The following is a 57671-nucleotide window of genomic DNA, read 5'->3' on the forward strand; positions in this document are numbered from 1 at the left end:
CGAGAGGACGACAAGTAGTGGACAGGCCGCCAAAGGAAGCACAGGTACTCAAAAAAATCATCGTGAAGTAACAACCAGATAGCCAAAAAAAGGAAAATGCCGCCATGTTTAGTTGCCTATTCTCTTTTTTGATGAAGAGCAGAGAAGAACATGTAAATATTTTCAACAAAAGCATGTTTATCCCTATCTCTAGACATCCACCTAGCCATGTTAAGTTTAGTGCATCGCCAGTGACCGAGTAGCCCTTATTCATTTGTGAAGGCCGGAGATTCTCTTGATTTCTCAGAAATAACGGCTTCTGTGTCCGATACTTCGATAAAACGACCACTTTTCGACAAATAGCGGAACCAGGGTCCGTTAAGATTCCGCCCCACCCTCAATTGGGCCAGCCCTCCATTAGGACATCTGCATAGTGGTTCCCCACCATCCATAATTCGGGTATAGTTACAATTATCTATACGAATCTAAGGAGCCAATTCACATGACGTTATTTTATCTCATCCGCCATGGTGATCCGGATTGGGCCATGAATGAGCACCATAAACTGAAGGGGCATGGCCGGGATCTAGTTCCACTTACGGCGGGAGGAATCCGCAGGGTGTTGGAAACGGCACAGGATAACCGGTTGAAGGAAGCGGAGCTGATTATTTCGTCTCCGTATACAAGGGCGTTGCAGACGGCCGCCATTCTCTCCAAGGAGCTGCAGCTGGACATTCGCATTGAATTTGATTTGCGGGAATGGCAGCCCGACTTGACCTTCCAATACGATTCCATAAAACGACTTCAGGAGCTGGGCGATGACTATGATGCGCATAATGGCGTGTATCCTCCCGGAGAATCCAGAGCTTGGGAGTCCAAGGAAAGTCTGAAGAACCGGATGGAAGGTGTCATCGGGAAGTATCTGGACTATTCGAAAGTTATTATTGCCGGGCACGGAATGGCCTTCCGGACCTTGGTCGGCGAGATCGGCGACATCCCTCATGCGTCTGTTATTGAATTTATCAGGTAACATCAAGGAGGAGACAAGTATGGATCAGGAAGAATATGGCAGGTATTTGCTTAGTCTGATGGAGGAAGAAGAGCCCGATGAGGACACGGTTGTGGAAGCGGAGGAACTGTTTGGCTTTTTCCAAATGTTCATGCCCGAGGGTGATGGAGTGGAGGCTATCTTCGAGCCGTTGGAGGATGGGGACACTTACTTGAAGCGGATCACTCCTATCTACACGATGCTGGACCCGGCAGATTTTGCGGGAGATACGGTTCCGGGATATTTCAACGCTGAGCGGGTCGAGGCCTCCGGGGAAACGCTGATTGGCTACGGGCGGCAGTTTATTGAGGGGCTGAAGGAGCTGCTGAACGAAGATGAGGAAGTGTCCGCTTATTTGGCCGCGATTCAACACATAGAGCTCCTGCCACCCGGGCAAATTGCCGCAATCCGCCAATTGTCCGATGCCGATGTTTATGAGGCTCTGTTCGATGTGGTCAGCCAAGGAAGAGATTTTGAAGAACCTATCGATATTCTCGGTGAAGCCTACTACTCCATCGCCTGCGATTATTGGATCTCCTATTACTTGCAGTGGCCCCGTTTTGGCTTAAAGGGTGATCCGTTAGCCCCGTATTTTGAGCTGTACCGGCGCGGATATTCAGCTGTTTTCTCTGAAGGAGGGTTGTTTATCGGAGCCCATGCATGAACTCCATCTTCCAAGCCGATTACACGATTGTTGAAAATAAGCTGCTGTGTCCGGTTTGTTTTGCGAAAACGGACATCGGTACCATATTGCGCTGCTCCACGGTTTCCTGGCCGTATCAGCACTGGATTTACTTCCAGTGTCCGGAATGCGGAGGGAACTCCCACGTGGAGGTGCACAATCAACAGATTGGAACAGGTTTGCTGGACGGAGCGCCGGGACCATGCTTTTTCTACTGCTCGCAGATGCAAGAGCCGGATTTTTGGGTAGAAGAACACAGCACCATGCTGGTTTGCACGTATAAGGAAAACAGGTACATATTTCACGCCAAAACATGACCTATGGAGCTGCGGAGAGATTAGTACCAGTCAGTCTCCAAGGATGTATGCTACTAACGGAAGCCATAACGGAGGGAGAACATACGATGGATCAGGAGCTGCAAGCGCGGTTGGATGAGTGGCATGAAAACAATGAGTTTGACCGGATTGTGGATGCGGTTCTGGAGCTTCCGGTGGTTGAACGGGACTATGAGCTGCTGGGGCATTTGGCCAGGGCCTATAATAATGTGGGGCGTTACAATGAGGCGTTGGAGCAGCTGCTGGCGTTGGCTGATCAGGGCCGCGAGGATCCACGGTGGTTTTACCGGACCGGGTATGCCTATTACCATCTCCAGCGGTATGCGGAGGCGGCGGAGGCGTTCAGCAGATCCCATGAGCTGGAGCCGGACGAGGATGTGGAGGAATGGATCGAGCTGGTGCGGGAGAAGGAGGAGCGCTGGGAGCGCCAGGAGCGTCGGGCCGCTGCTGACCGGGCGGAGCGGATGAGGATCGTGGAGGAGGAGGGGCAACAGGAGCCCTTTGCCGGGATGGATCTGTCGGCCTTCTGGGAGGACAGCGCTTATGCCCGTGAAACCTATGTCTGTGAGCCGCCCACCGAAGAGATGATTGCTGCCGTAGAGGAGGAGCTTGGCGGGTATAAGCTGCCAGCCTCGTATATTGCTCTGATGCAGGTGCAGAACGGCGGGATCCCGCGGAACACCTGCTTTCCCACGGAGGAGGCTACCTCCTGGGCGGAGGATCATATTGCCATTTCATCGATTATGGGTATTGGTCTGGATAAGCCGGAGGCCTTGGGCGGGTCCAGCGGGAGCCGGTTTATGATCGAGGATTGGGGCTACCCGGACATCGGCGTGGTGATCTGTGATTGTCCCTCCGCCGGGCATGATGTGGTGATGCTGGATTACCGGGCCTGCGGCAAGGACGGGGAGCCTTCGGTGATTCATGTGGATCAGGAGTCGGATTACGAGGTTACCTATTTGGCGCCGGACTTCGAGAGCTTCGTCCGGGGGCTGCGTCCCGCCGAGGATTATGAAACTCCGGCAGAGGTGACGCTGGAGGAAAATCTGCAGAAGGTCACCAACGGTGCCTTCTCTCCGCTTCTGGCCGAGCTGTGCACTGCAGCAGCGGAGGTAGAGGGGCTGGAGCTGTTGATCCGCAGGAGTGCCGAAAGGCTTGTGCGGGAGAAGGGGTATTTTGCCCTGCATGCAGATGAAAAGTCTGTTCTCATGTACGATGTGCAGTTCTGGCTCTATACCCGGGTATATCCGGAGCCGACAACGGAGGAGTATCTGAAGGTGTACAGCGGGATGATCGCCTTTGGCGGCCAAGGCTTCAGCACAGGAGGTTATGCACCGGGGTTTGTGGAGGATTGGCTGAAGGACAGGCTCAAAAACGGCATTATCCGGAAGGATCATGGCAAGCTTCGTTTGGCTGAAGGTGCCGCGGCGGATATTCTGGAACGGCTGAAGGTGGCCGGGCAAGCGTAGATAGATGAAACGGGGCAGTCCGGAAGGTCAGTGGAAGCTGACTGCCGGACGCCCCGTTTTTTACTGCCGTGCCATATTACGGCTCAAGACCCCAAACCAACTGGCCGGCTTGGTAGAGCGTGATTTTGTTCCAGTCGGCAAAGGCGTTTTTGGTGCCGTCAAAGGAATAATCGTCGGCTTCGTTGAAGTTGGTCCAGTCTGTTTTGGCTACCCGGACCTGGATGTCTCCGGTTTGACCGCCGGCAGCGATGGTTCCCGCACCAGTGCCCAGGGAGATTTCCAGAACCGTATCGGCCCCGGTTTTGGCCGGACTAACCGTACCGAAGGTTCCGCTGACCCGGCTGGTGCCAATTTGGGCATAGTCACAGTAGAAGTTCAGACCGGCGCTGCCCTCCTTGGTCAGGTAGTAGCGGATTTTCAGATCACTCAGGTTCACGGGCGTTGTGCCTGTATTCTTGATATTAAGCGTGGCTGTGATCATATTGTCCGTTGCGTTGGCATTGCCAACCCTGTATTGGACGCTGAGATTACCCGGAGTGTTAGCTATAGGCGTTGCACTGGCCTGGACGGAATTGGCGCTTTCCCCCGCAGCGTTCACCGCGCTGACGACATAATAGTAGGTGGTGCCGTTGGTCAGGCTTAGTTCCGTATACGTCACACCGGTGACCGTTCCTACCGTTACATACGGCCCGCCGCTGACGGTAGCGTGCTTCACGTTATAGCTGGTGGCGCCAGTGGATGGGGCCCAGTTCAGTACGACCTGGGCATTGCCTGCTGCAGCCGTCAGGCTGGCCGGTGCGGCCGGAGCTGGAAGGCTTGCCGGCTTGGCGCTGGCCTGGGCGGAATTGGCGCTTTCGCCTACTGCGTTCACTGCGCTTACCGCGTAATAATAGGTTGTGCCGTTCAATACAGCCAAATCCGTGTAGGCCGGCGAAGCCAGACCGGTAGCAACCACCGTGTAGGGACCGCCGCTTACTGTGGCCCGCTTCACATTATAGCTGGCTGCTCCTGCGGAGGCATTCCAGCTCAAGGTTACCTTGGCGTCACCCGCAACTGCGGCAAGCGCCGCGGGAGCCTGGGGAACCGTCGGTGTTACAGGGCCGCTTCCGATCAAACGGTCGTAATCGGCATAGGCCGTGGCGACATCCACCTGAGACCAGAAGCGGTGATAGGTGTAGGTAGGTGCGCCATTTTCCCATTTTTTGGTGTTTTTATTATAGGAGGAATTATACAGGGATGTGAGTGCAGCCCAAGCCGGATCATCCTTGATCTTCGGACGAAGCTCGGAGTAGCTGATATAGACGCCGTTTCCGCCCTTGGCGGGATCGGAAGGCACTCCGTTGGAGCCCGGAATGATGTTGCCTTGCCCGAATTTGCCGGTCCAGCCCGCCGGGAAATAAACTTCCTTCTCGAAGAAGCGGAAGTAGTCCTCGCGCACTTCCGGAATGGCCACCCCTTTGCCGTCGTTGAAGTTCCAGGCCACATCCAGCAGGTCCTTGGCTGTGGTTTTGGCAAGAGTCCCAAGTGCCGTATAGCTGCCCGTCTCCGCCTGGGTGCCCGCTGCGTAATATGTCAGCGCCTTGGCGAGGCTGCCCATAACCCCTACATCCTGACCGGGATTTTTGGTCACAATGTGGTAGTTGGGGTTGCCGGTAAAGCTGCTGAAGCCGTTCCAGGTATCCGGCTGCCCGACCCATTCCTGATTGCCCGGCACATAGAATTGGCCCGGGGCGCTGGTGGTGGCGACAACCGGATTAGCTCCGCCCAGAATGCGGCTGCCGCTGGCGTCCAGGTAATAGCCCGCACTGTCGGTTACCGGCTTTTGGTTGACGAAGGTATAATCCAGCGCCCAGTCCACCCACCGTTGGATTACCGTTTTGGCCATTTTGAAATTGTCCGAGGTGGTGTCGCCGTTGGAGGCCAGAATGTAGTACAGCTCGGCAATCCGCTCCAGCGACCAGGTTTGGAAGCCGAACCAGTTGTTGGACGGCGGGTCCAAATAGACCGGCGCTTCCTGATAGGCCATGTTGTAGAAAGTGCTGACGCCGGCCGGGTACTTCTGATAATCCCCGTTCCAGCTGTTGGTGGCGCCTCCGCCCACTGCGCCTTCTGCGGTTAAGAGCCAGGTGTAGAATTCAAGCTGGCGCTTCAAGGAGGTATTCCAGTCCTGCTGACCGGTGGCCGACTTGGGAATCAGGCCTCCTTGAGGCTGGGACAAGGCGTAAGCGGCGACTACGTTTTGGTAGGCTTGGTGGGTGTGGCTTGCGCCGATGCGCCATGCCCAGTTGCCGCTGCCGTTATCGCCGAGCCCGCCGCCCCAGGAGGTATACCAGGCCATCAGGTAGTGGCTGGCATCCTTGCCGTTGCCGGCAGACGGCGAGCCGCTTGCTCCTGCACTGCCGATCTTCTGGAAGTACTTGTCGTACATGCCGTAACGGAGATAGTCGCCCATTTTTTTGGCTTTGTCCAGGTAAACGGAGTTGTTGTAGCCCATCTCCTTGGCCCAGTACATGGCCTGAACCGCCCGTGCATCGGCGTCGGTTGCATTGGTGTAGCGCCATTGTTTGCTGGGCGGATTGCTTTCCTTGGTGAACAGGGACATAAAGCCCTCGCCTGTTTTGCCGAAGGTCTGATTGTCCTGGGAAGGATGGGGGATAGCCTCCCATACGGATTCCTGCTCTCCGCGCTGGAACGTATTCACGTAGGAGGCAGTATGGGAAGGCTTCAGGGTATTGCCGAAGCCGTACCAGTTATCCACGTCCACCAGCCAGTGCATCAGGTAGGTCTGGTTATTGCCGTAAGCGGCTTTTAATTCGCTGTCCAGCGGGTCCTTGCCGGGGGCATATTTGCCGTTGATGGCACTTGGATACCGGTCCGGATACGGATATTCAGCCGCATAGGTAGCCGGGCTGTTAGCATTGTAGTAGGAGATCGTAGGCTGCTCCGTGGAGCTTGGCAGGATAAAGGTTTCCATGTTGTCCCATGCGGCTTCCAGCTTGGTCCAATCCCCGGTGTAATGCCCATACATGGCTTCCAGCCAGAACCAGTAGCTGTAGGCCTCGGAGGTAGTCATATGCCCGTAGTCAGGGGCTTCGCTCATCAGTGTCTCAACGGCATGGTAAGGAATTCCTTCAGGCGAAAAATACTTGTTCGCCGGATCCTTCAGCTGAGCGTAAAGCTGCAGGAAACGTGTCTTGTAGACCGAATCAGCGGCAGCACTTGCTTGAGTCCCATTGACCGGGGCCGCCTTCAGGGTATTCACCGACAAACCAGCCGTACCGGTAAACATGGTGGCGGCAAGTGCGGCCGTTAGTGCGAGTGAACCGCATTTGCGCCTGAGTGTAGCGTACATAAAACCATCCTCCTTTTAGATTCAAGTGATGTATGGAGAGGAAGGGCGGCGGCGGCCGTCCGCAGCCCTTCCATCTTCATCAGGTCTTGTTTCTTGTTCTTAGGGCTCAATCCCCCAAATCAAAACCCCGTCCTGATACAAGGTAACCTTGCTCCATTCCGTATAGGCGGTTTTCAGGGAGTCGTAGGAATAGTCGTCGCTTTCGTCATAGTTGGACCAGTCCGACTTATGGATGCGGGTCTGGATTTCATCGGTGGAGGCACCGGGCGCCAAGCTCCCTGCGGAAGAGCCAAAGGTAATTTCCGCATACCCATCCGCTCCTGTTTTGGCTGTACCCAGCTTAACGGCTGTACCGCTCAGCTTGGCGCTGCCCATTGCCGCGTAGTCCAGAACCAGACTGCTGGATGGACTGCCGTCCCCCGTAAACCAATACCGGAGCTTCAGGCCAGCCAGAGAAACTGGAGTATTCCCCTTATTCACCACCTGAAAATGCGGCCTGATTTGGTTATCCGCAGTGTTGGTATCGGCAGCCTTGTATTGGACAACCAGGGAGGAAGTCCCCGGCGTCGGCGAAGGAGTAACTGACGGTGTGGGCGTAGGGGTTGCCGTTGGTGTGGGCGTCGGTGTTACCGTTGCAGTTGGTGTAGGTGTAGGTGTTGCTGTCGGTGTGGGTGTAGGGCTTACTGTCGGTGTAGGTGTAACCGTGCCCGTCAAGGGCTTCATAATCCGGCTCAGCATGGTTTGTTTGGGAGCGTTCCAGGTGGTCCAGTCATCCAGCAGCAGACCGCCCGTATCCCCGCTGTTGGGGTTCAGGGACCAGTAGGTCCAATACAGATCGTTATCCTTGATATAATCCACAAGCTTGTTCTGCCAGATGCCCTCGACCGTGCTTAAGTCTACGCTGCGGCCGCCGAATTCGCCCATGATAACGGGTGCGATATTTTGCTTGCTGATATAGCCCCAATAGCTGTCCCAAACGGCAGGCATATTAGCCGGGAAGGAGCTGTCGTGAAACCAGGTCTGGTCTGCCACACCGGGGCCGTAATCATGGGCGGAATAGACCAATTGATTGGGCACATTCAAACGGACCGGGTTGTTCTTGACCCCCTTCAGATTGCCGCCCCACCAATAGTTGCCGGTTTCCCCCTGTACGTTGGCATCGATGCCCTCCACAATAATGAGCCAGTGGGGGTTGACGGACAGGATGGCATTGCCGGCTCTCTCCGCTGCCAGCCGCCAATCCGTTGCCAGTACACCGGTTCCCCAGGTGACTTCGCCATGAGGCTCATTGTGCAGATCCGCCCCGATGACTGTGTCGTTGTTGAGGTAACGTTCGGCCAGCATCTTCCAATCGCTGATCCAGCGCTCCTCGGAATATGCGCTGGTATACCAGAGGTTGGACTGCCCGCCGGAGCCCGGACGGTGCCGGTCAAGGAAGATTTTCAGTCCGCGCGCGCCAGCCTTCTCAATCAATTTGTCCATCACCTGAATGGGTGTCAAACCGACCAAATCCGGGTTGCTAACCGCGTCGATGCTGTTGGTTTGAGAGCCGGCGTCGAACATCTGGTTGCTGTAGGGCAGACGGATCAGGTTATACCCCTTGGCCTTCACCTGGTCCAGCATACTGTCCATGGAGCGGCTCCACAGTCCGTGGGGTGAGTAGTTGGAGGTTTCAAAGCCGAACCAGTTAAGTCCGTTGAACACAGCCGGGTTGCCTGCGGCATCAACGATTTTATTTCCGGAGGTATGGTAGTAGCTGGGGGCGGCCAACGCCTTCTGCAGCGCAAAGCCGGATGCTCCTGCGAAGCCGCCTGCAAGAAGGGCGCCCGCCAGAAGGAGCTTTCCAAGTTTTTTTAACAGCATGCCTGCACCGTCCTTTATGTGGTTAATCGGTAATCCAGATGTGAATTCCGCCCATTCAAGGCTCGTTGCCCCATACAAGGCTTCCGCCCTGATACAGTGTCACCTTGCTCCAGTCAACAAAAGCAGCTTTGGCGCCGTCAAACGAGTAGTCATCGGCCTCATTGAAGTTGGTCCAGTCGGTTTTGGCCACGCGCACCTGAATGTCACCGCTTTGGCCTCCAGGGGCAATCGTTACCGCTGCGGAACTAAAGGAAATTTCCAGATAGGTGTCGGCTCCGGTTTTGGCCGGATTGATGGTTACGAATGCCCCGCTTACACTGGCTGTTCCCAGCTGCGCGTAATCGCAGTAGAAGTTCAGACCCGCGCTGCCTTCCTTGGTCAGGTAATAGCGCAGCTTCAGACCACTGACATTCACAGGCGCAGTACCCGTATTCTTAATATTGAAGGTGGCGCTGATCATGTTGTCGGTAGCATTGGCATTGCCCACCTTGTATTGAACCGCCATTACACCGGGGGTGCCTGGCCCGGCTTTTACCGGGGTTGCGCTGACCGGGGCTGAATTGGCGCTTTCACCGGCAGCATTCAGGGCACTGACCACATAATAATAGGTGGTTCCATTGGCCACAGCCGAATCATCATATACCGCTGCCGTCACATTGGCTGCCACGGTGGTATATGGCCCACTGCCGGTAAGAGCCCGCTTCACATTATAGCCCGTAGCTCCGGCAGAAGCCGTCCAGCCCAGCTTCACAATTCCGTCTCCCGCAGCTGCGGTTAAGCCCGCAGGCACAGCCGGAGGTACGGGGGTTTGCTTCTTCGGTGTTGCGCTGGCCGGCGCCGAATTGGCGCTTTCGCCCACACTGTTTACCGCGCTGATGGCGTAGTAATATGTGGTTCCGTTCACCACCTGCTTATCCGTGTATGCGGGGGAGGTTACCGTTGCAAGAGCGGTGTACGGTCCGCTTGCGGCAAGTGCCCGCTTCACCTTATATTCCGCTGCTCCCGCTGCGGCATTCCAGGCAAGCTCCACCTGGCCGTCGCCGGCCGCTGCGGTCAAGCCGGCCGGTACTGCCGGGGGTGTGGGCACACCGGGCTTAGGCTCTTGACCAAACACAAGCTGCCCGTTGTCATACACCGGCATATAGACGGTCTTGGCAGAGGCTGTGTTGCCGGCGGCAAGGCCCTGATAGGAATAGTCATTCAGCGGATTCCAGAAGGTAGAGGCCGTGGGGGCGCTCATGCGGAATTGAACTTCCTTCTTATGGGCGGACTGTCCGCCGGGATAGATTTTGACACCGGTAAAGTCTACATTCACATAATAGATATGATTCGCCGCATCATAAGGGAGAAGCTGCGAAACCTTGGAGCCTTGGTTGTAGTTGGTTGTTACGGGAATATCCTTCACGGTATAGCCTGCTGCGTACACCTCGGATAAATCCACAAAATACCGGAAGGAAAGCTTGTCGCCCATCCGTGCCGGCCAGCCGGAACGGTTATTCAGCAAGGCCTTGATTTCGGTGTAAGTGCCTGCGCTGCTGTTGATGGAGGCTTCTACGAAAAACTCGTCATCCGTCGGTGTTTCCGCTACCGGGAAGTTGGCCAGAGGGGTTCCTCCATGGAGCAGCGCCATTTTGGCTACAGCCCCGGTGAAGCCTGCATTGTAATCTGTTGCGACCTCATTGCTTACGTAATCATTGATGGAATCCGTATATTTATCTGTGGCATCCGGTCCGCCGACCAAGGCGCCGTACAGCACATGCCGGTGGGCTGAGGGAACCGTCTGGCTATCCGCCCAGGAGCCGTGGGAGGTACGGTGGTGGGGACTCTTGGGCGAGTTCAGGCCGAAGCCCACCACATAGCTGGAGCTGCGCGGGTTGTCGCCCAGCATGTAATTGACCTGGCGTTCAGCAAAGCTGCGGTATTTCTGGGCCTTGGCGGGATTGGTGCTTTGCAGCCAATCCGAATACACGAAGGCAAGGAAGGAGGCATTGGCGGAGTAGCGGAGGGAGCCCCAGGTATCCAGCCAAGCTAGACCGCCGGGAGTGTACTTGATCTTCTCTCCGGTATCGGTTGTGCCTGTGGTCCAGTAGTCCAGATTCCGTTCGGTGGATACTGTGAATCGGGCATCTCCCGTCAGGCGGGCCAGCAGCACCTGGGCTCCATAATGCTTGTCGTCCCAGGCATGGGTCCACTTATAACCCCAGTAAGGGGTTTGGCCTTCCTTGCCCCATTCATCTGTGGAGTCGACGGCTTTATCCAGATATGCTTGCTCATTCGTTGCCAAGTAAAGCCAGATTGCCGCCCAGGTCAGCTCATCCTGGTACCCGCTCCAGGAATTGTAGAAGGATTGGGCATCCTTGATGCTGTCCGAATACTTACCCCGGTAGGCATCTGCGAAGATAAAGAGCTGGCGGGCATGGGTCAGAAGTGTGTCAGCATAAGCGGGGTCGCTGTCCCGGAACACAATGGACGCCGAAGCCATAGCGGCTGCCGTTTCACCGGCCAGATCGGAGCCCGGAAGCTGGGGAGTGATCTTATACGAGGGGCGGTCCATCTGCATCACCTCGGCGGGACCCCACCAATTATGATCGGCATTGCCTGCACCCACCTGACCGTACAATTCGTTGGGAGCCGTATGGGCCTTGATAAAATAGTCATTGACGAAACGGAGATTCAGCAGGATCTCGTCCAATTGTCCGGTTTGCACATAAGCATCCTTATACTCGTAGACACCCCAAGCCAGCATGGTAGCCGAGGCGGCCATAGGCAGACCGAACTTTACATGATCCCCTGCATCATACCAGCCTCCGGTCAGATCCTTGCCCACGTCGGCCCCGTCTGTAAGGCCTGAATCACCTCTCCAGGAGATCCGGTTCCACTCGGGCAGCACGCCCGATTGCTGTGCTTCATAGAAAAGCAGCGATTTTTGCAGCACCTCGCCATAATTAAAGGCCGCCGCCGATGCTCCAGCTTGTGCCGCCGATGCCCCGGATGGAGCGGCGAGCGATCCTGCCGCAGCCGTAATCACAATAGCAGCGGATACTGCCGTGCTCACACATTTGCGTGTTATGCTGTGTAATTTCATCCTTCATGATCCCTCCATATGATTAATTATGGCTCTACGCCCCATACCAGCTGGCCGTTTTGATACAGGGTCACCTTGTCCCAATCGGTCAATTGCGTTTTAGTCGCATCAAAGGAATAGTCGTTGCTCTCGTTAAAGCCAGACCAATCGGACTTGGCCATACGAAGCTGAATATCGCCGGTTTGGCCGCCTGCCGGGATGGAGCCTGCTGCTGCGGTGAAGCTTATCTCCACATAGGTATCCGTGAAGGTTCTCTGAATGTTGGCTGCCCCGATTGCCGCCCAATCCACCCAGGAGTTCATGGTGGCGCTGCCGTCCTTGGAGAAGTAGTAGCGCAGCTTCAAGGTATTCAGGCTCACCGGGCTGCTGCCGGTATTGACAATGTTCAGCGTTGGCACAATCTGGCTGTCCGTCGGATTCGTATCCACTGCACGGTATTGAACCTTGAGGCTGCCGGTTGGATTAGGAATTACCGTACCTTGCGGTTTGGCGCTGACCTGTGCGGAATTGGCGCTTTCTCCTGCCGCATTCACCGCACTGACCACATAGTAGTACATCGTATCGTTCACAAGACCTGTATCCGTATAGGAGGGGACTGCTGCATTGGTCTTGACCGTGGTGTAGGGACCGCCGGCTGTAGCGGATCGTTTCACGTTGTAGCCGGAAGCGCCGTCTGCCGCTGTCCAGGTCAGCGTAACCTGGGCATTGCCTGATGCAGCCGTCAAGTCTGCCGGTACCGCAGGAACTACGGGATTGGCAGTGCCGCCGGTCAGATAACTCTCTGTGTTCTTCAAATATTGGGCCACCCATACCAGCGGGCCGTTCCAGTTAATGGTGTTTTCCTTGGTGCACCAGGCTTGGGGCGCTGTATTCTTTGCGGCGTAGGATTTGGCTGCAGGCCGTCCGGTAGGTGTTGCCTGGTCGTTGATCAGATCGCTGTTGGGTCCTCCGGCCAGCCAGCCCTTCGGATAGGGAATACCGGCCTGATAGGGGCCCCATGCCAGACGGTCATGCAGATCCGTCTCATGATATTCGCCGTAGCCTGTAATGTAGGACAGGCGCATAGCATTGTTCCCCATCAAATAATCCATCCCCCGGTGCATACCCTTCAGATACTTCAGATCCTTGGTGGCATCGAAGGCATAGGCCCAGAAGATCATCCGGTTCAAAATGGAGGAGTTGGAGCCCCACCAATACGGATTACTTCCGGGTAAGGGTACGGGATACCCCTCATTGTTCATGACCCCAAGCCAATTATCGGCCAATGCAGCTACCCGCTGCTTCATATCCGCCAGATCCCCGGCGGGCAGATCATTGGCAACAGACAACAGAGAAAGGGTGCCCGTAGGCGCTACATCCGCCCAGCCGAAATCTCCCACCTCCTTATAATGCTTGGAGCCTGTTACAGCCGTCCGGTAAGTAGCGGCATTGGCATCATTCAACGTATAAGCGGTCAGATACATCTCGGCTGCCGCCGCATACCGGTCATCGCTGGTCTGAAGATCTCCGTAATCTCCGCCGCCATCCGCATCCTGGGTTTGATCGGTATACAGCACGACGGGATTGGACTCGGCACGGGTCCAGGCTGTTTTGGCAATTGTCCAGACCTCTGTGGCATAAGCGCTGTCATAAGGAGCCATGGTTCTGGCCAACTGGGACAGATTCCGGGCCACCGCATAAGTGGCATTGGTGGAGGGAGGCTGAGCCGTGCGGGTCATGGCGTTCTCCGCATTCATATCCGTAACCGGGAAGCCGCTCCAGTTATTGTTATGAATTTTGTGGGTAGCCAAACCGCCGTTAGCCGGAAGAATCCCTTTCATAAAGGTGGAGCCAAATTTGACCTCATCGAGAATATCCGGAATTCCGTTGGCACGCTCCGGTATGGCCAGAGAACTGTCCGGGAAGGCCTGGGGATATCGCTCGTAGGCATTCAGCAGGGTCCATGCCGAGATCGCCTGGTTCACCGGATAGATGCCGAAGTCCCCGGCGTCGGCCCAGGAGTACCGTGCATTCATCACACCGGTTCCACACCAGTTGTTAAAACATTTGACTGCTTCATCCCCCGGGTGCAGCGCTTTGCGGGCAAAGGCGCTGTTGGGCACATATTGGGCTTCAATATCCACACCCATACGGTGGAAATAAAAGTAGTTCATCGCTTCCTTCGGCAGATCAGGATAGAGGTTCGCCCCGATGACAAAAGGCACACTATTCCCTGTCCCGGGTATACGGAGGGTATAGGTCCCCGCTGCCGTTACAGTGGAAAAATCCGCATGATGCACCTGATCCCCGGAGGCGGCATCCCGGCCGTATACGGTGGTTTTACCGCTGGCTGCTAAGGTGCCGCTGCTTGTACGCAGCTCCCAGTTCAGCGGAACGGAGGAGGTGCTGACGATGGTGGCAATTTTATCGGCGGAGGGCAAATATCCGATTTGATTGACCCTCACCGGACTGGCATCAAAATCGGCAAACGCAGTGGTTTGAAACATGGGAACAGTCAGCACACATGCCAAAAGCAGGAGAAAACGCCGGGGCTTCTTCATTAGGGACAAGACAACAACCTCCATTCAGTTGAAAGTGTGGAAGGTACCGAAGATACGGAGGCGGCATGCTGCAAAACCCCCGTATCTTCAGTGGTTGGGATGCGGAGAATTACGGCTCCAGCCCCCAAACCAGTGTGCTGCCGTCATAAAGGGTTACCTTGCTCCAGTCGGCTAAGGCCGACTTGGTGCTGTCGAAGGAATAATCGTTGGTTTCGTCAAAATTGGTCCAGTCCGACTTGGCGACACGGATTTGAATGTCCCCGCTTTGACCGCCTGCCGCAATTGTACCTGCACCTGCTGCGAAGGAGAGCTCCAGGTAGGTGTCGGCACCGGTTTTAGCAGGGCTTACTGCAGTGAAGGCTCCGCTTACATTGCCGGACCCCAGCTGGGCATAATCGCAGTAGAAGTTCAAGCTTGCGCTGCCTTCCTTGGTCAGGTAATACCGCAGCTTCAGACCGCTCAGGCTTACGGCCGTGGTGCCGGTATTCTTGATATTGAAGGTGGCGGTAATCATATTATCCGTGGCATTGGAATTGCCTACCTTGTACTGGACCGCCAAAGCGCCGGTTCCGGTGCTGCCTCCTGTTGGCAAAGCGCTCACCTGGGTGGAATGCGCTCCTTCACCCGCTGCATTCACAGCGCTGACTACGTAATAGTAAGTCGTGCCATTGGTGACCGCCGTATCCGTGTAAGCTGCAGCCGTGATACCCGGAGCTACCGTGGTGTACGGGCCGCCGCTGGTTGTGGCGCGTTTGACGTTATAGCTTGCTGCTCCGCTAACGGGTGACCAGGCCAGGGTTACCTTGGCGTTGCCTGCCGTTGCCGTCAGCCCTGTGGGTGCAGGCGGTAAGGTCGGCACCGGTGTTTCGGCCGGAGTCGCACTGACCTGCAGGGAATTGCCGCTGGTTCCGACGGCATTGGAGGCAGTCACCACATAATAATAGGTGGTGCCATTCACAACGGTGGAATCCGTATAGCTGGTTGCGGTTACACTGGCGGGCAATGCTGTATAGGGCCCTCCGCTAACCGTCGCCCTTTTCACTGTATAACTGGCGGCTCCCGATGAAGTTGTCCAGCTGAGCGTAACCTTGGCATCTCCTGCAACGGCTGTTACTCCTGAAGGTGCAGCAGGGGCTACCGGATCTCCGCCGGGGGTTCCCGGAATAACGGGATATGCGTTCTTGACCAGCGTGACAAATTGATTATGAAACCAATGGCCGGCTACAGGTGCATTGGGCATGGCACCTGTCAGCACGTTGGCAGAGGTCGTATAGGTCGGATCACACATCCGGTCGAAGCCCTTGCCCTCATCGTTGGGAATTAGAGCGCTGGAGCCGTCGGATTCGCCGGGAGGCTTCACCCACACGAAGGCGTCAAGATGGGAGGAGGGGTAGCCGGTTGGCGCAACCTGCGGAGGTACACCGATGCCTGCGCCGGAATTATTGCACCATAATCCGCGATGGGCCCGACGGTCCACACGTCCGGAATTGACATAGGAATTAATATCATTGCCGACGGCTGCCGTGGGGCGGTTCGGTCCTCCCCAGCCATTGCGGCTGGTATCGATCAGGAAGCCCAGGGTACTGGGCCAGCCGGCATTGGTGAAGCTTTTGTACAAGGCTGCCGTATAGTCCGATTCATCGAAGTTGGGATTCCATTCATAGTAGTTGGAGGAACGGATCTGTGCCCCGTTAATCGTTAAATTCGGGTTGGGCAAATTCGGCTCCTCAAGAGGCGAGGTGTTGGCTGTATTGGTGATAAAGCCGTTGATGCTCCCAAAACCACGGGTAGTGGCTCCAACCACGCTGGTCATCAGCTGAACCGTGCCGGACATGTTGTTGTCCCAGCCCAGCCAGCCGGAGTGGCCGATGTCCATATAGTTATACACATTGGGAATCGCGGACAGCTGATTCAACGCATACTGGGTAGCCTCCACATAGATGCCGGAGGAGGAAGCCTGGGCACATTGCGGATCACTCAGATTGGTCACCAGGTTAGGAAGAGAATCCGGCTCAACAATGTTGACGATTCGGATGTCCTGATACTTCGGCTTAGCAAAAATTTTGGCGATCTCGTCAATATACTCCGTTTTGTAGCGGGTGAGGCCTGCCGCAGTTAACGGAAGCTCTCCGTTGGAGGCTAACGCATGGCAGTCACGGCCCGGGAGATCATAGATAACGAAGGTTGCGACAATCGGCTGATTCGCCTGCTTTTGGGAAAGAACCAGATCCAGATGCTCCTCCAGGCTGCGGCGTCCGGCATTCACGTCCCCGCCGTAGATAGCATCAATCCGGTCCAGCCATACCGCTGTAGGATAGGACTTAATGGTGCGCATTTGATCAGCCAGTGCGGAATCGGTAACCTGGGCAATGGAGGTGTCGATGAGATCCGCATAGTCCGGGTTCACATACATGGTGGCCCCCACGAAGGGATTATCCGCATGAGGCTCGGCAGCTGAAGCCGGTTGAACAGCCGGAACGACCATACATGCCGCCAGAAGTGCCGACATAAACAGCATCTGCGTTCTTTTTTTGAGAACAGAAATAATCACATTATTCATCTCCCTGTTTTTTTGGAATGAATATCCGTTTTGCATGAACGCGCGTTAATTTTTCGGGAAAGAAAAGATAGCGCTTACATACGGATGCCAACAAATCATTTTTACTTGGATTCATACAACAACAGCAGGAAGAATAAGCGAGAGTTTTGGCAGAAGAGGATCGAATAAACAGGTTTGAAAGCTGCGCGAGGCTGTAAACATACGCTTCTGGAAGAATGGAAGCAGTCTTGGGGGTGAGGATTCCTTTGGATGGACGGAAATGCGGGTTATTCCTTGTCAATGGGATTAGCTTATGAACGCGCTCTCTTAAAAATGCGCACCTCCCCCAATCAGATGTAGGTGTCAGGAATTAATGTAAATATCTGACATCATTATAGCCTACCGTTCAAAGATTTGTCAATTTCCCTGTGGCAGAAACACGTCCCATTTTTTTGCCATCCTTTCCCAAGAATCGACGGCTTTCTATGGTTTTCTGCAGCAATCGATAGTATTCTGGTTTTTTCGAAAGTAAAAATCCCTGACGTTATGGAGTCAGGGATTTTGATTTTAATGCAAGAAGCTTATTCGAACACGCTCTGCGGAATGGTAAACTCCGGGAAACCGGCGGCGTAGGCCGTATATTCATAGGGTTCAAAATAGATAACAATATCGTTATTGCGCAGGAAGAACGGCTGGTTTTCGGAAATGGATTCGAAGGGGGCCAGCACCATATCCTGCTTGGTGAACTCCTCCTTCACCAGCTTATTGATCACCGCCGCGTAATCCGGGTTATTGCCCGCCGTCTGCTGCAGCGTCAGGGTGTCTCCCGTAGCCAGATCGAAGGTTAACGGCACCCGGGCGGGCATACCGTGGGCGCCACCGGTATACAGGTAGGATTGCAGATACAGGCTCAGCTTACCGCCGCTGTTCTGGGTGATGAAATAATGGACGGTGTAACCGTTGGGGACGCTCCTGCCGCTGTCGCCTGCTTTCTCCAGATCCTTGCGGGAAGCTTCGGCGATGCGGTTTACCTCCGCCTGAATAGTGCCGTTAATTTTATCCTGGACTGCAGTGTCTGCCAATCCATTCACTTGCGGATATTGAAGCTTAAACTCCAGCTTGTCGGTGGTTTCATCGATAACCCCTGTGGTGAGGGTCAGCGGGTTAAGAGACAAGGGAGTTAGTGTTGTTACACCATTTGTCCCATCCGTGACGGAGGTATAGCCGAAGGTGTCCAGAAAAAACCCGCTTGGCAGATAGGTGGTGCCGTCGACCAGCAGCGGCTCCGTTCCGTATATGGTTTGACCGTTGACGGTGTAGGGCTGCGGATCGCCTGTTTTGGTGCTGAGCGTGGCATTGCGTCCGGTGATGGTGGAGATGCTGTTCTGCGGGTCCCAGGCTACCTCAAGACCCAGCTTTTCGCTAAGAGCGCGAATGGCCACGTAGGTGGTTTCTGCATTGGGGGAAACTGCGCCGGGAATGGATTCCTGCCGGCCGTTTATGTCCATGAGGAAGTCTTTGAACGTTGGTGTTTTCGCTGCCTCCTGCGGAGTTTCCGCGGCATAGACGGAAGCTTCGGCGCGTGCAGCCGGAACGGCAGTCGGCAGCAATGCGCTGCCCGCCAGCAATACGGCGGCAAGGGGCAGGATGATAAACCGTCCGGCCTGTGGCCGCCGGGAGGAGGGAGTGGCGTCTGTGTGATAGGGAACGTGTTTCATAAAATCTCAGCTCCTTTTGTGCCAGAATTTGTGTCAGAGATCATGAATATATACCCGTCTTTCCGGTTGGCTCAATCAATAAATAGACGTCAGCTTGGGGGAAATGGTTTAAATAGGTGGTAAGGGGAAGAGTAAATTGTGGAGACTAGCACAAGAATTAACTTCTGATTTAGTACTAGGTCTTAATACAAAGTGCTATAATGGTCGTAACAGCTCTAATGCGGGGCAAAAAAACGGGAGGGACTTTGATTATGCTATATTCCAAATCGAAAATTACAGCTTTGGGAGCGTATGTGCCGGAACGGATTTTGGGCAATGCCGATCTGGAAAAAATGGTGGATACCAATGACGAGTGGATTGTACAGCGTACAGGCATGAGAGAACGGCGTATAGCTGCCGAAGGGGAATTTTCCTCTGATTTGGCCGTTAAGGCGGTGGAGGACCTGGTTCGCCGTTATGGGGTTTCGGTGACGGATGCGGACATGATTCTGGTGGCTACCAGCACGCCGGATTATACCTGCCCCAGTACCGCCTCCCGGGTGCAGGCTGGACTTGGCATTGCCCATGCCGGGGCGATGGACATCAACGCCGCCTGTGCGGGATTTGTATACGGCCTGCAGTTGGCCGAGGGGCTGGTGACCAGCGGGATGTACCGCAAGGTGCTGGTAGTTGGTGCGGAGACATTGTCCAAAATCACCGATTATACGGACCGCTCCACCTGCATTCTGTTCGGGGATGGCGCCGGTGCCGTTCTGGTGGAGCGGGCGGAGGGGGAAGGGGATTTTGCGGCAGCATTGTCCGGGACCTTAGGAGAGGGGGGCATCCATGTGTACGGCAGCGGGCTGTCCTCGGAGCTGATGGGTGTGGCTTTAACGGGCGACGGATGTTTGGTGCAAAACGGCAGAGAGGTGTACAAGTGGGCGGTGCGGACGGTACCGGAGCAGCTGAAGGTGCTGCTGGACCGGGCCGGATGGGAAGCGGCGGATGTGGATTGGTTCGTGCCTCACAGCGCCAACCTGCGGATGATCGAGGCGATATGCGAACGCGGCCCCGTGCCCATGGAGCATACGCTGAGCAGCGTGGAGTTCCGGGGGAATACCTCGGCGGCGTCCATTCCCTTGGCGCTGCAGCTTGCGCTGGACGAAGGGAAGCTGAAGCCGGGCCAGCGGCTGGCACTGCTGGGTTTTGGAGGGGGACTGACCTATGCGGGCGTGGCTCTGCGGTGGGGAGCTGAGAATGGAAAGGGATAAACCGGGGAAGGAGCAAGATGAGCTGTTTCGGGGAAATGTGCCACGAGAGTAAGGGAGGGGGAGCGTGTAGAGTTGGAGTGGTAGGGGGCAGGAGTGGTAGGGGTGCAGGAGCGGTTGAGTTGGGGGGAGAGGGGGCAGCAGTGGTAAGGGGGCAGGAGTGGTAGGAGCGGTAGGGGTAGCATGTAGAGTTGGAGTGGCTAGAGTAGCGTGTAGAGTTGGAGGGACAGGAGGTAAGAGCGGTAGGAGTGTCGGCAGTTATAGCTGAAAAATCGTGTTTATCAGCCGCTGGCAGGCCATTTTAGGGGATTGTACTCGGTTTTTCGAGTATAAAGTGGTCTGTACACTGGATTTCCTGAAATTGTATATGAAATTTCGAGTTTAATGGCCCGAATAGGGGAGTTTTCGAAAATTATGCTCGGTTTTTCATATACAACGGGCCGGAAGCGGCAAAGAAAAGGGCGCGAAGCGGGCAAGGCAAAGAGTGGGAAGCGGCAAGGCAAAGAGCGGGAAGCGGACAAGGCAAAGAGCGGGCATCCATCAGACGCCCGCTGCTGTGTTTACTGTGGCGCAGCTTCCGCCGCAGACAGCTCCAGCGCCATAGCGGCAGCACCGGCAGCTGCATGGAGCCGGGGCAGCACAAGCCGCATCCGCGGCAGGGCCGCTGCCAGCTGCAGGTCGAAGGCGCTTCGCACATAGGGGTTGCGGAGCAGCACGCTGCCTGACAGGGTTAACGGCCCAGCCTGCAGGCCCAAGCGGTCCGCCAGCGCGGCCACCAGCTCCACCAATGCGGCGGCGCTTGCTTCGGCGATGGCCAATGCGGCTGCATCGCTCAGGTTGCAGGCCTCCTCCAGGATTGGGGCGAGGGCGGCGATTTCTTTTTTTCCTGTAGCCGGGCCATAGGTGAAGCCGACGATTTCACCCGGGCCGGCAAGCTGATGCCGCTCCTGAAGCAGGCGGCTGATGACCGTAGGCGGCTCCCGGCCGTCCCAGGCCCGAACCGCTGCGCTGAGCAGCCGGCGGCCGATGCTGTAGGCACTGCCCTCATCGTCGATGAGGTGGCCGAAGCCTCCGGCCCGGCCGGTTTCTCCGGCGGCGCTGCAGCCAAAACAGACGGACCCGGTGCCGGCGATGAGCAGCATCCCCGGCCCGCCGCCGAAGGCCCCGTGCAGCGCAGCCTCGTGGTCCCCGATAATACGCAGGGGACCGGTATAACCATGGCTGCGGACAGCGGCGGTGAGGCGGCCCGGGATGGCCGGGTTGCTGATGCCGGCAGCACCAATGACCATGTGGCGGATGTGCCTCAGGCCTCCGCAGACAGCAGCAAGCTCCGCGTAAATGCTGTGCAGCGCCTGCTCCACATCGGCCTCCTTCCGGCCGTTGTAGTTGATACCGTCGGCGGTAAACTCGCGGACGATCCTGCCTCCCGCATCCATGACGGTAACGGTGGTTTTGGTGCCGCCCCCGTCCAGACCCACGGCAAATCCCGGAGCGTCGTTGTTCAACCGGCGGCTGTTTTCTTGGCTGTAGTCCATGCTTTCACCCTCTGCTTCTTTATAACTGGGGCGGCTCCCCCAATGATACTCACCTGTATATATGATAGCTTGCTTTTTCCCCGGCAAAAGCCGCGCTTTCCTCCTGCAGCTGCCCGAGCAGCTCCTCTACCGGTAAAGTCCCTTCGCGGAGCGTACTGTCCCCCCACAGAAGATCTATAAAGGGCCGCCCGCCTTCACGGAACGGCTCCAAAAAGGCAAACTCCTGCCAGTTCCGCCGCAGGGTATCGATCAGCCGGACGCCTGTTTCCACAGGCTGCACGGCACGAACGTCGGTGACATGCAGCTGCACTCCGTGGCAAAGCTCTCCTTGATGCTTGGAAAAGGTGGGTTTGAAGTGGGCAGGCCGGAAACGGACACCCGGCAGCTGGAGCCGGTTCATTTCCGAAGCCAGCCGGTCTGCATCCAGATAAGGCGCCCCGATCAGCTCGAAGGGAAGCGGCGTGCCTCTGCCTTCGGACAGGTTGGTGCCTTCAATCAGGCAGGTCCCCGGATAAAGTGCCGTTGTCCCAAACCGCGGAAGCCCCATAGAGGGCGGAACCCACAAATTCCCCGTATCGGGAAATAACATGTGCCGGGACCAGCCCTTCATGGGCACCACGTGCAGCTCCGCTTCGAGGCCCAATTGGTCATTGGCCATCAATGCCAGCTCTCCCACAGTCAGACCGTAGCGGATGGCAAGACCGGGATAATTGCCAACGAAGGATTGAAATCCCTCCCGCAGCCGGTTCCCCTCCACCACAGCTCCACCCAGCGGATTAGGACGGTCCAGCACCACAAAGGCCTTGCCCGAACGGGCGCAATCCTCCAGCGCATACAGCATGGTGTAGATGAAGGTGTAGAAGCGAGCGCCGGCATCTTGAATATCATAGACTACCAGATCCACTTGGTCCAGCATCTCCGGAGTCAGCCGTTTGGAATCCTGACGGTACAGGCTGTAGACGGGGACTCCGGTGCGTTCATCCCGGTAATTGTCCACCAGGCTGCCTGCCGCCTGATCTCCCCTGACCCCATGCTCCGGGGAAAACAGCGCCGCCAGATGGAACTGCTCAAACAGCACATCCACGGTGGAGACAAAATCCCGGGTCAACCCGGTGGGGGCGGTAATCAGCCCCAGCCGTTTGCCTTTTAGGAGATGCGCGAAGTCCTGCAGATTTTCCACGCCGTATTGCACCATGCTCATGCTACAGCTCCCCCTGCCGCAGCCGGAGGGCCTCCTCGGGAATCATGAAGGTTTCCGCATACTGCTTGCGGGCCTCGATACCCCGGACTCTGGCCAGATGCTTGTAGTATTCCAGATAGGGGAAGGATTTGCTGCCTGTCACGAACCAATGCTGGGACACCGCCTCCACCCACAGCTCATATGCCTCCTGGTCAAAATCCACATACACATAGGGCCGGTAATCCACGGCGTCCTCCCAGTTTTCCGCATAATACAGCTTGCCGGCGAAGGCGGCGGGCAGCTCACGCTGGAACGAAGCCAGCCCTGCAAAAAATCGGGCATCATTCACAATGCGGTGGGTGGTGCTGTGATCCTTGTGCATGCTGTTTTTGAAATGGGTGATGAGGATGGACGGCCGAACCCGCCGGATCACATCACATACCTGTAGGCGTACCTCCATATTGTCCGGGAGCTCACCGTCGGCATAGTCCAGCACAATCGCTTCCCCGTTCAGCTTCTCCGCAAATGCCTCCGCCTCCCGGACCTTCTGCACCCGGTATTCCGCCATGTCCTGCCCGGCCGGCACCCCCCGTTCCCCCGCCGTCAGGGCCAGGGTAACAATCCGGTCTCCCTTCAATGCATGGCTGGCCAGCACCCCACCGGCGGTCAGCTCCATATCTCCTACATGGCCGCCGATGGCCAGAATGGTTTGCGGCTGTGTTTGGGCTTGAGATTGATTTTGCGTCATGTCTAAAAACAGCTCCTTTCCATAGTCCGGATTATGACTCTGCCAATACTTTTCTTAAGACACCAAACTGCTTGACCGTACGGAACCCGGCTTTTTGGTAAATCCGCAGGGCAGGATTGGTTTCTCCTGTAAAAAGGGACATATATTCCGTTCCGATACCCCGGAAGGCATCACATAGCCGGAAGAAGAGTATAGAGCCAAGCCCCTTGCCCTCGTCCTCCGGATGAACCCCGATCCCTGCAAAATACCCCCGGCCGCTTAGCTCTCTGACCACCGGTCCGGCAAAACCAGCTGCCCTGCCCTGATGGGCCGCTACCAGGAAGGGGATGCTTTCCTCCGCACAGCGGGTTAATTCCTTTTCCCAGGCGGGGTTGCTTAAAGCGGCCAACATCCCGGTTAGTTCGGTGTGCCGTGCTCCGTCGAACCATTCAACCCGGTAACCCTGCGCCTCCGCCTGTTTTTCCTTCTCCAGAATGTCAGCCGGTATGCTGAATGGGCTTAGATCCAGATACATGCCGTTCTGCCGGGAGCGTTCCGTGTAACCATGCTCCAGGAGAAAACGGTTCAGCTCGCTGTCCACAGGAATGCCGGGAGCGTTGTTATGCTCGTGGCCGGGAGTGTCCGGAATCAGCCAGGGCAGCCTCATCGGATTGAAAAAAAGCGCCTCCGCCTGTGTTTTGCCCAGGTCGCGGAAGCGCTGCTCCACGGCATCCAGCAAAACGGAGTAGTGGCGGTCGTCAGCAATATCTTCATCCAATAGAATAGTCGTCAAGTACCCCGCTTTGGCGCCCAAGGGCAGGTCAGCCCCGGTTACACCGCAGGCAAAACCTTTGATGGCGGACGCATCTGCTTCAACCAACAGGAAGGTGCAGGCCGGATCGAAATAAGGATTTTGCAGAATCAGCCGGCTGAAGGAGTCGGCGGTCATGGCCTTGTACCCGTCCTTCACCGCCGTGCGGTTCCATAGATCCACGGCGGCATGCACGGTGGCTTGCTGTGCATTCGTTTGCCAGGTGGCGAGTGTGAGCTGTTTATGCATAAAAGGGCATCCTTTCTTTGGAAAAGATACATGCGCCTCCCAACCGCTCGGTTGCGGGGAAACGCGGCTGGCTAAGGGAACTGAGAAGCGCTTAGCCGCTGAAAACCGCCGGATTGCCGGGCTAACGGAACTCAGAGGCGCTTAGGTGGGAAAATGGGCTCTTCCGAGTAAAATTAGGCCTGTAAGAGTCGCTGAGTTCCGTTAAAATGCAAAGTTACTCCAAAAAGCGCCTGTAAGAGCCGCTGAGCTCCGTTAAAAAGTAAAGTTAGCTAATAAAGTCTTGTGAGCTGCAGAGTTTCGTTGAATAGTAAAGTTAATCCTGGAGCGCCGGTAAGAGTTGCATAGCTCCGTTAAGCAAAGTTAGCTAGTAAGGCTGCGAGAGCTGCATAGTTTCGTTGAAAAGTAAAGTTAGTCCAAAAACGTCTGTAAGAGTAGCAGAATTCCGTTAAAGCAGAGTTAGTCCTAGTACGCCGGTAAGAGTAGCATAGCTCCGTTAGCCGTCGCGGGTGAGTTGCCCAAGGGGGAGATGCTAGTTTTGGTGCGACATACCGGCAAGGATTGTACGATAGTGCCGCCCCCGTACGCTTACATGTACCCCGTACGCTTACCCGGCTGATTCACTTCCGGTGCCCGATGAGCCATGGGCCATTCTAACGGAAGTGAGAGCCCCTATTTGGGCAAAAACGGGGGTTGCCGAAATCTAACGGAAGCAGGAGCCCTTATTAGGCCGCGAACAGGCCGCCAACCGGCAAAATGCTGCAAGTAGCGGCGCTGGCCGCCGTTAGAGTTTGCCGAAGGCGATTTTCGGGCAAATAGCGGCTGTAGCTTCCGTTAGCGTGTCAGGGGCCCATAAGACAGATTTGCTGTGGCTGCGGTTAGCGCGTCGGGAGCCCAAAGGCAGAGCGGCTGCAGCTAGCGCTTCAGGGTCCATGGCTGCGGTTAGCGCGGCGAGCGCCCATAGGGCAGCGAAAGCTTGCCCAGCACCGCCGGGTGCCGTGCACCTGTAACCGCCGGCAGGCTGCCCGGCAGTCCGGCCAGGGTGCATTCCGCTAGCAGGGCGAAGGCCACCGCTTCCTTAGCGTCGCTGCTGAGGCCGATTTCTTCCTGGGTCACCAGCGGCACAGGGGCCAGCTCCTCCCGCAGGTCCCGCAGCAGTGTCGGGTTGTAGCTGCCTCCGCCGCCGACAATCATCCGGTGGGCCGGATGGCGGTCCCGGACAAACCGCCGGTAGGCGTCGCCGATGGACCAGGCGGTGAGCCGCGTCACCGTGGCCACCAGATCGGCGTCGCTAACGCCGAGCTCCTGTCGCCAGCCCATCAGCTGCTCCACATAGGCGTCGCCGAACAGCTCGCGGCCCGTGGATTTGGGCGGCTGCAGGCGGTAATACGCCTCCGCCTGCAGCCGCTCCAGCAGCTCCGCGCAGCAGCGGCCGGTGGCAGCCAGCCGTCCGCCTTCGTCCATCCCGGTCCGGCCGCCCGTAAGACGGCGCATCACGCCGTCGATGAGCATGTTGCCGGGACCGGTATCGAAGGCGGTGACCTGGCTGCTGTCCGCCCCTGCGGGAATTACGGTGATATTGCCAATGCCTCCGATATTTTGGAGCAGAAGGGTTTCCTCCGGGCTGCGGTACAGCAGGTACTCGGTATAGGGCACCAGGGGTGCGCCTTGGCCGCCTGCCGCCAAATCCGCAGGGCGGAAATCGGAGACGCAGGGGATGCCGGTCAGCTCGGCGATCACGGAGCCTTCGCCGATTTGGACGGTATACCCCTGCTCCGGCGCATGCCAGAGGGTTTGCCCGTGGGAGCCGATGACGCTGACGGCCTCCGGCGCGATTCCCGCCTTTGCCGCCACGGCCAAAGCCGCATCGGCATACAGCTTGCCCAGCCGCACATTCATTTCGCCCACCTTGTCCACGGTGGCGGACGCAGGATCGAAGAGGCGGAAGATCGCCTGCCGGGTATCCTCGGGATAAGGCAGATTCAGGAACGCCAGCAGCTTCACCGACAGCCCCCCGTCAGGCCCATCCCCCGCTGCCTCCCCGGTGGTTCCCCCGGCCCCAATCAGGCCCGAGCTCTCCCCGGGCCGACCCGCAATCTCCACCAACGCGGCGTCAATCCCGTCCACGGAGGTGCCGGACATCAGCCCGATAGCGCAGCGTTTTCCCATCCCGCTCACCCCTTCACAGCGCCGACAGTGACGCCCTCCAGAAAGTAACGCTGCAGGCTGAAGAACAGGATGAACATCGGCAGCGCCGAGATGGTAGCCCCGGCCATCATGGGCGAGAAGTACGTGGTATTGGCGAAGCGGAAATTTTTCAGCCCCACCTGGATGGTTTGCATATCCATGGTCTTCGTCACCAGAAGCGGCCAGAAGAACGTATTCCAACTGTCCATAAAGGTCAGGATGGCGATTACCGCCATGACGGTCTTCGAAAGCGGCGCAATCACCTTGAAGAAAATCATGAACTGGCTCGCCCCCTCCACCTTGGCGGACTCGATGATTTCATTGGGAATGCTGCCCATAAACTGCTTGGCCAGAAAGATGTTGTACACAGTGACCAGGCTGGGCATGATGAGAGCAGTGTAGGTATTTTCCAATTGGAAGGTGTTCACAACCAGAATATACAGAGGCACCTGCGTCACCTGATAAGGAATCATCATTGCGACAAGAAGGATGGTGAACAACACTGCCCGCCCTTTGAACCGCACCTTGGAAAAAGCATAACCCGCCATAGTGGCGAACAGGACGTTGGACACGGTGACACTCCCCGCTACAACTAGCGAGTTGAGAATCCAGCGGTAGGAATATTGGCTGTACTGGAAGAAGAACACGAAGGAATCCAGCGTGATTTTGCCGGGCAGGAGAGAATAATTCACCGCTCCCGCCTCCACCGGATCACCCAGGGAGGAAATCAGCATGAAGTAGATGGGAAACAGCGTCGCCAGAGCAAATACCAGAAGGAAGAAGCTCAGGATTCCATTGCGGGCCACGCGGATTTTCGGATTGCCGATATGGTTGTTGTATAAGGACATGGTGGGCTCCTCCCTTCTAGTATTCGATCTCTTTGCCGAGGAATTTGAACTGGATCAGGGACACAAGTGCGATAACGGCGGCCAACACCAGGGATTGGGCGGCTGCTTTGCCAAACTCGAAATACTTGAACGCATTGTCAAAAATCAGCAGGCCGACCATGGTGGTGGAGTGATTGGGTCCGCCGCCGGTCATCAGGTAAGCATTCTGGAATACCTGGAACGATCCGATGACAGCTGTCACTAGAAGAAACAGAATTGTCGGTTTTACAAAAGGCACCACAATATGCTGCAGCTTTTGCAGGAAGGAAGCTCCGTCCAGATCCGCCGCTTCATAATAGCTGTTGTCGATGCCGATCAGCGCCGCCAGGAAAATAATAATCGCTGCGCCATGGCTGGACAGCCAGCTCATCATCACCAGGGCCAGCATAGCGGTAGCACTGGAGCCCAGCCAATTCTGGTTGGAGATGCCGAAGAAGCTGATCAGCTTGTTGAAAATACCGGCAGGCAGCGGATCATAGATCCACAGCCACACCACGGACAAGGCCACACCCGAGGCAACGGTGGGCAGGTAGTAGATGCCCTTGAACACATTCTGCACCTTCTTGCGCAGGGGCAGGATCATAATGGCGATGACGAAGGAGAGGAACAGGTTAAAGGGAACGGTCAACAGTGTGTACACGAGGGTATTGCGGATGGACTTCCAGAACAGAGAGCTCTCGAAGGTGGCCACATAGTTGTCTAAGCCGATGTAGGTGGACCCGAGAGGTTTGTATTCCTGAAAGCTGATAATGAAGGCCTTGATGACCGGATAGGCGGTAAACAGCGCGTACACCACCAGGGCAACGGCAATGAAGACATAGCCCGGAAAATTGTCCGTATGCTTGCGGCGTCTCCCCGCCGGTTTGGCTGCACGTTCGTTGGATGTGGACACGGCCATGGCGAAGCTCCCTTCTCATTCATGGGACTTTACAAAAAAGCCGGGGAGGGGCCCAGCCGGGAGCCGCCTGCGCCTTATGGGCAAGCGGCTCGGCCGGCCGGGACACTCCTCCGGTGGAGAGGCTAGGGCGTGTCTGAAAACTCCGAGGGGAGCAGATTTTAGCGAATTTTTGTTCATGGCAAGGCACTTTTGCGTTAGTTCACCGGGGGTACGTCAAGCGAAAGTAACGCAGCAAGGGACGAAAAGGCGCTAAAAGATGCCCTCAACGAGTTTTCAGACACGGCCTAGTTAATCCTTGACGATGCCAGTATCTCCGAAGGCTTTGACAGCCGCCTCGGTAATGGCTTTATGCATATCCTCCGGCTTGATTTCGCCGGCTAACAAAGCCTGCATCTTCGGAATGATGACTTCATTCTCCAGCTTGGTGGCCTTGGCGCCCAGCTCAACCGGGATATCCGGACGGGCGGGAGCGGCGTGGGAGAGAAGCACCTTCACAGCGGCTTCGTTCTCAGGGCTGCGGCTGATGGTAATGCTCTTGGCGGCTTCGGCGCCGGTTTTGCTGATGTGGGCCACAAACAGCTCACTGTTGGTTTCGGCGGCTACCTTGCCGCTGGCCAGGAAGTAGGCAGCCTTGACCACGTTGGCTTTATGCTCGGCGGTGGGCTCCTTTTTGCCGCGGAAGGTGACATAGCCGTCTACCACGGTGCTGGACACAGCGGGCTGGCCGAGGAAGCTGGGCACCGGCAGCACGATGTAATCCACCTTGATGCTGTCCTTGACGGCGCTGCCGTCCTTGGCGTCAATCTTCCCGTTGTTGGTTTTGGCGGAGTTCTCGAAGGTAGCCAGGCCCTTGCCGGTAATCATGGTTTGGCCGGTCAGGAACATGTTCCAGCGTTTGCCTGCGTCGATGGAGCCTAATTCCTTCGGCATGGAGCCGTCGTCGATCATTTCACGGACCGCCTTCAGGACACCCAGATAGTTTTTGCTGGTGTAGGCATACTTCAGATCCTTGGTGAAGGGAGAGGGCATACCGGCGTTTTTCACCAAAATGCTCAGATAATCCTTGGACGCCACACCGGAGGTGGCGAAGACGAAGCCGTACCGTTTGGTGGCGTTGCCGTCCTTAACTACGCCCTTCTTGATAGCCTCGCGGAATTCTTCATAGGTCCAGCCGGATTGTTGAACCTTTTTCCAATCGATGCCTGCCGCCTCAAGGAATTCTCTGTTGCCTCCGATAGCATGGGCCTCCATATAAGCGGGGAAGCCGTACAGGCTTTTGCCGTTCTTCATATATTCCAGAGGGCCCGGATCAAAGTCCGAGACCATCTTGGCGTCGGCCAGGCTGGTAATATCCATAAGCATCCCCTGCTGCACGTACTTGGAGATGCCGTCGGAGCCGATAAACGCGATGTCAGGCGGGCTGCCTGCGTTCACCTGGGTGTCCAGCTTCTGGGTCATGTCCTCCCAGCTGGCGGGTTCGATTTTTAGCGTTAAATTGGGATAAAGAGCGTTGAAATCCTTGGCCATCTGCTCGAATTTCTTCTGGAAGTTGGCCGAAACCGGGGGAAGCAGGGCAGTGATGGTGTCCTTCTCGCCGGAAGCGGCGGCGCTTGCAGCAGGTGAGCCTCCCGCAGATGCGGCTGGGACGGGAGAAGAGGCGTTGTCCTTACCGCCGGAGCAGGCGGCCAGGGGCGCTAGGGATAAAACGGCGGCTAACATGAGGGAGATGGACTTTCCTTTTGTAATCATTCCTTGCTTCCTCCTTTTAATGGTCAAAATGTATGGGATGAGTCAGAACTTCCGGTTCGTGTGGTGTACATGGAGCGATCGGCACCCATCTGGCTAACCGCGTTTAGTCTTGCGGGGCGGTGACGCCCTGGTGCTTGCGGATAGCCTGCTTGAGCATTCCCTTGGTTTCGTCCAAGAGCTTCTGGCCGGCGGAGGCATCCAATCCGGTGACCAGCATCAGGATGGCCAGCTTGCAGCTGCCTCCCGCCTCGGCCAGGGCGTGAGCCGCTTCAGTTTCCCCGGCGCCGCATGCGGCTGTAATGATGCGGACCGCCCGATCCCTGAGTTTAGCGTTGGTGGCCTTCAAATCCACCATGAGGTTGTCGTAGGTTTTGCCGAGCTTCACCATCACGCTGGTGGTGAGCATGTTGAGCACCAGCTTCTGGGCCGAGCCGGACTTAAGCCGGGTGGAGCCCATAATCACCTCCGGCCCCACTACCGGAGCGATGGTTACCTGGCATACCTCCGCCAGCCGGGAGTTCCGGTTGTTGACCACGCCGATGGTGGCGGCGCCCAGCTCGCCCGCCTTCCTCAAGGAGGCGATGACGAAGGCGGCGCTGCCGCTGGCGGAGATGCCCACCACCGCATCCCGGGCGGTGATACCGCAGCGCTCTACGAGGGCGATGCCCTCCTCGGCCAGATCCTCGAAGCCCTCCACCGCTGTGCGGAGGGCGACATCGCCTCCGGCGATATGCCCCTGGATCAGCTCCGGCTCTACGCCGAAGGTGGGGGGGCATTCGGAGGCGTCCAGTACACCCAGCCGACCGGAGGTGCCGGCCCCGATGTAAAATAACCTGCCGCCGTCAGCCAGACGGCTGTGGATCATGTCCACTGCCTGTGCAATGCGGGGGATTTCCTCCGACACTGCCGCAGGAACCTTGGCGTCCTCCCGGTTCAGAAGCGCCAGCATCTCTTCGGTTGTGCATTCGTCAATGCTCCGGGTTGCCGGATTGATGGTCTCCGTCGTTAAGCCCGCTAAATATTCATTCATGCGCATTCTCCTACCTGGTTGTGTTAGTTTTCAGCATGATCATGAGGGGAAACAAGGAGTTGTTGTTAGGTAACCTGCCATGCGATTGCTTTAAGCATAGTACCAATGCGCTTTTACTGTCAATCGTTTTTTGGAATAAAATTTCGGATTAAAAAAATAAAATGATTATTATGCTCCAAAATTATATGGGAAATCGTGAAAAATATTCCTCTTACTTTTCATGATAGCGGTTAATGAAAGGGCTTACATAAACACGTATATTGTTCGGACTTCCGGATTATGTCCGGCTCTGTCCGGTAGAGTGGTAAAAAACGGCGCTTTGTTAGACCAAGCGCCGCGTGGCAGATGAGCGGATTAGGAAAACTTGAGGCGACCCTAACCCCTTCTGTGTTTGGCGGAAAGAATATTGTGGGTTTTCAAGAGGTATTTTTTGATGGAGGTGTACTCTGCGCTGGCTACACCGGCAAACAGAATGTCAATTACGGTCAACATGGCAATCCGGGAGCCCATAGCTCCGCTGCGCATGGTGATCTCCTGGGAGGAGAAGGTCAGCACAATATCCGATCGCTGAGCCAGCTCGCTTTTGCCGAAGCGGGTCAAGGCTATAGTGGTGGCGCCGTTTTTGAGAGAGATGTCCAGAGCGTCCAGAATCTCCTCGGTATCACCCGAATTGGAAACAAAAACAGCCACGTCGCCGCGCTCCAAAAGGGTTGCTGCAGTAAGCTGGCTGTGCCCGTCCGTATAGGCATGGCACATCTTGTTAATCCGCGAGAATTTCTGCTCTCCGTCCCGGCATACCAGGCCGGATGCACCAATGCCGAAGAAGACGATGCGGTGGGTTTCCCGCAGTGCCTTAACAGCTTTGGCCACCTCTGTGTGGTCGATAATGGACAGGGTATCGTCAATGGATTTGGCGTTGTTGCGGGCCACATTGGAGATGATGACATCAAGCTCATCTCCCGGCTGGATATCGGAATAATGGGCGGGCTGCTCCTCATCATGGGAGCCCAAGGCGGCGGACAAGCTGACAATAAAGCTGCGGTATCCGTTATAACCCATGGTTTTGCAGAAGCGGAGCACGGATGCGTCGCTGGTACGGCTGAACAAGGCTAGACTTTTGATGGAAAGATGGGGGATCTCGCCCGGATTGGCAAGGATATACTCGGCGATGAGCTTTTCGACGGGGGTGAGGCTTTCCTTCACATCCCGGATTTTGAGCAAAAGATTGTTCTGAATGGCCATAGAAGGTACCTGCGCATTCTTATAGATTTACCTTCATAGTAAAGGGAGAGGGGGTTGTTGGCAAGCAATGGTACATGATGTAATGACTGAAATTTAATTTCGTTGTTATTGTATCATAGTGGAATAAAATTTTAAAGTCCAACTTGTTGTTTTAAAAGGTGGATGCTATAATGGCGGCAAATAAGAAAAGAAAATTTTGATTTTGTGTCATATAAACTAACATGAAAGCAGGATGGACACATGGATCAGCTCCAGCATACCGCTCTTCGCGAGCAAATCGGTCAAATGGTCATGTGCGGGTTTTCCGGAAAAAAGCCCACAGAGGATATTTTGCGGCTTATCCGGGAGTACAGATTGGGCAATGTGATCTATTTCAGGGATAATATCGGCACGCCGGAGGAGGTGCGGCAGCTTTCCGTTACTCTTCAGGAGGCGTCTAGGCTGGCAGGAAACGGCCCTTTATGGATAGCCGTTGATCAGGAAGGCGGAATGGTGGCGAGAATAGACCGGCAGGTGGCGCTTATGGCGGGAAATATGGCCTTAGGCGCAGCAGGATCGCCGGAGCTCGTATATGAAACGGCGCGGATTTCAGGAATGGAGCTGCGGAGCTTGGGCATTAACCTGAACTTTGCACCGTGTGTGGATGTGAATAACAACAAAGCAAACCCGGTTATTGGCGTTCGTTCCTATGGGGAGGATGCGGGAGTGGTGGGTCTTATGGGCGCCCGGGCCGTGCAGGGTTATCAGGATGCGGGCATCAGTGCTTGTCCCAAGCATTTTCCGGGGCATGGGGATACAACGGCGGATTCCCACTTGGAGCTGCCGACCGTGCCCCATGATTTGGAGCGGCTACGCCAGGTTGAATTGCCTCCATTCGTGAGTGCTATTGCAGCCGGAGCGGATGTGGTGATGACCGCCCATGTGCAATTCCCTGCTTACGATGCCAGCGGGCTTCCGGCTACATTGTCTGCCGCCGTACTTGAGGGGCTTCTGCGCGCAGAGCTGGGCTTCGGTGGAGTTATTGCCACGGATTGCCTGGAAATGAAGGCTATTTCCGGAACGGTGGGGGTTGGCCGGGGTGCTGTTATGGCGGTGAAGGCGGGAGCAGATCTGGTTCTGGTTAGCCACACACCGGAGCTGCAGCTTGAAGCGCTGGAGGCGATTTATCAGGCTGTTTTATCGGGAGAGCTGCCGCAGGAGAGGATTACCGCGTCCGCCCGCCGCATCCGGGAGGCCAAGGCCCGCCGGGAGGAAGCGTGGCAGCAGTTGGTTCGGGAGCAGGGTATACCCGAAGTCGGTGCTCCGGAGCATATGAAGGCTGCCGGGGAAGCGGCGGAACGGGCGGTGACGCTGGTCAAAGCGGCGGGGGAGGGCGGTTTCCCTCTGGATGACGCCGCACCGACGCTGGTGATTTGGCCCCGTGTGGAGGCCCGGACGGATGTGGACGAAGCCATCCGCCAGGAGATAACCCTGGGCAAGGCGTTGGCGCCTTATATCGCAGATCTGCAGGAGCTTGCCGTAAGTCTTGCACCGGATGATGCGGAGATAGAAGCTGTGCTGGCTGCCGTTCGGGCAGGTCGGCTGCAGATTGTGGCAGGCACCTACAACGCGGCCTTTAATCCGGGCCAGGCCCTGCTGGTGCAGACACTGATGGAGCTCCCCGGAGCCAAGGTAACGGTGGCGGCGCTGCGCAGCCCTTATGACTTGCTTTCTTTTACCGGCGTGCAAACGTATGTGGCCTGCTACGAAAACCGGCCCCTTATGCTGCAGGCTGCTGCTAAGGTGCTTACGGGCCGCTTGCCCGCTTCGGGTAAACTGCCGGTAACCCTCTCGGCGGATTATCCTGCCGGTTGGGGAATATCCTGATCTTGACATTGGGCGGCGAACGGATGCTATGATGAGGATGAACTGATAACGGCAAGCGGCGCAGATTTTGTGTGCTGCTTCATTAATGGAGGTTAACTCATTGAGCCAGGAAATTTTGTCCGTGATCCAGCATTATACTCCTGCCTATCTCGCCACAGTCGAGGACGGCAAGCCGAGAGTCCGTCCTTGGGGCCTGCCCCATCTGGATACCGAAACCGGCAGACTCTACTTCAGCACCGCCAGCACCAAAGCGGTGTATGAGCAGCTGCTGGCGGTGCCTTATGTGGAATATTCCCAGACCTCTCCTGCGAATGTGTGGGTCAGAATCAGCGGCGCAGTCCAATTCGACGAAACGCCCGAGGCGAAGGAAGCGCTCTTCAAGCATGAGCCGCAATTGGCCAACATCTATAAAACCCCCGATAATCCCGTGTTCAAAATTTTCTACCTGGAGGAAGCCCGGGTAACCGTAGATGATTACACCCCCAACCCGCAGCGGGTGTACGAGTTCAAAAACGGCAGCTTCACCCTTCAGGCGTAAGCCTGTCCCGAGGGGGAATCCTTGCGGTAAAGCCGAACAGGGTAACCAGTTGTAAGCTGCCCTGAGCAGAGTGTGTACATAGAAGCATTGCAGCAGCAAATGGGGACGGAACCGTTAATCGCGGTGGAAACTTAGGGATCGGAATTGATTCATCCGGATCACGTTTCTTTAGGCGGTTAAGCGGGGATCCGCCCTTTTTGCGCTGTAAAACATATATTAAATACCATATATTTACATACTCCCAAGGTGATAAAGTGGCATTTCCCCCCCCCTTGTCGTCCATTATCCCCTACACTCAGGAAGCCTGCCCAAAGCCTAAACTACCCATAAAGGAAGCAAACACCAATCAAAAGCAGGTTCACTACCAATAAAGGAAGCAACCACCAATCAATAGCAGGTTCCCTTTCTATAAACGAAGCAGCCTACCAATTAATTGCTGGTCCATCTGTGCTAAAAATGACGTTCGACTCAACTCAACCCCATCTAGCGGATATCCCCTCAAATCAAATCGATCGGTTTGGTTACATTCTCGACTCCCCACTAACCACACGCCCGAACCACACGCCCGAACCACACGCCCGAACCGCAACCACTTCGGCCAAGACGAAATGACTGTGGGCGGACTCCGGAACAGGGTCAGGTCAGTTCTCCTTGCTGTACTGTACCTGTGCTTCCTGACTATAGGGGATAATGGACGACAAGGAGGTTAAGGGGGATATTATAGTCATGAAATTACATGTTATGGTAAAATTATAAATCCGTCTGCTCTACAAACCTATGTCTTATGAGATAAGGGAAGGTAACATTCCACTATTTGCCCCACACAGCTGTTTTAAGTGTGATAGCGGAACCTTTCTTTCCGCTATCCAGCCATAGGGGGGGCGTTTATGTGGTGAAACGAAGCAATAACGGAAGTTTGGCTTCCGCTATTGCCCTTTTCACGGATCGGTCTGGCCATTAGCGGACGAATGCCTTCCGCTATTGCCTCGTTCTCGCAATGTTCCAGCCCTTAACGGAACTTTCTCCTCCGCTAACCGGAATACATGCTCCTCCTGTAGTCCGGATGGTGTTATTGGAGGGAATCCGCATCAGCTCATCCAATAGCCTCTTCACCAAATCGGCCGCGGCCTGGGCGGTGTCTGCTATGGATACCTTTTTGCTAATGCGTTTGTCCCGGGTGACCAGCTCGCAGCAGCCCGATTGCAGATTTCGGGGGCTGGCGATCATCCGGACGGGTATGCCCAAAAGGTCAGCGTCGGAAAATATTACGCCTGCGCTCACGGACCGGTCATCATAAAGCACCTCGATGCCCAGCCGCTGCAGCTCCTGGTATAGCCCATCGGCGCATGCCCGTACATCCTCATCATCCGCCCGCACGCAGCACAGATGCACCTGCCACGGTGCGATGGACATGGGCCAGATGGGCCCGTGCTCATCTCGGTAAATTTCGCAAACGGAGGCGGCCAGCCGCCCGATGCCGATGCCGTAGCAGCCCATCACAGGTGGCTCCAGCCCGCCTGACTGATTCGCTGCCAGCATGCCCATGGCCCGGGTATATTTGTCCCCCAGCTGAAAGATATTGCCCACCTCGATTCCCCTTGAAAGGGTAAGCGCAGGTTGATGGCAAGACGGGCAAATGCCACCCTCCCGAGCCTTCGCCAGGTCATGAAATTCCGCCCCGGCACAATCCCGTTCCATATCCAGACCGGTGTAGTGGTGGTCGGGCAGATTTCCGCCGCAGCATAAGCCGGAAGCTCCTTGCAACGAACGGTCGAAAATAATGGTGTTTCCCTGCCCCAGCTCAAGTCCCACAGGACCGATAAAGCCTACTTGCAGCCCGCAGCCCTCCTCCAATACAGCCGGCTTCACATCGCAGCCCAACAGGTTGGTCAGCTTGGTTTCATTCACCTCCAGGTCGCCCCGGATAAAAAGAACCACCAGCCGCCCGTCCGTCTCCGTCTGGTATACTACCGCCTTGCAGGATTGCGCCTCCTGCAGACCAAGAAACGCGCATACCTCTTCGATGCTACGCATTCCCGGGGTATGGACCAGAGCCAGCTCCGGGCTGCCAGTTTGTATAAGCGGATGAGAGGCGGCGCAGGCTGGAGCGGCAGTATCCACAACAGACACTACAGCAGACTCCACAGCAGGCTCCGCAACATGCTCCGCCGCCTCCATATTGGCCTTGTAGCCGCATTCCGGGCAAAGCACCAGGGTGTCCTCGCCTACAGGGGTTGGCAGCATGAATTCATGGGATAAGCTTCCGCCCATCATCCCCGTATCCGCCGCTATGGCGATCACCTGGGGGAGCCCCACCCTGGCGAAGATCCGCTCATATGCCCGGTAGCATTGTTGGTAATACTCCTGCAAGTCCTCCAAAGAGGTGTGGAAGGAATACGCATCCTTCATGGTGAATTCCCGTACACGGATCAATCCGCCGCGGGGGCGGGCCTCATCCCGGAACTTGGTCTGGATCTGGTAAATCATGAAGGGATAACGCAGATAGCTGCTGCCGTATTCCCGTACCAGTTGGACCGCCGCTTCCTCATGGGTCATGCCCAGCAGATGGGGACTGCCGTGCCGGTCCCGGAAACGGAGCAGCTCACTGCCGACGCTGGCCGCCCGGCCCGATTCCTCCCAGAGACTCTCCGGCAGCACAACCGGCAGCAGCACCTCCTGGCCGCCAATGGTGTCCATCTCCTGCCGGATAATCTCCTCGATCTTGCGTGTGATCCGGCGCAAGGGGGTGGCCTGGGCATAAATCCCGTTGCCCACAGCCTTTATATATCCTCCGCGCACCATCAGCGCATGGCTGTCGATTACACAGTCGGAGGGTTTTTCCCGGAACCTTTCGCCTACAAGCCTTGTCATCTTCATACCTGCTGCCTCCTTTAGGGAATAGAAAATAAGGAACACAAAAAAAGCCCCAAGCCGAAAAAACGGCTTAGGGCGAACAGACAGTCCGCGTACCACCTAAATTCCACAGAGCATCGCTGCGCTGTGCTTTCCAAGTACGGGGCCAACTACAGCCCGATACCTTTCCCTTATGACGGAGGAAATCCGATAAGCCCTACTACATACGATTCAGGCCACAGCTCCAAGAGGGGTTTCCGCATCCTGTCCGTGAAGATTCGCACCAACCATCTTCTCTCTGGGACATCCAGCATACGTACTGGTTCTTTTCATCGCTTTTGATATTCGATTACGTGGAAGTGTAGCAAATTTCGAATTGTCTGTCAATTGGCAAATACCCGTTGGCAATATCCGGCGTCAGGCACCGCAGGGCAGCAAGCCAGGATAAGCCGCCGGCTCCAGGCCTCGTTATAATAAAGTTACCGTACGGGAGAAAGGGGAATACAAATGGGAGTTGAGGACTCCGTCCAACTGGCGCTTGAAGCCATCGATGACCGGATCAAGGAAGAAATTAGACCGTCCGAGCTGGCCGCTCTCGCCAACTATTCCACCTATCATTTTTGCCGGGTATTCGGCTCATTGGTCGGGACGCCGATCATGGCTTATGTAACCCGGCGAAAGCTGGATTTTGCACTGTATGACCTGTCCTTGGGCAGGAAAGTCATTGATGTGGCTATGGATTACGGGTTTGGCACCCATGCGGGTTTTACCAAGGCCTTCAAAAAATGCTTTGGTTATCCGCCATCCCTGTACCACCTGCATGTCAATGCGCAGCCGCCGGGCAAACCGGCGTTAGGAAGCATCCAATCAAGAACCGGAGGAATAAAGCATATGCATGTTGCGATTATGGAAAAAGAACCTATATTGGTGGTGGGCTTCGAATCCCGCCACACCATGCCGCAGGTGAAGCGGGTCAGCGATATCCCCGCCTTCTGGGACACCATGTCCATGGAATACGGCCCGATGCTGTCCCGGCTGCACCATACCTTTACCCAGTCGGAGCACTGTGAATACAGCGTTTGTTACAATGTGGACGAACACACAGGGGAGTTCTCCTGGGTGTTGGGGGTAGGGGTGGACAATCAGGAGGACAAGGGCAAGATTGAGGCGGATATGTGCCAAAAGGTCATACCGGGCGGGCTGTACGCCATATTTACTACGCCGCGGGTTCCCGAAAAGGAGTATCCTCAATCTATTCCTGCCGCCTGGAAGGAGATTCTGACCAACTGGCTGCCAAATTCGGATTATGAATATGATGAATCCAGGCTGGATTTCGAAAGGTATGACGAGCGGGACCACGCCTGGCTGCATGAAGGTACCTGCCAAATGGAGATTGCCATCCCGATCCGCTTGCGGCAGTAATTGCGGCAGTAATAGGCTAAGGTGTGTGAAGGATCGGCCTAAGCCGGGTATAATGAAGTATTATACCGGCAAAGGATGATCGCCATGCTCTATGAATACAAGCTGAATACGGATGCGGAGAATTTCATTGAGGTTACGGCAATGGTGCGTGAGGCTGTGGCCAAAAGCGGGGTCCGGGAGGGAACCTGCCTGGTGTATTGCCCTCACACAACCGCGGGGATTACCATCAATGAGAATGCCGACCCGGATGTGGTCACGGATATGCTGCTGGGATTGGCCAAGGCTTTCCCGGACCGTCCGGAATTCCGCCATGCCGAGGGCAATTCCTCCGCCCACTTGAAGGCGAGCTGCGTTGGCTCCAGCGCAACCGTCATCATCGATGGTGGGCGGCTTCTGCTGGGGACCTGGCAGGGGATTTACTTCTGCGAATTCGACGGTCCGCGGAGCCGGAGATTCTATGTGCAGATTAACGGGCAGTAAAACTAAAAATTAAATCCGGAAAAACAGGGGAAGAATAGACATAAAATGTCTTTCTTCCTCTGTTTATGTTCTGTGAAACGATGATTTGTGGCAAATTACGAACAAGATAAAAAATTAACCCCTGAAATATTCGGATATTTGTTGACACTGTTCGACCCACGTTTTAAAATAATCTAGGTCAAGGCACACTAACAACAAATGTTACTTCGTATAAATCCGGGGATTGGCCCGGAAGTCTCTACGAGATCACCGTAAATGATCTGGCTACGAATGGAAACATCACTGCGGCAGCGTATGTTTACCCGCCAGGGGACCACTCTGGGGCGGAAGGCACACGTATGCCCGGCGTTGCTTTTCCTGAAGAGCCGGAGTCAAGGACTCCAGGCTTTTTTTGTTGTTGCAGCCGTGTATGAGAACAAAGGAGGAAGCAAGCAGTATGGATCGTTTTTTCAAGCTGAAGCAAAGCGGCACCACGGTTAGAACGGAAATTATGGCCGGTCTGACCACGTTTATGACCATGGCCTATATTCTGGCGGTCAATCCGGATACCCTGTATGCCTTCGGACGGACCGGCATGGATTGGTACGCTGTGTTCCTGGCTACTGCCATCGCCGCAGGTATCTTTACCATCGCTATGGGCGTTTTCGTTAATTTTCCGGTGGCGCTGGCTCCGGGCATGGGGCTGAACGCCTATTTTGCCTCGGTTGTACTGTCCTCCGCCGCAACGGACAAGCCGTTTACCTGGCAGATGGGTCTGACAGCGGTATTTATCTCCGGTATTATCTTTATTATCCTGACCGTGACCAAGGTCCGGCAGATGCTGCTCGTTGCAATTCCCGACAGCCTCAAGCATGCCATTACCGTCGGTATCGGCTTGTTCATCACCATTATCGGTTTGAAGAACAGCGGCCTGCTGACAGTTGGCGTAGAAACCCTCAACAATGTGGAAAAAGGCAAATATACAGAGCTTCTTTCATTTGAAACCATCTTCCATCTGGGCAGCCTGGAAAACCCGACTGTTCAGCTGACCATCATCGGTCTGGTGATCATCGCCATCCTGATGGTGCTGGATGTGCCGGGCGCCATTCTGTTCGGTATCCTGGGCACCACTGTCATCGCCATGCTGATGGGCGAAGTGAACTTCGACGTGCTGACCGGGGACAAAACCCCTTGGGTTCCGGATCTGGGCCAGCTGCAGTTTATGGCTTTTGACTGGGATGGCATTATCCATACCGGGATTATCTCGGTAGTCGTTACCTTTACCTTCGTTGAATTGTTCGATACCTTCGGAACCTTGGTGGGCACCGCCAACCGCGCCGGCTTCATGAAGAATGCGGAAGAAGGCAGAAAGCGTGTGGGCAAGGCTATGTTCGTTGACGCTGTTGGCGTTGGCGGCGGCGCTATGCTGGGAACCTCCACCATTACCGCTTATGTGGAAAGCGCCGCGGGTGTTGCCCAGGGCGGACGCACCGGTCTTACCTCGGTGACCACCGGCGTGTGCTTCCTGTTGTCCCTGTTCCTGGCTCCTGTAGTGGCTCTGATTCCGGGCTCCGCTACAGCGGCGGCTCTGATCGTAGTGGGTGTTCTGATGATGCAGTCCGTCAAGGAAATTGACTTCCAAGACATGGTGCTGGCGATTCCGTCCTTCCTGACCATTACCTTCATGCCGTTTACCTACAACATTGCCAACGGTATTTCCTTCGGTATCTTCTCTTACGTGGTACTGGCCTGCGTGTCCAACGTGGCCGGCAAGAAAAAATACAGCATCCACTGGCTGATGTGGATTCTGGCCGTTCTCATCGTGCTCCGTTACGTATTCGTCGGCAGCCAGGGCTAAGTCCATTTCTGCCGTATGAGACGCCTTCCCTTCGGGGGAGGCGTTTTTTTCATTCCACATGTTGACGTTTTCATTCCTGAGGTTTGGTCTTATAATGAGAGCGACAGAGGGTCAGAAGGAAGTAGGGGGAATCACATGAGATTGTCCAAGCAACCCTGGAGAAAAGCCACGTTGACGCGGCTGATTTTTTCGCTTATCTGCATTATGCTGCCGATGTATATCCTCAGCACCATCATGAACAATTGGAGCATCCGCACCCTCCAGTCGGAAATCTCCAAGTCCATGACCTCCCAGGTGTCCCAATACCTCACCGATCTGGAAAAGGAATTTCAGCGGATCCAGACGCTGCAGTACGACTGCCTGAATGATGAGAACCTGAACCGGCTGGCGGGAATACCTGATTCCCTGGACGATATCGAGAAGATGCAGAACATTCTGCGCCTCCAGCAGCGACTGAATGCCATCAAAAACAGCAGCGCCTATATCCAAGATGTATACGCTTTCATACCTGGTGTGGCCAAAAATGTCTCCGCCATCACGGTCAATGCTTTTGATCCTGTGGAATACGAAGCTCTGATGAACAGCCCGCTGTCCTTCGAATCCCGGGTGCGGGTGGTGAAAAATAAGCTGTTCCTGAGTGTCGCTTATCCGTTTAGCCTAAGCGGCAAACGGGAGCCGCTGTTTCTGATTGCCGTGGAGCTGTCTTTGGACAAGCTGGAGGACACGCTGCAATCCATGCGGAATTCCGAGGATGAGGGGCTGATTCTCACCAGTCCCCAATTCACGCTCAGCACGGGCAGGGATGAGGGCTTTAACCGGCAGCTGGTGGAGCTCCTGGGCAAACCCGAGGGCAAACCAACCGCCCAGACCGTAGACATTAACCGGACCTCGTATCTGGCGGTAACCACCACATCGGACTTTTTTGGGGCGGTGCTGAGCAAATATGTGCCGGAGGATGCGGTATTTCAGCCGCTGGCCCAGTTCCGCAGATGGTTTCTTGCCTTGGCGGGGATTGCTCTGGTGGTCATAGTGGTTTATTCCCTCTATGTCTATAAATACATTCACAAGCCCCTGATCAAGCTGGCCAAGGCCTTCCGCAAAATCGAATACGGCGACTTCAGTGTCATCATCGGGCACAGGCAAAATGACGAGTTCCAGTATATTTACACCCGGTTCAACGCCATGGTGGAAAAGCTGAACTCCCTCATCGACCAGGTATACAAGCAGCAGATTCTCACCCAGCGGGCGGAGCTGAAGCAGCTCCAGTCCCAGATTAATCCCCATTTTTTGTACAACAGCTTCTTTATGCTGAACACCATGACCCGGGTCGGGGATTATGAGCAATTGGAGCAGTTTACGAACCAGCTGGGGGAGTATTACCAGTTTATTACCCGGAGCAGCTCCGACGAGGTGCCCTTGGTCAAGGAGGTTGGCCATGCCCGAGTGTATACGGATATCCAGGCCATGCGCTTCTCCAACCGGATCAAGGTCAGGTTCGGGGAGCTGCCGCCACAGACGGAGCATATTATGGTGCCCCGACTGATCCTTCAGCCGATTATCGAGAACGCCTTCGAGCACGGGTTGGAGAAAAAACGGGCCAACGGCCTTTTGTGTGTCAGCTTCGAAAAAGATGAGGACCGGCTGCTCCTGATTGTGGAGGATAACGGGGGGCAGATGGACGACCTTCAGGCCGCCGCCTTAAACCGGGAGCTGAACAGCAATGACGGGACGGTGGAAACCACGGCGCTGCTCAATATCCACCAGAGAATCGGCATGAAATTCGGGCCCCGGAGCGGCCTGCACCTGGAGACGGGCGAGCAGCAGGGGCTGCGGGTAATCATGACCATTTATCCGAAGGATGGGGGAAGCTAAGATGTACCGGATGTTAATTGTGGATGATGAGGCGATTATTACCGACGGATTGTATGAAGTGTTCGAAAATTTGCAGCATCTGGAGCTGGACCTGTACAAGGCCTATTCCGGTCCGGAGGCGCTGCAGCTGTGCCAGCGGATGCGGCCTGACATTGTGCTCAGCGATATCCGCATGCCGGAAATGGACGGGCTGCAGCTATTGGAGCGTATCCGCGGCATGTGGCCTAAGTGCCGGGTGATTTTTTTGACGGGGCATAATGAGTTCTCGTATATCTATACCGCCATCCAGTATGACAGTGTAGGGTATCTGCTGAAAACAGAAGGGTATGACCGGATTATTCAGGTGGTGGAGCAAACCCTGGCGGATCTGGAGTCCGAGCTGAAGGCGGAGGCGCTGCTGGAGCAGGCGGAGGTCAGATTGGGGGCGGCCCGGGAGCTTTTACAGCGGGATTATCTGCATGGCATCGTTAAGGGGCTGCACCATAAAGAGGACATCAGCCGGAAGCAGTTTGAGGAGCTGGACATTCCTCTGGATGCTGACAAACCGGTGCTGATGATGCTGGGGCGGCTGAACAGCCTTCCCGGAGGGCTGTCTTATTCGGAGAAATCCCATCTGCTGTTCAGCATCCGGCTGATTGCCGAGCAGTATCTCTCCGCCCGGGCCAGGCTGGCCCATGTGGTGGTGGACAACACCGACCTGGTCTGGCTGATACAGGAGCAGGGTGAGCCCGACCCGCAGGCGGGGCTGGAGGGCGGCCGTCAGGCGCTGCGGATGTTCGTGACCGGGAATGTGGAGCTGATCCAGGCGGCCTGCCGGGAATCGGTGGGAGCGCTGATCTCCTTCGCCCTGGACGATAGCCCCGTTCAGCTGGACCAGGTGGGGGAACGGTTCTCCATGCTTAATATGCTGGTCAATTACCGCATCGGCCAAGGCAGCGGGATGCTGCTCCTGGACAAGCATATCCTGGAGCGGGAGCTGCAGCGCCCGGCCCAGCATCCGCGGGAGATGAAGCATATGCGCCAATCCCTCTTGGACCGGCTGGCCGACAGCCTGGAGCATGGGCACCGGGATGAATTCGGACGTATCCTGTCCGAGCTGACAGAGGGCAAAAACGGAACCGATATGCAGCATATTCCCGGGCAGGAGCTGTATTTTTCCATAGCACTGATCTATCTGTCTTATCTGAACCGCTGGAACCTGGTGGAGCGGGCCGCCAATGCGGAGCTGAACCGGCTGATGCAGCCGGGCAGCCACAGCTCCTGGGCGGATGCGGTGCAGTATCTGGCCTCGGTGGGGACCATGATGTTCGATCTCCAGCATGTGGAGCAGGAGCGGCGGGCCCAAACCATCATCGGCTCCGTCCAGCGTCATGTCCAGCAGCATCTGGACAATCCCGACGAGCTTTCCCTGGTCCGTCTGGCAGAGCTGGTCTACTTTAATCCATCCTATCTCTCCCGGCTGTTCAAGCAGGAAACAGGTCTGAATTTGTCGGATTATATCAATTCTTCCCGCATGAATAAAGCGATGGAGCTGCTGCGCTCCCCCGATATGAAAATCCAGGAGGTAGCCGAGCAGGTGGGCTATAATTCGTCGGCCAACTTCACCCGCTCCTTCCGCCGATACACCCAAAAGACCCCCCAGGAGTATCGTGCTGAGCTATCTAGTAGTCAAGAGCGGAATGGAATGTAAACAGGTGATTGTAGATGTGCGGCCCGGGGGATCGTATGATAAAAGTGTCACCACCACACATGAATCGGGGAGGTCAAAACACAAATGGCAAACAAAATGAAACCGATTGCACTTGCCGCCACGGCGGGCCTGCTGGTCTTAAGCGCCTGCGGCAAAAGCGACGGGGAAGCCAAGCCTGCCGCTTCCTCCGGCGCGTCCGCTGCTCCTGCGCTGGATATTGCCAAGAAGTACGACACGCCGGTGGATATTACCGCCTGGCGCTACACGGAGTCCACCTACCAGTATGAAAACGGGGACACCATCGACAACAACATTTACACCAAGATGTACGAGGATGAGCTGGGCATTAAGCTGAAATACAAATGGACCGTGCCAGTGGAGCAATTCGACCAGAAGCTGAGCGTGTCCATTGCCTCCGGAGATACGGCGGATATTATGTGGATGAAGAACAAGCAGCTTACGGATATGGCTGAGAATGACATGCTCTACGATCTCACGGATTTGTTCGAGAAGTATGCCTCCCCTATAGCCAAGAGTATCCTACAGCAGGACAAGAAAAGCTTCGATACCGCCAAAATCGGCGGTAAGCTGATGGCTATTCCGCAAACGGCTTCGGCAGTGGATGGTTTGCCTGTTCTGTACGTACGTACCGACTGGCTGACCAAGCTGGGGTTGTCCGAGCCCAAAACGATGCAGGATATACTGGCTATTTCGGAAGCGTTTACGCAGAAGGACCCTGACGGCAACGGCAAGAATGATACCTTTGGGTTGGCCTTCACGAAAACCTTCCTGACAGACTCCCACTTCGGCACCTCAGGCTTTTTCTCCGGCTATCATGCGTACCCGGGCAAGTGGGTGAAGGATGACAAGGGTAATCTGGTGTACGGCAGCACTCAGCCTCAGGTGAAGGAAGGGTTGAAGCAGCTCCAGGCCATGTATAAGCAGGGTTTGCTGGATAAAGAGTTTGGCATCAAGGACCGGGCCAAGGTAACCGAGTCTGTTGTTGGCGGCAAGGTAGGGCTGTTCTATGGCTCCATGTCCGCACCACAGTCTATTATTCAGAAGAATATCGACAATGATCCCAAGGCGGAGTGGAAGCCTATCCCTCTCGTATCCATTGACAGCAAAAAAGCCACCCCAATCGGTAAAATGCCGGTTAACATTTACTACGGCGTCAGCAAAAAGAGCAAAAACCCGGAGGCCATCATCAAGATCCTCAACTCTGTTATGGCCGGTTATGATCCGGCTGCTCCGTCCAGACCGGAATTCAGCCACAGCAAAAACAACGTTCCCGTATGGCTCTATGGACTTCTCTTGCCGCAGCCGGCCAACAAAAACCTGATCGCTCACCAGAATGTGGTAAAGTCCCTCAGCTCTAATGATGCCTCCAAGCTGAGCGCGGAGGAAAAGGGCTACTACGACAAGGTGGTGGATTTCCGCAAGGGCAACAAAGCCAATTGGGGCACCGAGCGGGTATTCGGCTCTCCCAGCAGCTTTGATGTCATCGAGCAATACGTGAAGGACGACAATTACATCCTGGATGCCTTCTATAGCTCACCGACGGCCACCATGGTGGAGAAAAGCGCTACCCTCCAGAAGATGGAGGAGGAGGTATTCACCAAAATTCTGATGGGTGAATCGGTAGATTCCTTCGACAAGTTCGTAGAGGATTGGAAGAAGCTGGGCGGCGATCAGATTACTAAGGAAGTCAACGAATGGGCTGCTAAAAACAAATAAAGCTTGCCGGTAACGAATAACGGTTGCGGAGGGGAACAGTTCCGGTTCCCCTCTGTCTGTTCAAGAGACGGCAATTACGGATGGAGGGAGCCATATGGCGAGCAATACCCGAAGAAAAAAGCTGCAGGAAATCCCGCTGCATATCATGCTGCTGCCAGGTGTTATCCTGTCGATACTGTTTCACTATATCCCTATCGGAGGCATCGTCATCGCCTTCCAGAAATTCGTTCCGTCCAGGGGCATTTTCAACTCCAAATGGATCGGGCTGGATAACTTTCATTATCTGTTTAACCTTCCCAACTTTACAAGTGTGCTGTGGAATACCATTTTTATCGCCGTAATGAAAATTATTGCAGGGCTTATTGTGCCCATTGTTGTGGCTTTGCTGCTGAACGAGGTGATCAGCAACTCCTTCAAACGGACCATCCAAACCATTATTTATTTCCCGTACTTCCTGTCATGGGTTATTCTCGGGGGCATCCTGATCGATATATTGTCGCCTTCCAACGGCATCGTCAACCAGGCCTTGGGCTTCTTCGGTATTGATCCGATTTTCTTCCTGGGCAATGAAAAATGGTTCCCCTTCACACTGGTCCTCTCCAATACGTGGAAGGAATTCGGCTACAGCACCATCGTCTATCTGGCGGCGCTGACGGCTATCGATCTCCACCTGTATGAAGCTGCCATTGTGGACGGGGCCAACCGTTGGAAGCAGACCCTGCACGTTACCCTGCCCGGCATTATGCCGATTGTGACCCTGATGGCTGTGCTGAGCCTGGGCAATGTCTTGAACGCCGGCTTCGACCAGGTGTTCAACCTGTACAGTCCGATGGTATACAGCACCGGCGACATCCTGGATACCATGGTGTACCGGATCGGCTTGATTGACGCCCAGTACGGGGTAGCCACAGCGGTGGGACTGTTCAAATCGGTGATTGCCTTAGGGCTGATTACCTTATCCAATTTCCTGGCGGGCAAATATGCCGGCTACCGGATTTTCTAGGGAGGGGGAGCAAACGTGCATAAGCTGACAGTCGGTAGACGGGCCTTTCTTATCATCAACTGTGTGGTACTGGCTGTAATGGCCATTGCGTGTATCCTGCCGCTTGTTAACGTGCTGGCGATTTCCATGAGCTCCAGCAGTGCGGCTGCAGCAGGAGAAGTGAAGCTGTGGCCGGTGAATTTTACCGTGGCTTCTTATAAGCATGCATTAGGCAAGGCGGAGTTTATGACGGCGGCTGCCGTCTCGCTCCAGCGGGTGGCATTGGGTTATGTCATCAGCATTATCGTAACGGTGCTGACCGCATTCCCGCTGGCCAAGGAAAAACGCTCCTTCAGCTCGCGGACCGTGTATGCCTGGTTCTTCATCGTGACCATGATGTTCCACGGGGGCCTGATTCCCTCTTATATGACCATCAAGGCGCTGGGGATGCTGGACACGATGTGGGCTCTGGTGCTGCCCGGAGCGATTTCCGTATTCAATGTGATTCTCTTGATGAACTTCTTCCGCAATCTGCCCAAGGAGATTGAGGAAGCCGCCTATATCGACGGAGCGGGACATTGGCGGGTGCTGTGGAGCATCTATATCCCCTTGTCCAAACCGGCCATCGCCACCATCACCCTGTTTATGGTCGTGGGGCACTGGAATTCCTGGTTCGACGGCCTGATCTATATGAACTCGCCTGCCAATTATCCGCTGCAAAGCTATCTGCAGACCATTGTCATCGGCAATGATCCCAGTATGGTGCCGACCAATGAGCTCTTGGATGCCTCCAAAATTTCCGACCGCACCTTCAAGGCCGCCCAGGTATTCCTGGCTGCATTCCCGGTTCTGGTGCTGTATCCCTTCCTGCAGAAGTATTTCATGAAGGGTCTGGTTATGGGCAGTGTGAAGGGATGATGATCCGGGACGGGAGTTTGACGGGGAGGGAAGACAAACATGAATGAGACAGTATTGGAGCGGCTGCGTGGCCTGTCCCTGGAGGTGCAGGCGGAAGCCACGGCGAAGGCCTCGGACAGGCAGGTGCTGGAGGAATGGCTGGAGTCCGGGGTCAAATTCGCCGCCCTTGGCGGTCCTCTGGAGGAGGCGTATTACCGGGCGTTTCGCAAGCTATTTGATTGTATTGCACCGATGGTAGACGAGAAGCCGGTGCTTTTTGAAGGGGGAGGGTATTCCGGGTGCTGGATGGAGAGCACAGGCACCATCAACAGCGAGCTGCTGTCCCGTTTTTTGCCCTCTGTAGCCCGGGCAAGCTTCCTGCTGTTCGCCCGTTACCAAGAGGCTGACGGGCAGCTGCCTTACAAGGTGACGGCGACGGGACCGGCGTACCGGCAGATCCAGATGGTGACGCCCCTGGCCCGCAGTGTATGGAATCACGATGAGCTGAACGGGCGGGATGATGGCTTCCTGCGGATCATGTACCAGGCGATGGCACGGTATGACGAATGGCTTGCCGCATACCGGAATACCCGGGGGAGCGGCTGTGTGGAGGCCTTCTGCACCTTTGATACGGGGCATGACTTGTCCCCCCGCTTCTGGCATGTGCCGGATACCTGCCACCAGGATGATGCCAGGCAGGTAGACCCCGGTTCGCCGCTGGTGCCGTTCCTTGCGCCGGATCTGACGGCCAATGTGTACTGCCAGCGCCTCTATCTGGCGGAGATGGCCAAGAGGCTGGGGATGGAGCAGGAAGCGGCTTTATGGGAGAAGAAGGCCGGGGAGTCGCTGGCGGCCCTTTACCGCTGGTGCTTCGACGAGGCGGACAGGTTCTTCTATGACCGTGACTGTCAGGACCGGTTTGTCCGGATTCAGTCGGATGTGCTGCTGCGGGTTCTGGCCTGTGAAGTAGGGGACAGGGAATTCTTCGATGAAATGCTGGAGCGTTATCTGCTGAACACCCGTAAGTTTTTCGCCAAATATCCCCTTACCTCCATTGCTATGGACGATCCCCGCTTTGACCCCTTCTCCGGCTATAACAGCTGGGGGGGCACCTCCAATTTCCTGACCCTGATCCGGACGCCTCATGCCTTCAAGCATCACGGGCGGTTTGTGGAGCTAAACTGGATATTGAATCCTATTGTGTCCGCTCTGACCCGGATGGACCGGTTCCCCCAAACGCTGAGCCCCTGGACCGGGGAAGCGGGTTTTACGGAGACCTATTCCCCCTCCATACTCTGCCTGCTGGATGCGGTGGAGCAATTGTACGGAATTATGCCCCGGCCGGACGGGGAGCTGTGGTTTAGCGCCTGTTTGCCCTATCCCCAGGATCACGGGCAGGCGGTTGCTTCGGAAACAGCCTACAGCCGGAGGGTGGATGGGATGCTGTACGAATGGACGGTGACGGCGAAGGGTGCCACGGCCTGGAGAGGCGGTGAACCACTACTGAGCATCCCAGCGGGTACAAGGGCTGTGACTGACCGGCAGGGCCGGTTGAAGCGGGTAATCGGAATGAGTGTGCAGAAAGTGGAGGGAATTGTCCGCTACGGGGCGGCCGAGCTGCCGTTTGCAGTGGAAGGCAATGAGCAGCTGGAGCTGACAGAGGAAGGCTTCGTAAGTGTAGAGAAGCCGGGTATTGTATTTCCGGTTCACGGATAATTCATAGAGGAGGCTACGACGTTGATTTCCACTAAGGAGATTCAAATCCGCGACCCGTTTGTGGTGACGGCTCCGGCCGAGGGCCGCTACTATTTGTTCGGTAGCACGGATGCGAATATATGGGGGCCAGGCACAGGCTTTGACATGTATGTGGGGGAGAATCTGGAAAGCTGGGAGGGACCTTTTCCCGTTTTCCGGCCGGAACCGGGATTTTTCGCGGAGCGGAATTTCTGGGCTCCTGAGGTGCATCTATACCGGGGGAGGTATTATATGCTGGCCACCTTCCGCCGCAGTGACAACAACCTGCTGGGCACGGCGGTGCTGGCCGGGGACAGTCTGGAGGGACCTTACCGGCTGCACAGCAACGGGCCTGTGACACCGGAGAGCTGGTGCTGCCTGGACGGCACGCTGTTTGTGGACGGGGAGGGGTTGCCCTGGATGGTGTTCTGCCATGAGTGGCAGCAGGTAACCGACGGGGAAATCTGTGCCGTCCGGTTGACGGAGGATCTGCAGGCTGCGGCGGGAGAGCCGGTTGTGCTGTTCCGGGCGTCCCAGGCGGGCTGGCCCACTCCCTTCCGCTCTGAGCGGTATCCCGGGCAGGACAATTATGTGACCGATGGTCCGTTTTTGTACCGCGCTGCGGACGGTGCGCTGCTGATGCTGTGGGCCAGCTTTATCGATAACACCTATGCGCTGGGTGTGTCCCGTTCCACCAACGGCAGTGTGCTGGGGCCCTGGGAGCACGAGGATGAAGCCCTGTTCAGGAGCGACGGCGGGCACGGCATGCTGTTCCGCACCCTGGACGGACGCCTGATGCTGACGGTTCATTCCCCCAACAAAACGCCTCATGAACGCGCCTTTTTCCTGGAGGTGGAGGAACGGGACGGCTGGCTGCGGCTGCTTGAGGGGAGGGGGGAATAGAGATGCCTGACAATATGTTTTTTAATGCCCACCATTCCCCGGTTGGCGCCTTCGCCAGCTTCACCCTGGGTTTCCCCGGGAACGGAGGCGGCTTGGAGCAGGAGCTGGGCCGTTCTCCCCTGCAAAATGTGTTTATCGGGCTGGAATCGGCGGAGAAGCCGGGCCTTTATGATGTGCTGCCCTTCTTCAAGCCGCGGGAGGATGACAGCAAACGTTATGATGTGGAGCAGGCCCAGAAGCGGCCGCAGAAGCCGCAATTGCTGTTTTCCTTTGCCAAGGAGGCGGTGGAGCGGGACTTCCGGCTGTCCACGGATACGTGGCGGGCGGGGGATTTGACGTTTACGGTGTATACGCAAGCCGAGCCGGTCCCGGAGCCTGGGGAGGGCTCGGAGGAGGAGCTGAAGCGGGTGATTATGCCCGCCGTGCTGGCGGAGCTGACCGTGGACAACACCCGGGGAAGCACGGCCCGCCGGGCGTTCTTCGGCTATCAGGGCAGCGATCCCTACACCTCCATGCGGCGGCTGGAGGATGTCTGTCCGGGGCTGGCGGGCGTCGGGCAAGGGCGGACAACCGCTATCGTGTCGGATAACCCGGAGGTGCAGGCTGCGCTGCATTTCAGCATGGAGAGCATTCTGTCCGCCCCGCACCGGGAAAACTGGGGCTTCGGCCTTGGCCCGGTGGGCGCGTTGGTGGCGGAGGTGCCGGCAGGGGAAAGCCGGACGTATCGCTTTGCGGTGTGCTTTTATCATGGGGGGACGGTGACGGCCGGGCTGGACGCTTCCTATTACTACACCCGGTTCTTCCGGAGCATCGAGGAAGTGGGGATGTATGCGCTGGGGCAGTTTGACCAAGTGGCCCGTCTCGCAGCGGAATCCAACCGGATGCTGGAGAAAGCGGACTTGTCGGAGGACCAGCGGTTTATGATGGCCCACAGCATCCGCAGTTATTACGGCAACACGCAGCTGCTTGATACGGCAGACGGTCCCTTCTGGGTGGTGAATGAGGGCGAATACCGGATGATGAACACCTTCGACCTGACGGTGGACCAGCTGTATTATGAACTGCGGATGAATCCGTGGACGGTCCGCAATGAGCTGGACATGTTCGTGAGCCGTTACAGCTACCGGGATAGGGTCCAGTTTCCCGGCGATGACACCGAGTATCCGGGGGGCCTGAGCTTTACCCATGACATGGGGGTAGCCAACACCCTGTCCCGTCCCGGTTATTCCGCCTATGAGCTGTTCGGGCACAGCGGCTGCTTCTCCCACATGACCCATGAGCAGCTGGTTAACTGGATTCTGTGCGCGTCGGTGTATGTGGTCCGCACCGGGGACCGGGAGTGGTTCGGGAAGTATGTGCAGGTATTCCGGGATTGTCTGGTGAGTCTGCTGAACCGGGACCATCCGGACCCGGCTGCGCGCAACGGGCTGATGGGGCTGGACAGCAGCCGGGTGATGGGTAAGGCAGAGATTACCACCTACGACTCTCTGGACGTTTCCCTGGGGCAGGCGCGGAACAATATCTATCTGGCGGGCAAATGCTGGGCTGCGTATCTGGCGCTGGAGAAGCTGTTGGGTGAAGCGGGGGATGAGGGCTTGGCAGCGCAGGCCGGAGAGCAGGCGGAGCGCTGTGCCCGGACCTTGACCGGACATCTTCGGGCGGACGGCTTTATCCCGGCGGTGCTGGGTGAGGGCAATGAATCGCGGATTATTCCTGCTATTGAAGGGCTGATCTTCCCCTATTACATGGGGCTGACGGAGGCGTTGAACCCTGACGGCCGCTTCGGGGGTTACATCCGGGCCTTGGACACGCATCTGACCACGGTGCTGACGGAGGGGGTCTGCCTCTTCCCCGATGGCGGCTGGAAGCTGTCCTCCACCAGCAACAACTCCTGGCTGAGCAAAATCTACCTCTGCCAGTTCATCGCCCGGCGGATTCTCGGCAGGGAGTGGGGGGAGCAGGGCGCAAGGGCGGACGCCGCCCACGCCGCGTGGCTCACCCATGAACAGCTGTCCGTGTGGAGCTGGAGCGACCAGATCATCGCCGGCGAAATCGCGGGCAGCAAGTATTACCCGCGGGGCGTTACCAGCATCCTCTGGCTGGAGGAGTGAGGGAGCAACCGGGGGAGGCGGACGGCGGGAAGTGGCGGGAAATCGATAGTTAGTTGGTGGATGAACGTAACGGGAGCGCGCGCCAACTATATGGTGTAAAGGAGTAACCTAGGGTGGGGCTGAGGCAGGAGTAACCTTGGTTTGTTGAAGGCTGAGGCAGGAGTGTCCGCGTAGGGAGGCGCGCTAACGGACTGAGGATGCGCTATTTCGAGTAAATTGCTCTATTTTGAAATTTCGCGGACTCAGGAGACGCTATTGCCCGATTGGGTGCTCAAAGGCTGCTTTTACCCCCATTAGCGGATCGTGTGTCCGTAAGGTGGCCCCAAAGCCGATAATGGACCCAATAGGGGCTCCTGAGCGTTAAGCACCCCGCATCAAGGCTCCCGCTCCCCGCATCAAGGCTCCCAAACGCAAAAACAAGCGCCTCCCCTACTCGGGGAGACGCTTGTTTGGCGTAGATGCAGGAAGACCCTTGTTCGGCGTAGATCAGGAAGACGTTTGTTCGGCGTAGAGACCACAATCATCATTATGCTGCTGCACCTCGCTGCACCTACGCCAGTCAGAGCTCCCCCAAATACCATGTGGGCACCGGATTGTCCATGTTGTCAAACCAGGCCAGCACCTGCCCCGCCTGCTGGAGCATCACCGCCACCTCCTCCTCCCCGAAGGGCATAGCCCAGGGGATGGAGGATACCGCATTGGTCGCAATGTAGAATGCCAGCAGCCGGAAGAACAGCTCCGGGGGTCTGCCGCCGAAATAGCCGTTCAGCTGCCCCGTGGCAAAATGCGGGCTGACCGCCGCACACCACACGATCCGGTTGAACTCCTCCCACGGATCGCCGAAATCGCAGCGGTCAAAGTCAATAATGGAGAGCTCCTTTTCCCGGGAAATGACCATATTGCCCACATGATAGTCGCCATGCTGATAACATTGGGGGCGGTTGGCCAGGAGATGCAAATTCTCCTCCAGATAGCCAATGATCCGCTCATCCCTGTCGAACCGGATGCCGCAGGCCTGATACTTTTCTATTTTGCTCCTGGCTTTTCTGCCGAACCGCTGCTCCCAGTCCTCCAGCTCAGGCGGAGCCGGAAGGGAATGAATCGTCCTTACGAACTGCCCCGATTGCCAGCCCAGCGCATACTGCTCCGCTTCCGTCAGGCCCGGCAGCACGGCCTCCGCATCCTCCCCCTCACACCAGGAAAAGAGGGAATACACGCTCTGCCCGTCCTCACATCGTCCGAATTCCACCGGCTGCGGCATCGGCACGCCCAATGCGGCGGTTTTGCGCATCATATCGAATTCCCGTTCTCTGCGGGAACCCGCCGATGCATTGGCTACTCGCAGAAGGAACATGGCACCGTCCGCTGTTTCGGCCACATATTTTTTGTCGCTGGAAAACCCCTTCTGAAGCGGCTCCATTTTCACAAAGCGCCCTCCAAAACCTCTAAGCTCCTCCATCCGTCACGCCTCCTTATGCTGTAAAAAGTATGTTTATGGCATCACTCCGGACAATCAGTTTGCTGATTATACCATATTGCGCAACCGGGAGATGAGAGTATACTTTTTTTATAGCGAAATTAGCGGTAAGGAGGCTGGAAAAAAAGCATGAGCAACTGGCACCGGGTGATCTGGATCGACGGAAGGCTCCGAACGGAGGCCTATCCCAATTGTCAGGCCATTGCCGAGGAGTTCGGCATCTCCCTCCGGCAGGCGGCTCGGGATGTGGAGTATCTCCGGGATTCCCTGGGGGCGCCCGTGGAATACTGCCGCAAAAACAAAGGCTACCATTATACCGAGGCTACCTTCGCCCTGCCTGCCATGCTGCTGACGGCCTCCCAAGCGCGGAATCTCTCGTACTTATCCTACCGGTACGAAAAAACCGGCGACCCCGAGTCCCTGGGCATGGCGGAGCTGTTCCAGAAGCTGGCGGTGGGTGAGCTCCGGAAGGGGGAGGTCACCGAGGAAACCGGGGGATTTTTGGACAAGCATATTCCTGTACATACGATTCAAGCTATGGAAACGGAGAAATTCGAGCTGCTGGCCCGGGCGATCCGTCTACAGATTAAGGTACGGCTGGATGTCCGGGAGCAGGGGGAGCTCAGGAGACTGGAACATTTTGCGCCGATGCAGCTGTTTCCGTATGATTCCGAAAATTGTCTGCTGGGCTTCGACGAAGCGGCCGGTATGATCCGGCTGATGTTCCTCCGGTCTGTGGCCAACGTGTCCCTGCGCGGTGAGCGGTACGCCATTTCCCCTTTGGTTGCAGCGGGCGAGGTTGTGCCTGTAGCGGTGGAGGAGCCTTATTCGGCCATCCTTTATATGGCTGTGCCGGAGTATTTGCCCTTGCTGCGGCACCGGTATGAACAGCTGGAGGGGCGGCGCTACCGGGTGTTTTTCCGGGATGCGGAGAGTCTGGGTTCGGTGCTGCTGGGCTGCGCCTGCGAATACCGGATCGAACGGCCCGGGTGGCTGCGCAATATGATGCAGAACCGGCTTCGGCATATGCAGGCTTCTTTTGAGGGGAATGTGCTTCCCTAAAAAAAAGGACAGCAAAATTACGATGACATTATATGGCAGAGTGGCGTGTTAGGATGGGGTTGTCGGACCGATCCCATTAGAAGGAGCGTGTGCTTGTGAGCGTTGTGCTGAACCGGTTGAAGTACAGGAATTTTTGGGTGACCCGTCTGGGGGCGCTGAAGGCGTGTATGGAGTTTTTGGGCAAAACGGATTCGGATGCGTGGCTGTTCGGAGCCACTGGACATGCCTTTGTCCTGAATGTGGCGCCGGACGGCTGCAGCTCCGGGCCTACCGCATGGAACTGCGATATGATCACCAATCTGGCCCATAATCTGGGGGTCAGCGTCAATGCGGTGAACAGCTGGAGAACGGAGCATGATTTTGCCCTCAAGCAAAAAATCGCTTGGGAAAACACCAAACGGGCCCTGGACAAGGGACTGCCCTGCTACGGCTGGGAGCTTGGTATTCCGGAGTTTTACACCATTTGCGGCTATAACGACCACGGTTATTTGTATAAAGGCATCGGCACCCCCACGCTGCAGTTTACGGCGGATATGGGCGTATGGGAGGAAATTGTCCGGGAGGAGGACGGCCCGCTATTGCGTGAGGCCTTCGCCGCACAAGGGATCACGCTTGACGGAGGTGTTAGCTTCGCACCCGGCGGCTACGGGGACATTGTGATCCGCTGCCAAGGGGTGGAGGGGGAGTTCTGTGCGTTTCCCATGAACGGTCGGGTGCAAATCCATGACGACTATTCCCGCCACAGCGAAGGGTATAAGCCGTGGGAGGAACTGGGGAATACCTCCGTAGGCTGGCTTCATGCGGGTTGGCTGGAGGCAGGAGCGGCGTCCAATGATTTTACTACTGTGCTCGAGGCGTTGGAGTTTGCAGTGGAGTTCGCCGGCAATCCCTCCAAGTGGGTAATGCCCGGCTACAAATCCGGCTTGCCCGGTTATGACAATTGGCTTCATGCCGTGGAGCATGCGCCGGAGGAGGTTGACCCCGAAGGTTTGGCCTACAACGGAGAAGTGTGGGCGGAATGCCGCCGTTATGCGGGAGCGTTCCTGGATGAGGCGGCGGACCGGATCGGCGGTGCTGCGGGAGTGCTGCTGCGTGAGGCAGCGGGGCCATATAAGGAGGCTGCTGGCGAACTGGTCCGGTACCGGAACCTGATGCCGTTTTTTGGCCGGAAGCCAGGAATGCCGACAGAGCTCCGCCGGGAGCTGACGGATGCGCTGGTGAACGCACGGAAGGCGGAGGAAGCAGGGCTGAACGCATTGAAAAAAGCGTATCTCGCCATGGAAATGGCTGTTTCTGAAGGTTCGAGGCTTCCATAGCATCATCCGGCCTGCGGCTTGAACCATGTTGTTTCAAAGTAGGGGGGTACAGGTGGAGTTGGTGCAGCGCAAGGAGTGGAACCGGCAGCATAAAGATTTGAATGAAATCATCGGTAAACTCGGGGAGCATAGCCGGGCGGTGGAGCAGTTTCTGGCTCTGCATGAATGGCTGTATCCGGAGGAAATGAGCGGCTGCGGGTTCCTCACCTATGAGGATGGGGTGCTGGAGGGTTTGGAGGAGCGGACCTTCCGTGCTTATCCCGCCCCAACTCCCGATACGGAGAATTCCATCGCCTGGCATCTCTGGCATCTTACCCGGGTGGAGGATATGACTATGAACCTTCTGGTTGCCGGCGGGCGGCAGGTGCTTTATGAAGGGAGCTGGCCGGAGAGGTTGGGCATTTCTTTTGAACACAGCGGCAACGCTATGGGAAAAAAGGAAATAGCGGAGCTCAGCGCCGGAATCCGCAGGGAGGAGCTGCGGGCCTACCGGATTGCCGTAGGCAGGCAAACCAGGCGGATTATTGCCTCGCTGGAGCCCGGCG

39 protein-coding genes, 1 riboswitch and 1 other annotated feature (1 of these 41 running past the window's edge) are annotated in these 57671 nt (G+C 56.2%); of the genes, 21 read left to right on the top strand and 18 right to left on the bottom strand.

Annotated elements, in window-relative coordinates; translation table 11 throughout:
• The first annotated feature begins 481 nt into the window (after window positions 1-481).
• The 4 genes from ACI1P1_RS29285 to ACI1P1_RS29300 all read left to right on the top strand — a co-directional run bounded on the left by ACI1P1_RS29285 (window position 482) and on the right by ACI1P1_RS29300 (window position 3513).
• Window positions 482-1009, top strand: a complete 528-nt coding sequence (locus ACI1P1_RS29285) for a histidine phosphatase family protein (RefSeq protein ID WP_416220130.1) — start codon at window positions 482-484, stop codon at window positions 1007-1009.
• Between the two features lie 19 nt (window positions 1010-1028).
• Window positions 1029-1691 carry a hypothetical protein gene (locus tag ACI1P1_RS29290; RefSeq protein ID WP_416220131.1) on the top strand — a complete coding sequence of 221 codons (663 nt, stop codon included), beginning with the start codon at window positions 1029-1031 and terminating at the stop codon, window positions 1689-1691.
• The gene (locus tag ACI1P1_RS29295; protein ID WP_416220132.1) at window positions 1688-2026 is read left to right on the top strand and encodes a hypothetical protein; all 339 of its coding nucleotides are present in this window, start codon (window positions 1688-1690) and stop codon (window positions 2024-2026) included. The genes ACI1P1_RS29290 and ACI1P1_RS29295 overlap by 4 nt, the downstream gene beginning before the upstream one ends.
• A gap of 86 nt (window positions 2027-2112) precedes the next feature.
• A complete protein-coding gene (locus ACI1P1_RS29300; RefSeq protein WP_416220134.1) occupies window positions 2113-3513 on the top strand; it encodes an SMI1/KNR4 family protein in 1401 nt (466 codons plus the stop codon).
• A gap of 76 nt (window positions 3514-3589) precedes the next feature.
• Here ACI1P1_RS29300 and ACI1P1_RS29305 read toward each other — a convergent pair whose 3' ends face one another.
• The 6 genes from ACI1P1_RS29305 to ACI1P1_RS29330 form a co-directional block, all read right to left on the bottom strand.
• Window positions 3590-6865, bottom strand: a complete 3276-nt coding sequence (locus ACI1P1_RS29305; protein ID WP_416220136.1) for a glycoside hydrolase family 48 protein — start codon at window positions 6863-6865, stop codon at window positions 3590-3592.
• Window positions 6866-6964: 99 nt separating this feature from the next.
• Entirely contained in the window at window positions 6965-8728 is a 1764-nt protein-coding gene (locus ACI1P1_RS29310) for a cellulase family glycosylhydrolase (RefSeq protein ID WP_416220138.1), read from the bottom strand.
• A 55-nt stretch (window positions 8729-8783) separates the two neighbouring features.
• On the bottom strand, window positions 8784-11813 hold the full coding sequence (locus tag ACI1P1_RS29315; protein ID WP_416220139.1) for a glycoside hydrolase family 9 protein: 3030 nt from the start codon (window positions 11811-11813) through the stop codon (window positions 8784-8786).
• A 26-nt stretch (window positions 11814-11839) separates the two neighbouring features.
• A complete protein-coding gene (locus tag ACI1P1_RS29320) occupies window positions 11840-14353 on the bottom strand; it encodes a glycoside hydrolase family 9 protein (RefSeq protein WP_416220177.1) in 2514 nt (837 codons plus the stop codon).
• A 109-nt stretch (window positions 14354-14462) separates the two neighbouring features.
• Window positions 14463-16871 (bottom strand): glycoside hydrolase family 6 protein, encoded by a 2409-nt coding sequence (locus ACI1P1_RS29325; RefSeq protein WP_416220179.1) that lies wholly within the window; start codon window positions 16869-16871, stop codon window positions 14463-14465.
• Window positions 16872-17473: 602 nt separating this feature from the next.
• Complete coding sequence (locus ACI1P1_RS29330) at window positions 17474-18610, bottom strand: PdaC/SigV domain-containing protein (RefSeq protein ID WP_416220140.1); 1137 nt, start codon at window positions 18608-18610, stop codon at window positions 17474-17476.
• 251 nt (window positions 18611-18861) lie between these two features.
• On the opposite strand from ACI1P1_RS29330, the gene ACI1P1_RS29335 reads away from it, so the two are divergent.
• On the top strand, window positions 18862-19860 hold the full coding sequence (locus ACI1P1_RS29335; RefSeq protein ID WP_416220141.1) for a ketoacyl-ACP synthase III: 999 nt from the start codon (window positions 18862-18864) through the stop codon (window positions 19858-19860).
• Window positions 19861-20417: 557 nt separating this feature from the next.
• Here the strand turns inward: ACI1P1_RS29335 and ACI1P1_RS29340 are convergent.
• From ACI1P1_RS29340 to ACI1P1_RS29385, 10 genes are all read right to left on the bottom strand, one after another.
• The gene (locus ACI1P1_RS29340) at window positions 20418-21392 is read right to left on the bottom strand and encodes a BadF/BadG/BcrA/BcrD ATPase family protein (protein WP_416220142.1); all 975 of its coding nucleotides are present in this window, start codon (window positions 21390-21392) and stop codon (window positions 20418-20420) included.
• A 49-nt stretch (window positions 21393-21441) separates the two neighbouring features.
• Window positions 21442-22593 carry an exo-beta-N-acetylmuramidase NamZ family protein gene (locus tag ACI1P1_RS29345; RefSeq protein ID WP_416220143.1) on the bottom strand — a complete coding sequence of 384 codons (1152 nt, stop codon included), beginning with the start codon at window positions 22591-22593 and terminating at the stop codon, window positions 21442-21444.
• Window position 22594: 1 nt separating this feature from the next.
• Window positions 22595-23320, bottom strand: coding sequence for a PIG-L deacetylase family protein (locus ACI1P1_RS29350; protein ID WP_416220144.1), 726 nt, complete (start codon window positions 23318-23320; stop codon window positions 22595-22597).
• A gap of 31 nt (window positions 23321-23351) precedes the next feature.
• Window positions 23352-24359: a GNAT family N-acetyltransferase gene (locus tag ACI1P1_RS29355; protein WP_416220146.1), complete on the bottom strand. Its 1008-nt coding sequence runs from the start codon at window positions 24357-24359 to the stop codon at window positions 23352-23354.
• Between the two features lie 939 nt (window positions 24360-25298).
• Window positions 25299-26525, bottom strand: a complete 1227-nt coding sequence (locus ACI1P1_RS29360; RefSeq protein ID WP_416220147.1) for an anhydro-N-acetylmuramic acid kinase — start codon at window positions 26523-26525, stop codon at window positions 25299-25301.
• A 5-nt stretch (window positions 26526-26530) separates the two neighbouring features.
• Window positions 26531-27391, bottom strand: coding sequence for a carbohydrate ABC transporter permease (locus tag ACI1P1_RS29365; protein ID WP_416220148.1), 861 nt, complete (start codon window positions 27389-27391; stop codon window positions 26531-26533).
• Between the two features lie 16 nt (window positions 27392-27407).
• On the bottom strand, window positions 27408-28328 hold the full coding sequence (locus ACI1P1_RS29370) for a carbohydrate ABC transporter permease (protein WP_416220149.1): 921 nt from the start codon (window positions 28326-28328) through the stop codon (window positions 27408-27410).
• 288 nt (window positions 28329-28616) lie between these two features.
• Window positions 28617-30077 carry an ABC transporter substrate-binding protein gene (locus ACI1P1_RS29375; RefSeq protein ID WP_416220150.1) on the bottom strand — a complete coding sequence of 487 codons (1461 nt, stop codon included), beginning with the start codon at window positions 30075-30077 and terminating at the stop codon, window positions 28617-28619.
• 103 nt (window positions 30078-30180) lie between these two features.
• A complete protein-coding gene (gene murQ / locus ACI1P1_RS29380; protein WP_416220151.1) occupies window positions 30181-31107 on the bottom strand; it encodes an N-acetylmuramic acid 6-phosphate etherase in 927 nt (308 codons plus the stop codon).
• Window positions 31108-31482: 375 nt separating this feature from the next.
• Window positions 31483-32349 (bottom strand): MurR/RpiR family transcriptional regulator, encoded by an 867-nt coding sequence (locus tag ACI1P1_RS29385; protein ID WP_416220152.1) that lies wholly within the window; start codon window positions 32347-32349, stop codon window positions 31483-31485.
• Between the two features lie 240 nt (window positions 32350-32589).
• Between ACI1P1_RS29385 and ACI1P1_RS29390 the strand changes: the two genes are divergently transcribed.
• Together ACI1P1_RS29390 and ACI1P1_RS29395 are read left to right on the top strand one after the other, a co-directional pair.
• Window positions 32590-34215 carry a glycoside hydrolase family 3 protein gene (locus ACI1P1_RS29390; protein ID WP_416220153.1) on the top strand — a complete coding sequence of 542 codons (1626 nt, stop codon included), beginning with the start codon at window positions 32590-32592 and terminating at the stop codon, window positions 34213-34215.
• A 100-nt stretch (window positions 34216-34315) separates the two neighbouring features.
• A complete protein-coding gene (locus ACI1P1_RS29395; protein WP_416220154.1) occupies window positions 34316-34753 on the top strand; it encodes a pyridoxamine 5'-phosphate oxidase family protein in 438 nt (145 codons plus the stop codon).
• A gap of 978 nt (window positions 34754-35731) precedes the next feature.
• Here ACI1P1_RS29395 and ACI1P1_RS29400 read toward each other — a convergent pair.
• A complete protein-coding gene (locus ACI1P1_RS29400; protein ID WP_416220155.1) occupies window positions 35732-37630 on the bottom strand; it encodes a proline--tRNA ligase in 1899 nt (632 codons plus the stop codon).
• Window positions 37631-37695: 65 nt separating this feature from the next.
• Window positions 37696-37948: a binding site (T-box leader), on the bottom strand.
• Between the two features lie 165 nt (window positions 37949-38113).
• Between ACI1P1_RS29400 and ACI1P1_RS29405 the strand changes: the two genes are divergently transcribed.
• The 11 genes from ACI1P1_RS29405 (at window position 38114) to ACI1P1_RS29455 (ending at window position 53271) form a co-directional block, all read left to right on the top strand.
• Window positions 38114-39028, top strand: coding sequence for an AraC family transcriptional regulator (locus ACI1P1_RS29405; RefSeq protein ID WP_416220157.1), 915 nt, complete (start codon window positions 38114-38116; stop codon window positions 39026-39028).
• An 84-nt stretch (window positions 39029-39112) separates the two neighbouring features.
• The gene (locus tag ACI1P1_RS29410; RefSeq protein WP_416220158.1) at window positions 39113-39508 is read left to right on the top strand and encodes a secondary thiamine-phosphate synthase enzyme YjbQ; all 396 of its coding nucleotides are present in this window, start codon (window positions 39113-39115) and stop codon (window positions 39506-39508) included.
• Window positions 39509-39694: 186 nt separating this feature from the next.
• Window positions 39695-39795, top strand: a riboswitch (purine riboswitch).
• Window positions 39796-39944: 149 nt separating this feature from the next.
• Window positions 39945-41345 carry an NCS2 family permease gene (locus tag ACI1P1_RS29415; RefSeq protein WP_416220159.1) on the top strand — a complete coding sequence of 467 codons (1401 nt, stop codon included), beginning with the start codon at window positions 39945-39947 and terminating at the stop codon, window positions 41343-41345.
• 135 nt (window positions 41346-41480) lie between these two features.
• A complete protein-coding gene (locus ACI1P1_RS29420) occupies window positions 41481-43217 on the top strand; it encodes a sensor histidine kinase (protein ID WP_416220160.1) in 1737 nt (578 codons plus the stop codon).
• A gap of 1 nt (window position 43218) precedes the next feature.
• A complete protein-coding gene (locus tag ACI1P1_RS29425) occupies window positions 43219-44907 on the top strand; it encodes a response regulator transcription factor (RefSeq protein ID WP_416220161.1) in 1689 nt (562 codons plus the stop codon).
• 84 nt (window positions 44908-44991) lie between these two features.
• Window positions 44992-46644, top strand: a complete 1653-nt coding sequence (locus ACI1P1_RS29430) for an extracellular solute-binding protein (RefSeq protein WP_416220162.1) — start codon at window positions 44992-44994, stop codon at window positions 46642-46644.
• Window positions 46645-46738: 94 nt separating this feature from the next.
• Window positions 46739-47647, top strand: a complete 909-nt coding sequence (locus ACI1P1_RS29435) for an ABC transporter permease (RefSeq protein WP_416220164.1) — start codon at window positions 46739-46741, stop codon at window positions 47645-47647.
• Window positions 47648-47662: 15 nt separating this feature from the next.
• Entirely contained in the window at window positions 47663-48544 is an 882-nt protein-coding gene (locus ACI1P1_RS29440) for a carbohydrate ABC transporter permease (RefSeq protein WP_416220166.1), read from the top strand.
• Between the two features lie 39 nt (window positions 48545-48583).
• Window positions 48584-50239, top strand: a complete 1656-nt coding sequence (locus ACI1P1_RS29445) for an MGH1-like glycoside hydrolase domain-containing protein (RefSeq protein ID WP_416220167.1) — start codon at window positions 48584-48586, stop codon at window positions 50237-50239.
• A gap of 21 nt (window positions 50240-50260) precedes the next feature.
• The gene (locus tag ACI1P1_RS29450) at window positions 50261-51160 is read left to right on the top strand and encodes a glycoside hydrolase family 43 protein (RefSeq protein WP_416220168.1); all 900 of its coding nucleotides are present in this window, start codon (window positions 50261-50263) and stop codon (window positions 51158-51160) included.
• Between the two features lie 2 nt (window positions 51161-51162).
• Window positions 51163-53271, top strand: coding sequence for a glycoside hydrolase family 52 protein (locus ACI1P1_RS29455; protein WP_416220169.1), 2109 nt, complete (start codon window positions 51163-51165; stop codon window positions 53269-53271).
• Window positions 53272-53830: 559 nt separating this feature from the next.
• Here ACI1P1_RS29455 and ACI1P1_RS29460 read toward each other — a convergent pair.
• Window positions 53831-54730: an aminoglycoside phosphotransferase family protein gene (locus ACI1P1_RS29460; protein WP_416220170.1), complete on the bottom strand. Its 900-nt coding sequence runs from the start codon at window positions 54728-54730 to the stop codon at window positions 53831-53833.
• Between the two features lie 147 nt (window positions 54731-54877).
• Between ACI1P1_RS29460 and ACI1P1_RS29465 the strand changes: the two genes are divergently transcribed.
• The 3 genes from ACI1P1_RS29465 to ACI1P1_RS29475 form a co-directional block, all read left to right on the top strand.
• Window positions 54878-55810 (top strand): helix-turn-helix transcriptional regulator, encoded by a 933-nt coding sequence (locus ACI1P1_RS29465; protein WP_416220172.1) that lies wholly within the window; start codon window positions 54878-54880, stop codon window positions 55808-55810.
• Window positions 55811-55905: 95 nt separating this feature from the next.
• Window positions 55906-57126: a hypothetical protein gene (locus ACI1P1_RS29470; protein WP_416220173.1), complete on the top strand. Its 1221-nt coding sequence runs from the start codon at window positions 55906-55908 to the stop codon at window positions 57124-57126.
• Between the two features lie 52 nt (window positions 57127-57178).
• Window positions 57179-57671 carry the 5' portion of a DinB family protein gene (locus ACI1P1_RS29475; RefSeq protein WP_416220175.1) on the top strand. The gene runs 236 nt beyond the window's last position, so 493 of the gene's 729 nt are visible here — the first part of the coding sequence; the start codon lies at window positions 57179-57181; its stop codon lies beyond the right edge, outside the window.

Source organism: Paenibacillus mesotrionivorans (assembly GCF_046098205.1).
Lineage (GTDB): Bacteria > Bacillota > Bacilli > Paenibacillales > NBRC-103111 > Paenibacillus_AR > Paenibacillus_AR mesotrionivorans.

Coding starts and splice junctions, on each gene's coding strand:
- ACI1P1_RS29295 (WP_416220132.1), top strand. CDS start 1,688: ATGAACTCCATCTTCCAAGCCGATTACACGATTGTTGAAAATAAGCTG.
- ACI1P1_RS29315 (WP_416220139.1), bottom strand. CDS start 11,813: ATGAAATTACACAGCATAACACGCAAATGTGTGAGCACGGCAGTATCC.
- ACI1P1_RS29290 (WP_416220131.1), top strand. CDS start 1,029: ATGGATCAGGAAGAATATGGCAGGTATTTGCTTAGTCTGATGGAGGAA.
- ACI1P1_RS29425 (WP_416220161.1), top strand. CDS start 43,219: ATGTACCGGATGTTAATTGTGGATGATGAGGCGATTATTACCGACGGA.
- ACI1P1_RS29355 (WP_416220146.1), bottom strand. CDS start 24,359: ATGCATAAACAGCTCACACTCGCCACCTGGCAAACGAATGCACAGCAA.
- ACI1P1_RS29330 (WP_416220140.1), bottom strand. CDS start 18,610: ATGAAACACGTTCCCTATCACACAGACGCCACTCCCTCCTCCCGGCGG.
- ACI1P1_RS29460 (WP_416220170.1), bottom strand. CDS start 54,730: ATGGAGGAGCTTAGAGGTTTTGGAGGGCGCTTTGTGAAAATGGAGCCG.
- murQ (WP_416220151.1), bottom strand. CDS start 31,107: ATGAATGAATATTTAGCGGGCTTAACGACGGAGACCATCAATCCGGCA.
- ACI1P1_RS29360 (WP_416220147.1), bottom strand. CDS start 26,525: ATGGGAAAACGCTGCGCTATCGGGCTGATGTCCGGCACCTCCGTGGAC.
- ACI1P1_RS29285 (WP_416220130.1), top strand. CDS start 482: ATGACGTTATTTTATCTCATCCGCCATGGTGATCCGGATTGGGCCATG.
- ACI1P1_RS29430 (WP_416220162.1), top strand. CDS start 44,992: ATGGCAAACAAAATGAAACCGATTGCACTTGCCGCCACGGCGGGCCTG.
- ACI1P1_RS29365 (WP_416220148.1), bottom strand. CDS start 27,391: ATGTCCTTATACAACAACCATATCGGCAATCCGAAAATCCGCGTGGCC.
- ACI1P1_RS29375 (WP_416220150.1), bottom strand. CDS start 30,077: ATGATTACAAAAGGAAAGTCCATCTCCCTCATGTTAGCCGCCGTTTTA.
- ACI1P1_RS29305 (WP_416220136.1), bottom strand. CDS start 6,865: ATGTACGCTACACTCAGGCGCAAATGCGGTTCACTCGCACTAACGGCC.
- ACI1P1_RS29420 (WP_416220160.1), top strand. CDS start 41,481: ATGAGATTGTCCAAGCAACCCTGGAGAAAAGCCACGTTGACGCGGCTG.
- ACI1P1_RS29415 (WP_416220159.1), top strand. CDS start 39,945: ATGGATCGTTTTTTCAAGCTGAAGCAAAGCGGCACCACGGTTAGAACG.
- ACI1P1_RS29325 (WP_416220179.1), bottom strand. CDS start 16,871: ATGCTGTTTATGTCGGCACTTCTGGCGGCATGTATGGTCGTTCCGGCT.
- ACI1P1_RS29345 (WP_416220143.1), bottom strand. CDS start 22,593: ATGAGCATGGTGCAATACGGCGTGGAAAATCTGCAGGACTTCGCGCAT.
- ACI1P1_RS29390 (WP_416220153.1), top strand. CDS start 32,590: ATGGATCAGCTCCAGCATACCGCTCTTCGCGAGCAAATCGGTCAAATG.
- ACI1P1_RS29335 (WP_416220141.1), top strand. CDS start 18,862: ATGCTATATTCCAAATCGAAAATTACAGCTTTGGGAGCGTATGTGCCG.
- ACI1P1_RS29405 (WP_416220157.1), top strand. CDS start 38,114: ATGGGAGTTGAGGACTCCGTCCAACTGGCGCTTGAAGCCATCGATGAC.
- ACI1P1_RS29410 (WP_416220158.1), top strand. CDS start 39,113: ATGCTCTATGAATACAAGCTGAATACGGATGCGGAGAATTTCATTGAG.
- ACI1P1_RS29320 (WP_416220177.1), bottom strand. CDS start 14,353: ATGAAGAAGCCCCGGCGTTTTCTCCTGCTTTTGGCATGTGTGCTGACT.
- ACI1P1_RS29385 (WP_416220152.1), bottom strand. CDS start 32,349: ATGGCCATTCAGAACAATCTTTTGCTCAAAATCCGGGATGTGAAGGAA.
- ACI1P1_RS29400 (WP_416220155.1), bottom strand. CDS start 37,630: ATGAAGATGACAAGGCTTGTAGGCGAAAGGTTCCGGGAAAAACCCTCC.
- ACI1P1_RS29435 (WP_416220164.1), top strand. CDS start 46,739: ATGGCGAGCAATACCCGAAGAAAAAAGCTGCAGGAAATCCCGCTGCAT.
- ACI1P1_RS29310 (WP_416220138.1), bottom strand. CDS start 8,728: ATGCTGTTAAAAAAACTTGGAAAGCTCCTTCTGGCGGGCGCCCTTCTT.
- ACI1P1_RS29455 (WP_416220169.1), top strand. CDS start 51,163: ATGCCTGACAATATGTTTTTTAATGCCCACCATTCCCCGGTTGGCGCC.
- ACI1P1_RS29445 (WP_416220167.1), top strand. CDS start 48,584: ATGAATGAGACAGTATTGGAGCGGCTGCGTGGCCTGTCCCTGGAGGTG.
- ACI1P1_RS29370 (WP_416220149.1), bottom strand. CDS start 28,328: ATGGCCGTGTCCACATCCAACGAACGTGCAGCCAAACCGGCGGGGAGA.
- ACI1P1_RS29300 (WP_416220134.1), top strand. CDS start 2,113: ATGGATCAGGAGCTGCAAGCGCGGTTGGATGAGTGGCATGAAAACAAT.
- ACI1P1_RS29465 (WP_416220172.1), top strand. CDS start 54,878: ATGAGCAACTGGCACCGGGTGATCTGGATCGACGGAAGGCTCCGAACG.
- ACI1P1_RS29350 (WP_416220144.1), bottom strand. CDS start 23,320: ATGACGCAAAATCAATCTCAAGCCCAAACACAGCCGCAAACCATTCTG.
- ACI1P1_RS29340 (WP_416220142.1), bottom strand. CDS start 21,392: ATGGACTACAGCCAAGAAAACAGCCGCCGGTTGAACAACGACGCTCCG.